The organism is Paratractidigestivibacter faecalis (assembly GCF_003416765.1).
Classification (GTDB): Bacteria; Actinomycetota; Coriobacteriia; order Coriobacteriales; family Atopobiaceae; genus Paratractidigestivibacter; species Paratractidigestivibacter faecalis.
Map to the genome: position 1 here is coordinate 1,319,495 of NZ_QSNG01000001.1, position 56,985 is coordinate 1,376,479.

General features: G+C 67.1%; 48 protein-coding genes, 2 pseudogenes and 1 riboswitch (2 of these 51 only partly in view). Of the genes and pseudogenes, 17 read left to right on the top strand and 33 right to left on the bottom strand.

Going from position 1 to position 56,985, the window contains the following annotated elements; all coding sequences use genetic code 11:
- A protein-coding gene (locus DXV50_RS05880) for a glutamine synthetase family protein (protein WP_117205331.1) crosses the window boundary here: on the bottom strand, positions 1-675 show its 5' portion. The gene continues 666 nt to the left of window position 1, outside the view; the window shows 675 of its 1,341 coding nt (coding positions 1-675); its start codon is at positions 673-675; the stop codon falls past the left edge of the window.
- A 167-nt stretch (positions 676-842) separates the two neighbouring features.
- Entirely contained in the window at positions 843-1,055 is a 213-nt protein-coding gene (locus DXV50_RS05885; RefSeq protein ID WP_117205332.1) for a FeoB-associated Cys-rich membrane protein, read from the bottom strand.
- 163 nt (positions 1,056-1,218) lie between these two features.
- Here DXV50_RS05885 and gpmA point away from each other — a divergent pair, with 163 nt between their 5' ends.
- The 4 genes from gpmA to DXV50_RS05905 all read left to right on the top strand — a co-directional run bounded on the left by gpmA (position 1,219) and on the right by DXV50_RS05905 (position 6,104).
- Positions 1,219-1,980, top strand: coding sequence for a 2,3-diphosphoglycerate-dependent phosphoglycerate mutase (gene gpmA / locus DXV50_RS05890; protein WP_117205333.1), 762 nt, complete (start codon positions 1,219-1,221; stop codon positions 1,978-1,980).
- A gap of 284 nt (positions 1,981-2,264) precedes the next feature.
- Positions 2,265-3,158, top strand: a complete 894-nt coding sequence (locus DXV50_RS05895; RefSeq protein WP_117205334.1) for an Mrp/NBP35 family ATP-binding protein — start codon at positions 2,265-2,267, stop codon at positions 3,156-3,158.
- A gap of 4 nt (positions 3,159-3,162) precedes the next feature.
- Positions 3,163-4,419, top strand: coding sequence for an aminoacetone oxidase family FAD-binding enzyme (locus DXV50_RS05900; RefSeq protein WP_117205335.1), 1,257 nt, complete (start codon positions 3,163-3,165; stop codon positions 4,417-4,419).
- A gap of 5 nt (positions 4,420-4,424) precedes the next feature.
- On the top strand, positions 4,425-6,104 hold the full coding sequence (locus DXV50_RS05905) for an NAD(P)/FAD-dependent oxidoreductase (RefSeq protein WP_117205336.1): 1,680 nt from the start codon (positions 4,425-4,427) through the stop codon (positions 6,102-6,104).
- A gap of 120 nt (positions 6,105-6,224) precedes the next feature.
- Here the strand turns inward: DXV50_RS05905 and DXV50_RS05910 are convergent, their stop codons facing one another.
- Positions 6,225-6,695, bottom strand: coding sequence for a hypothetical protein (locus tag DXV50_RS05910; RefSeq protein ID WP_198666418.1), 471 nt, complete (start codon positions 6,693-6,695; stop codon positions 6,225-6,227).
- A gap of 109 nt (positions 6,696-6,804) precedes the next feature.
- Here DXV50_RS05910 and trhA point away from each other — a divergent pair, with 109 nt between their 5' ends.
- The gene (gene trhA, locus DXV50_RS05915) at positions 6,805-7,461 is read left to right on the top strand and encodes a PAQR family membrane homeostasis protein TrhA (RefSeq protein WP_232817471.1); all 657 of its coding nucleotides are present in this window, start codon (positions 6,805-6,807) and stop codon (positions 7,459-7,461) included.
- A 197-nt stretch (positions 7,462-7,658) separates the two neighbouring features.
- Positions 7,659-8,158 (top strand): annotated as a pseudogene (locus tag DXV50_RS10070) (type III toxin-antitoxin system ToxN/AbiQ family toxin).
- A 95-nt stretch (positions 8,159-8,253) separates the two neighbouring features.
- Here DXV50_RS10070 and DXV50_RS05925 read toward each other — a convergent pair.
- Positions 8,254-10,965: a phosphoenolpyruvate carboxylase gene (locus tag DXV50_RS05925; protein WP_232817521.1), complete on the bottom strand. Its 2,712-nt coding sequence runs from the start codon at positions 10,963-10,965 to the stop codon at positions 8,254-8,256.
- Between the two features lie 293 nt (positions 10,966-11,258).
- Between DXV50_RS05925 and DXV50_RS05930 the strand changes: the two genes are divergently transcribed.
- Positions 11,259-12,767, top strand: coding sequence for a lipopolysaccharide biosynthesis protein (locus tag DXV50_RS05930; protein WP_232817472.1), 1,509 nt, complete (start codon positions 11,259-11,261; stop codon positions 12,765-12,767).
- A 153-nt stretch (positions 12,768-12,920) separates the two neighbouring features.
- Here DXV50_RS05930 and DXV50_RS05935 read toward each other — a convergent pair whose 3' ends face one another.
- The 7 genes from DXV50_RS05935 to metG (DXV50_RS05965) all read right to left on the bottom strand — a co-directional run bounded on the left by DXV50_RS05935 (position 12,921) and on the right by metG (DXV50_RS05965) (position 22,723).
- Complete coding sequence (locus DXV50_RS05935) at positions 12,921-13,901, bottom strand: L-lactate dehydrogenase (RefSeq protein ID WP_117205341.1); 981 nt, start codon at positions 13,899-13,901, stop codon at positions 12,921-12,923.
- A gap of 113 nt (positions 13,902-14,014) precedes the next feature.
- Positions 14,015-15,232 carry a chloride channel protein gene (locus tag DXV50_RS05940; RefSeq protein ID WP_198666419.1) on the bottom strand — a complete coding sequence of 406 codons (1,218 nt, stop codon included), beginning with the start codon at positions 15,230-15,232 and terminating at the stop codon, positions 14,015-14,017.
- 75 nt (positions 15,233-15,307) lie between these two features.
- Positions 15,308-15,395: riboswitch (Fluoride riboswitch) on the bottom strand.
- Positions 15,396-15,419: 24 nt separating this feature from the next.
- The gene (locus DXV50_RS05945; protein WP_117205342.1) at positions 15,420-17,252 is read right to left on the bottom strand and encodes an ABC transporter ATP-binding protein; all 1,833 of its coding nucleotides are present in this window, start codon (positions 17,250-17,252) and stop codon (positions 15,420-15,422) included.
- The gene (locus DXV50_RS05950; protein WP_269801610.1) at positions 17,242-19,050 is read right to left on the bottom strand and encodes an ABC transporter ATP-binding protein; all 1,809 of its coding nucleotides are present in this window, start codon (positions 19,048-19,050) and stop codon (positions 17,242-17,244) included. Before DXV50_RS05950 ends, DXV50_RS05945 begins: the two co-directional genes overlap by 11 nt.
- 64 nt (positions 19,051-19,114) lie before the next feature.
- A complete protein-coding gene (locus DXV50_RS05955) occupies positions 19,115-20,125 on the bottom strand; it encodes a TatD family hydrolase (RefSeq protein WP_232817473.1) in 1,011 nt (336 codons plus the stop codon).
- 72 nt (positions 20,126-20,197) lie between these two features.
- A complete protein-coding gene (gene rsmA / locus DXV50_RS05960; protein ID WP_117205344.1) occupies positions 20,198-21,103 on the bottom strand; it encodes a 16S rRNA (adenine(1518)-N(6)/adenine(1519)-N(6))-dimethyltransferase RsmA in 906 nt (301 codons plus the stop codon).
- Between the two features lie 6 nt (positions 21,104-21,109).
- Positions 21,110-22,723 (bottom strand): methionine--tRNA ligase, encoded by a 1,614-nt coding sequence (metG, locus tag DXV50_RS05965; RefSeq protein WP_117205345.1) that lies wholly within the window; start codon positions 22,721-22,723, stop codon positions 21,110-21,112.
- 181 nt (positions 22,724-22,904) lie between these two features.
- Between metG (DXV50_RS05965) and DXV50_RS05970 the strand changes: the two genes are divergently transcribed.
- The 6 genes from DXV50_RS05970 (at position 22,905) to DXV50_RS05995 (ending at position 30,278) form a co-directional block, all read left to right on the top strand.
- A complete protein-coding gene (locus DXV50_RS05970) occupies positions 22,905-24,728 on the top strand; it encodes an ATP-binding protein (RefSeq protein WP_117205346.1) in 1,824 nt (607 codons plus the stop codon).
- On the top strand, positions 24,718-25,434 hold the full coding sequence (locus DXV50_RS05975) for a response regulator (RefSeq protein ID WP_117205347.1): 717 nt from the start codon (positions 24,718-24,720) through the stop codon (positions 25,432-25,434). Before DXV50_RS05970 ends, DXV50_RS05975 begins: the two co-directional genes overlap by 11 nt.
- Before the next feature lie 309 nt (positions 25,435-25,743).
- Positions 25,744-28,602: a cation-translocating P-type ATPase gene (locus DXV50_RS05980; RefSeq protein WP_117206007.1), complete on the top strand. Its 2,859-nt coding sequence runs from the start codon at positions 25,744-25,746 to the stop codon at positions 28,600-28,602.
- A gap of 2 nt (positions 28,603-28,604) precedes the next feature.
- Positions 28,605-29,258 carry a potassium channel family protein gene (locus DXV50_RS05985; protein WP_117205348.1) on the top strand — a complete coding sequence of 218 codons (654 nt, stop codon included), beginning with the start codon at positions 28,605-28,607 and terminating at the stop codon, positions 29,256-29,258.
- 8 nt (positions 29,259-29,266) lie between these two features.
- On the top strand, positions 29,267-29,926 hold the full coding sequence (locus DXV50_RS05990) for an NAD-binding protein (RefSeq protein WP_117205349.1): 660 nt from the start codon (positions 29,267-29,269) through the stop codon (positions 29,924-29,926).
- A 184-nt stretch (positions 29,927-30,110) separates the two neighbouring features.
- Entirely contained in the window at positions 30,111-30,278 is a 168-nt protein-coding gene (locus DXV50_RS05995) for an integrase (RefSeq protein ID WP_117205350.1), read from the top strand.
- Between the two features lie 17 nt (positions 30,279-30,295).
- Here DXV50_RS05995 and DXV50_RS06000 read toward each other — a convergent pair.
- A pseudogene (locus DXV50_RS06000) lies at positions 30,296-30,475 on the bottom strand (rRNA adenine N-6-methyltransferase family protein); the annotation flags it as partial.
- 6 nt (positions 30,476-30,481) lie between these two features.
- Positions 30,482-32,095: a methionine--tRNA ligase gene (metG, locus tag DXV50_RS06005; RefSeq protein WP_117205345.1), complete on the bottom strand. Its 1,614-nt coding sequence runs from the start codon at positions 32,093-32,095 to the stop codon at positions 30,482-30,484.
- 108 nt (positions 32,096-32,203) lie between these two features.
- Between metG (DXV50_RS06005) and DXV50_RS06010 the strand changes: the two genes are divergently transcribed.
- Together DXV50_RS06010 and DXV50_RS06015 are read left to right on the top strand one after the other, a co-directional pair.
- Entirely contained in the window at positions 32,204-33,109 is a 906-nt protein-coding gene (locus DXV50_RS06010) for a LysR family transcriptional regulator (RefSeq protein ID WP_117205352.1), read from the top strand.
- 142 nt (positions 33,110-33,251) lie between these two features.
- Positions 33,252-34,385: a 5-methyltetrahydropteroyltriglutamate--homocysteine S-methyltransferase gene (locus DXV50_RS06015; protein WP_117205353.1), complete on the top strand. Its 1,134-nt coding sequence runs from the start codon at positions 33,252-33,254 to the stop codon at positions 34,383-34,385.
- Between the two features lie 492 nt (positions 34,386-34,877).
- On the opposite strand, the gene rsmI is transcribed toward DXV50_RS06015, so the two are convergent.
- From rsmI to DXV50_RS06085, 14 genes are all read right to left on the bottom strand, one after another.
- A complete protein-coding gene (rsmI, locus tag DXV50_RS06020; RefSeq protein ID WP_232817474.1) occupies positions 34,878-35,729 on the bottom strand; it encodes a 16S rRNA (cytidine(1402)-2'-O)-methyltransferase in 852 nt (283 codons plus the stop codon).
- Positions 35,729-36,751, bottom strand: coding sequence for a glycoside hydrolase family 5 protein (locus DXV50_RS09865; RefSeq protein ID WP_117205355.1), 1,023 nt, complete (start codon positions 36,749-36,751; stop codon positions 35,729-35,731). Before DXV50_RS09865 ends, rsmI begins: the two co-directional genes overlap by 1 nt.
- 99 nt (positions 36,752-36,850) lie before the next feature.
- Positions 36,851-37,279 (bottom strand): 6-pyruvoyl trahydropterin synthase family protein, encoded by a 429-nt coding sequence (locus DXV50_RS06030; protein ID WP_117205356.1) that lies wholly within the window; start codon positions 37,277-37,279, stop codon positions 36,851-36,853.
- 241 nt (positions 37,280-37,520) lie between these two features.
- Positions 37,521-39,044, bottom strand: a complete 1,524-nt coding sequence (locus tag DXV50_RS06035; RefSeq protein WP_117205357.1) for a PSP1 domain-containing protein — start codon at positions 39,042-39,044, stop codon at positions 37,521-37,523.
- Complete coding sequence (locus DXV50_RS06040; protein ID WP_117205358.1) at positions 39,023-40,171, bottom strand: DNA polymerase III subunit; 1,149 nt, start codon at positions 40,169-40,171, stop codon at positions 39,023-39,025. Before DXV50_RS06040 ends, DXV50_RS06035 begins: the two co-directional genes overlap by 22 nt.
- Positions 40,171-40,815, bottom strand: a complete 645-nt coding sequence (gene tmk / locus DXV50_RS06045; RefSeq protein ID WP_117205359.1) for a dTMP kinase — start codon at positions 40,813-40,815, stop codon at positions 40,171-40,173. Before tmk ends, DXV50_RS06040 begins: the two co-directional genes overlap by 1 nt.
- A gap of 45 nt (positions 40,816-40,860) precedes the next feature.
- Positions 40,861-41,538, bottom strand: a complete 678-nt coding sequence (locus tag DXV50_RS06050) for a helix-turn-helix domain-containing protein (RefSeq protein ID WP_117205360.1) — start codon at positions 41,536-41,538, stop codon at positions 40,861-40,863.
- A complete protein-coding gene (locus tag DXV50_RS06055; RefSeq protein WP_117205361.1) occupies positions 41,522-42,190 on the bottom strand; it encodes a DUF3990 domain-containing protein in 669 nt (222 codons plus the stop codon). The genes DXV50_RS06050 and DXV50_RS06055 overlap by 17 nt, the downstream gene beginning before the upstream one ends.
- A gap of 97 nt (positions 42,191-42,287) precedes the next feature.
- The gene (locus DXV50_RS06060; protein WP_117205362.1) at positions 42,288-44,855 is read right to left on the bottom strand and encodes a DNA topoisomerase I; all 2,568 of its coding nucleotides are present in this window, start codon (positions 44,853-44,855) and stop codon (positions 42,288-42,290) included.
- A gap of 20 nt (positions 44,856-44,875) precedes the next feature.
- A complete protein-coding gene (gene tatC / locus DXV50_RS06065) occupies positions 44,876-45,664 on the bottom strand; it encodes a twin-arginine translocase subunit TatC (protein ID WP_117205363.1) in 789 nt (262 codons plus the stop codon).
- Positions 45,665-45,669: 5 nt separating this feature from the next.
- Positions 45,670-46,236: a Sec-independent protein translocase subunit TatA/TatB gene (locus tag DXV50_RS09960; RefSeq protein WP_117205364.1), complete on the bottom strand. Its 567-nt coding sequence runs from the start codon at positions 46,234-46,236 to the stop codon at positions 45,670-45,672.
- A 76-nt stretch (positions 46,237-46,312) separates the two neighbouring features.
- Entirely contained in the window at positions 46,313-46,627 is a 315-nt protein-coding gene (locus tag DXV50_RS06075) for an STAS domain-containing protein (RefSeq protein WP_117205365.1), read from the bottom strand.
- A gap of 19 nt (positions 46,628-46,646) precedes the next feature.
- Positions 46,647-47,561, bottom strand: a complete 915-nt coding sequence (locus DXV50_RS06080) for a tetratricopeptide repeat protein (RefSeq protein WP_117205366.1) — start codon at positions 47,559-47,561, stop codon at positions 46,647-46,649.
- A gap of 155 nt (positions 47,562-47,716) precedes the next feature.
- Complete coding sequence (locus DXV50_RS06085; RefSeq protein WP_117205367.1) at positions 47,717-49,000, bottom strand: aminotransferase class I/II-fold pyridoxal phosphate-dependent enzyme; 1,284 nt, start codon at positions 48,998-49,000, stop codon at positions 47,717-47,719.
- A 116-nt stretch (positions 49,001-49,116) separates the two neighbouring features.
- On the opposite strand from DXV50_RS06085, the gene DXV50_RS06090 reads away from it, so the two are divergent.
- Complete coding sequence (locus tag DXV50_RS06090) at positions 49,117-49,386, top strand: hypothetical protein (RefSeq protein WP_198666420.1); 270 nt, start codon at positions 49,117-49,119, stop codon at positions 49,384-49,386.
- 311 nt (positions 49,387-49,697) lie between these two features.
- Here DXV50_RS06090 and DXV50_RS06095 read toward each other — a convergent pair whose 3' ends face one another.
- Positions 49,698-50,498, bottom strand: a complete 801-nt coding sequence (locus DXV50_RS06095) for a YebC/PmpR family DNA-binding transcriptional regulator (RefSeq protein ID WP_117205368.1) — start codon at positions 50,496-50,498, stop codon at positions 49,698-49,700.
- Between the two features lie 251 nt (positions 50,499-50,749).
- Here DXV50_RS06095 and DXV50_RS06100 point away from each other — a divergent pair, with 251 nt between their 5' ends.
- Positions 50,750-52,150 carry a cation:proton antiporter gene (locus DXV50_RS06100; RefSeq protein ID WP_157966973.1) on the top strand — a complete coding sequence of 467 codons (1,401 nt, stop codon included), beginning with the start codon at positions 50,750-50,752 and terminating at the stop codon, positions 52,148-52,150.
- Positions 52,151-52,281: 131 nt separating this feature from the next.
- On the opposite strand, the gene DXV50_RS06105 is transcribed toward DXV50_RS06100, so the two are convergent.
- From DXV50_RS06105 to DXV50_RS06125, 5 genes are all read right to left on the bottom strand, one after another.
- The gene (locus tag DXV50_RS06105) at positions 52,282-52,971 is read right to left on the bottom strand and encodes an ECF transporter S component (protein WP_117205370.1); all 690 of its coding nucleotides are present in this window, start codon (positions 52,969-52,971) and stop codon (positions 52,282-52,284) included.
- A gap of 8 nt (positions 52,972-52,979) precedes the next feature.
- A complete protein-coding gene (locus tag DXV50_RS06110; protein ID WP_117205371.1) occupies positions 52,980-54,395 on the bottom strand; it encodes an ABC transporter ATP-binding protein in 1,416 nt (471 codons plus the stop codon).
- Positions 54,392-55,267, bottom strand: a complete 876-nt coding sequence (locus DXV50_RS06115) for an energy-coupling factor transporter transmembrane component T family protein (protein WP_117205372.1) — start codon at positions 55,265-55,267, stop codon at positions 54,392-54,394. The genes DXV50_RS06110 and DXV50_RS06115 overlap by 4 nt, the downstream gene beginning before the upstream one ends.
- A 100-nt stretch (positions 55,268-55,367) precedes the next feature.
- Positions 55,368-56,162: a DUF4430 domain-containing protein gene (locus DXV50_RS06120; RefSeq protein WP_117205373.1), complete on the bottom strand. Its 795-nt coding sequence runs from the start codon at positions 56,160-56,162 to the stop codon at positions 55,368-55,370.
- Positions 56,162-56,985, bottom strand: the final stretch of a protein-coding gene (locus tag DXV50_RS06125; protein ID WP_147556694.1) for a DUF4430 domain-containing protein. The gene runs 3,799 nt beyond the window's last position; only the last 824 of its 4,623 coding nucleotides appear in the window; its start codon lies beyond the right edge, outside the window; the stop codon is at positions 56,162-56,164. The genes DXV50_RS06120 and DXV50_RS06125 overlap by 1 nt, the downstream gene beginning before the upstream one ends.

Here is a 56,985-nt window from a genome sequence, read left to right on the forward strand (position 1 = left end):
GGCGTACATGCCCTGCTGGGCGGCCAGCTGCTTGATGACCAGGCGCGCGGTCACGATGTTGTCGGCGCAGCTCACGGCCTCGGTGAAGCGCAGCTCGACGCCGTTTTGGGACGGGCCCGCGGCGTGGTAGGAGTACTGCACCGGGATGGACATCTTCTCGAGCATCAGCGTGGTCTGGCGACGCAGGTCGTTTGCGTTGTCCATGGGCGTGAGGTCAAAGTAGCCCGCATCGTCCTTGGGTCTGAGCTCGTGCTGGCTGTCGGAGTAGAAGTACTCGATCTTGGGTCCCACGTTGGGGATGTAGCCCATCTTGTCTGCCTTGGTGAAGACCTTGAGCAGGCAGTTGCGCGGGTCTCCGTCAAACGGCTCGCGGGAGGGCGTGTAGACGTCGCAGAAGACGCGCGCCACACCGGACTCGGTCGGGCGCCACGGCAGAAGCGTAAAGGTGTCGGGGTCCGGGAAAGCCAGCATGTCGGACTCCTCCAGCGACACGAAGCCGTCGATGGAGGAGCCGTCAAAGCCGATGCCCTCCTCAAAGGCCTCTTCGAGCTCCTCCGGGGAGATGGCAAAGGACTTGAGGTTGCCCAGGACGTCGGTGAACCAAAGGCGGACAAAGCGGATGTCTCGCTCCTCGACGGTGCGAAGAACGAAGTCGATGTCCTTCTCGCTGCTCATGCAGACTCCTTCCAGGGGTCGGCGGGGAAATTCTTCAATCCGGGCTAGGTTCCCACAAACGTGTTACGCACGTGTTTCACCCCGCCGGACGCCCGCTCACCTCACAGAATCCGCCGCCTGTCGCCCGCCGTCGCCCAGCAGGCAAGAGACGCCTCCCGCCGCGGCCCCTACCGCTGGCAGTCGCAGGACTTGGCGCGCGCCAGGGCTCGGTCGGCATCGGCAAGCATGCGCTTTGCCGCCGAGCAGTCGCCCTTGCCGTGGGCCGAGCAGCCCCCGCCGCACTCGGAGCAGCCGCTCTTCTGGCTCTTGCCGAGGTAGCGGATGCATGCCACAAATGCCGCCACGACGGCGACCACGATGATGACGTCCACGGGGCTCATGGGACCCCCCTTTCCGGCCGCTTGGCGGCCATGCCGCCTGGAATCAATCCCAGGCGAGAAAAACGTTAGTTAGCCTAGGGCAACTATACCCAACTGCGGCATACTATATGGTTGGCGACCGAAGGTCGCATGCAATGTTCGCGTAAATCCTAGGAGGAAACGCATGGCAGAAGACACGATGAAGCTCGTCCTTATCCGTCACGGCGAGTCCGAGTGGAACAAGCTCAACCTGTTCACCGGCTGGACCGACGTCGAGCTGTCCGAGACTGGCGAGAAGGAGGCTGCCGCCGGCGGCCGTGCCCTCAAGGAGGCCGGCTTCGACTTCGACATCTGCTACACCTCCCGCCTGAAGCGCGCCATCCACACCCTGAACTTCGTGCTCAAGGAGATGGACCGCGAGTGGCTGCCCGTCGTCAAGAGCTGGAAGCTCAACGAGCGCCACTACGGCGCCCTGCAGGGCCTGAACAAGGCCGACGCCGCCGCCGAGCACGGCGACGAGCAGGTCAAGATCTGGCGCCGCTCCTTTGACATCTGCCCGCCCGAGCTGGAGCCCGGCGACGAGCGCGACCCGCACACCCAGGAGCAGTACCGTGACGTCGCTCCCGACCAGCTCCCCTACACCGAGTGCCTGAAGGACACCATCGCCCGCGCCTGGCCGTTCTTCGAGGATGAGATCCGCCCGCAGATGCTCGCCGGCAAGCGCGTCCTCATCGCCGCCCACGGCAACTCCCTGCGCTCCCTGGTCATGAAGTTCGAGAAGATGACCCCCGAGCAGATCCTCGAGGTCAACATCCCGACCGGCGTGCCCCTGGTCTACACCTTCGACCGCGACTTCAACGTCGTCGACAAGCAGTACATCGGTGACCCGGAGACCATCGCCGCCAAGATCAACGCTGTCGCCAACCAGGGCAAGGCCAAGAAGTAGCGTAGAGCCAACAGCAAGGTGAGGGCCCCCGCCCTTCTCGCAAAGCTACGCGCCTTTGGCGCAAAGAGCTTTGCTGAGAAGGGCGGGGGCCTTGCTGTAGGACGCCGACTTCCAACGACCAAAGAACAAAGCACAAAGAGCTTCGCCGGGAGGCCCAAGGGGCCTTTCTTGTGGAAAGGGGGCGCCCGATGGCCAACTCGGACGGGGACGTGGGCCTTGGGTAGAATGGATGGTTACGACTGACGTGCGCGGGCGAGAAGACCGTGCCAGAGATTGGAGCGTTGATGGACGAGCAGGAGAAGGATCGCATCCGCGAGGAGTTCGAGGCCTCGCGCAGCAAGGGGGCCGAGCAGCAGCAGGCACAGCAGGCGCAGGCTCCCCAGCAGGAGGGGCCGGCCGAGGGCTGCGTGATCAAGAACGTCATTGGCGTGGTCTCCGGCAAGGGTGGCGTCGGAAAGTCCCTGGTCACGGGCATCCTCGCGCGCGAGCTCTCCCGTCGCGGCGCCAAGGTGGGCATCCTGGACGCAGACGTCACCGGCCCGTCCATCCCCAAGATGTTCGGCATGTCCGGCTGTCACGCCTACGCGCAGGACAACCTGCTCGTGCCGCTTGAGACCAAGGGCGGCATCAAGGTCATGAGCGCCAACCTCGTGCTCGATAACGAGGACGACCCGGTGCTCTGGCGCGGCCCCGTGGTGGCCGGCGCCATCAAGCAGTTCTGGGGCCAGTGCGCCTGGGGCGAGCTTGACTACCTGCTGGTGGACATGCCTCCGGGAACCTCCGACGTGGCGCTCACCGTCTTCCAGAGCCTGCCCGTGGAGGGCGTCGTCATCGTGAGCTCGCCGCAGGACCTGGTCCAGATGGTGGTGGGCAAGGCCGTCAAGATGGCCAACATGATGGACGTCCCGGTGCTGGGCCTGGTGGAGAACATGGCCTACGTCACCTGCCCCCACTGCGAAGAGAAGATCTTCCCCTACGGCCCCAGCCGCCTTCAGGAGACGGCCGACCACTTTGACCTGGTTGCCCTGGGCCAGCTGCCCATTGACCCGGCCCTGGCCGCGGCCTGCGACGCCGGCAGCTTTGAGCAGAGCGTGCCCGACGGCCTGCTTCCCGAGGCCGTCCAGACCGTCATCCAGGTGGCCGAGCTCACCGCGGCGCTCGCCGGAAGGGACGCCTAGGCGCATGGCCGCCCGCACGCGCGCAAAGAAGCCGTCCCGCGCCGAGCTGCGCGAGCGCGCCCTCGCAGCCGCCTCGGCCGTCGGGGTGCCCGCCGCCTGCGACGTGGTGGTCGCGGGCGGCGGCGCCTCGGGCCTGGTGGCGGCCATCGCGGCCGCGGAGGCCGGCGCCCGCACGTGCGTGCTCGAGCAGGACCTGGAGTGCGGCCGGAAGATCCTGGCAACGGGAAACGGCCGCTGCAACTTTGCCAACGAGGACCTTGACCCCGCACGCTACAGAAACGGCGCGTTTGTCGCCAAGGTTGCGGGTGCCCGGTGGCTGGAGGAGGTCCTGGGGTTCTTTGCCGCGTCAGGCCTGGCCTGGGCCTCGGAGGAGGGCAGGCTCTACCCGCTCTCTCGCCAGGCGGCCTCCGTCAGGAACGTCCTTCTGGGCCGCGCCCGCCGTGCCGGCGTGACGCTCGCCCCCGCCCGCAAGGTCACGTCCGTGGCACCCGCGGCCGGCGGCTGGAAGGTCTCCTTCTCCCCCGCCGCACCAGGCGAGAAGGGCGCCCCGCAGGCAGGAGGCATCACCGCCAGGGCCGTCGTGATGGCCGCCGGCGGCGGCTCCGAGCTCGCCCGCGGGCTGGGCCTGCCGGCCGTGGCCGAGGGGCCCGTGCTCTGCGCCCTGGCGTGCGAGCCCGAGAACAACAGCCTTGAGCTGGCCCTCGTTGACGGCAGGCGCGCCCACGCGCACGTGCGGCTGCTCCGCGGCGGCCGCAAGCTCTGGGCGGAAGACGGCGAGGTGCTCTTTCGCCCGTGGGGACTCTCCGGCATCTGCGTCTTCGACCTCTCCCGCCGTGCGGAGGCGGGCGACGCCATCTCCCTCGACCTCACGTGCGGCATGGCGGACGCCCAGCTTGAGGCGGCAGCCGCCACGGGCACGGCGGACGGCGTGCTTGACCCGCAGGTGGCCGCGGCGCTGGGGGCCGCCGGCGGCAACCCCGCGTCCGCCTTTGCCGCGCTGCGTCAGGCCCGTAGCCTGCGCTTCCTCGTGACCGACCGCGCCGAGACGGAGCGCGCCCAGGTCACGCGGGGAGGTCTGGACGTGACGGGCTTCTTCCCAGAGACGCTTGAATGCGCCACGCTGCCCGGGCTCTTTGCCTGCGGCGAGGCGCTTGACGTGGACGCGGACTGCGGCGGCTTCAACCTCGCGTGGGCATGGAGGAGCGGCCAGGTGGCCGGCGCCTCCGCGGCCGCGCTCGCACTCTCACAGAACAGGAAGTGACCACGATGCTCGAGGTCTCAGGCATAAGGATCCACCTCACGCAGCTCGACGGAGGCGACGAGCGCGAGCTCGCCCTCTGCAAAAAGGCGCTCGCCAAGAAGCTGCGCATCAATGCGTCGCAGCTCAGAGGCATCGAGCGTCGCCGTCGCTCCATCGACGCGCGCAAGAAGGCCGACATCGTGCTCACCTTCACCCTGCGCGCGGAGCTCGCGGGCGGCCCCTCCCAGGAGGCGGCCGTCCTCTCCAAGCTGACCCGCGCCCACGCCGAGAAGGGCGTCCGCGTGGTGGGCGAGGAGCCCTTCGGCTGGCCTGACGCCGCCGTGGCGCCCGACGCGCGTCCCGTTGTGGTGGGAGCCGGCTGCGCGGGCCTCTCCTGCGCGCTCTCCCTTGCGAGAGCGGGCCTTTCTCCCCTGCTCGTGGAGCGCGGGGACGACGCCGCCCGCCGCAGCAGGGTGGTAGAGGCGCACAACGCCACCGGCGAGCTGGACGTGGAGAGCAACATCCAGTACGGCGTGGGCGGCGCGGGCACGTTCTCTGACGGCAAGCTGCAGACCGGCACCAAGAGCCCGGCCCACCGCCTCATCCTGGAGACCTTCGTGGAGGCCGGCGCCCAGCCGCAGATCCTGTGGGACGCAAAGCCCCACGTGGGAAGCGACGTGCTGCCGCGCGTGGTGACCAACATCGTGCGCATGATCGAGGAGGCCGGCGGTGAGGTGCGCTGCCGCTGCCGCATGAGCGACCTGGACGTCACCGGCGGCCGCGTGCGGTCCGTGACGCTGACCCAAACGGCCGCCGACGGCTCCCAGACCGAGGAGCGCGTGGCCGCGAGCTGCGTCGTCCTTGCCTGCGGCCACTCCGCGCGCGACGTCTTTGAGCTGCTGCGCGAGCACGACGTGCCCATGGAGCGCAAGACGTTTGCCATGGGCGTGCGCATCGAGCACCTGCAGGCGGACATCGACCGCGCCCTCTACGGTCCCGCCGCCGGCAGCCCAGCCCTGGGCGCGGCCCCGTACAAGCTCTCGTGCCACCTGCCGAGCGGCCGCTCCGCGTTCAGCTTCTGCATGTGTCCCGGCGGCTACGTGGTCTCCGCCGCCAGCGAGCGCGGCGGAGTTGTCACAAACGGCATGAGCCTCTCGGACCGCGCGGGCGCAAACGCCAACTCCGGCCTTCTGGCCAACGTCTTCCCGGACGACCTGCCGGGCGACGACGTCCTCGCCGGCGTCGAGCTGCAGCGCCGCTGCGAGAGGGCGGCCTTTGCGGCCGGCGGCGGCGCCTACGTCGCGCCCGCCCAGCTGGTGGGAGACTTCCTCGCGGGCACGCCCTCCTCGGCCGGCGGCCGCGTGGCGCCCACCTACCCCAGGGGCGTTGCCTGGGGCTCTGTTGAGAAGTGCCTGCCGGACTACATCGTGGGCACGCTGCGGGACGCCCTGCCCCGCATGGGCCGCCAGCTCCACGGCTTTGACGTGGCTGACGCCGTGCTCACGGGCGTGGAGACCCGCTCCAGCTCACCGGTGCGCGTCACGCGCGGCGCGGACGGCCAGAGCGTGGGCGTGGCCGGCCTCTGGCCCGTCGGCGAGGGCGCGGGCTACGCGGGCGGCATCATGAGCGCCGCCACCGACGGCATCATGGCCGCCAGGAAGGTGGTCGAGGCGTTGGGCGGCGGGGCGGCTGACCCGGCCGAATAGCGTACAAAATAACGACCGGAGGCCCTTCTCGCCTGGCGTTTTGCCTGTTGAGAAGGCCTCTCTTTGTGATTATGTACGCTATTGCCGGGCGGGACGAGGCACGCAAGCCCGACTGGCCCGCTACTCGTCGTCCGGGAGGTACTTGGCGAACGGGCCCTTCTTGGTGGGGTCGACCTCGGCCAGGCCCAGGGCGTACAGGAAGCCCAGGATCACGATGACCGCCGGCGCCGCCATACCCAGGTAGACCACGATGACCACCGGAGCGGTGAGCCCGACGCCAAAGAGTATGGGCACCGGGGAGAGCACCAGCACGGCCAGGAAGAGCACCGAGATCACGCGCAGCGCGTTGCGGGCACCGCGGCCGAGCTTGATCTTCTTGAGCCCGACAAAGAGCAGCCCCAGCAGGGCACCAACGGCAAAGAGGATGACGGGGCCAGACTCGATGGCCATCACCTGCAGGAAGGCGGACCCCATCACGGCGTAGTAGGTGTCGATGACCTCGCCGGAGCGGTACCAGACCTGGAAGGCAACGCAGCCCGCGAGCAGGATTGCCCAGACCACGGCGTTGGCGATAAGGACGTTCTTCTTCATTGGGTTTCTCCCCTGGTTTGGTGGGGTATGCTCGTATGAGCTCCTATATGTTCGTCGGTCTAGTATACCCGCAGGCGCCAGACGCCCGCAGAGTGGAGGGGAGGGCACCGTGGCAGCAAGTACAAGGCAGACGCAGCGCTCCTATAGCGTGGGAGAAGAGATTGCTAACTCCGTGAGCCACGGCGTGGGTGCGCTTCTCTCCATTGCGGCGCTGGTGCTGCTCATCGTGCGCGCCGTGAGCCACGGCGGCGGCGTGCGCCTTGCGGCGGCGCTGCTCATGGGCATCGGGCTCATCGTGGAGTACCTCTTCTCGACGCTCTACCACGCCATTGCGCCCGCAGGCGCCAAGCGCGTCTTCCGCGTGCTGGACCACTGCGGCATCTACCTGCTCATAGCCGGCAGCTACGCGCCGTTTGCGCTGGTCGCGCTGGCCGACTACGACGGCCTGCGGCTGGGCATCGTGGTCTGGGCCATCGCCCTGGTGGGCATCGTGGCCGAGTGCCTGATGCGCGAGCGCCAGCCCAAGTGGCTGAGCGCCCTCATCTACGTGCTGCTGGGCTGGGCGGTCATCTTCCGCGTGGGCACCCTCTGGCAGGTCCTGCCCTCCCCCGCCTTCTGGCTCCTTGTGGCAGGCGGCCTCTCCTACACCGTGGGAGCGCTCTTCTACCTGCCCAAGCACGTGCCCTACCTGCACTTTGTCTTCCACCTCTTCACCCTGACCGGCAGCGTCTGCATCACCCTCTCCGCCCTGCTCTTCGTGCTGTAGGAAGCCTTGAGAAACGCGCGGGTTCCGGCTACCATGTGTCTCAGAGGCATATCTCGGCCTTAAGCGAGAGAGTTATCAGCGGGCTTCTCTTGGCCCCAATCAAGAGAGTTACAAGCGAGTGTTTCGCCACTCTGAGCGCGAGCCTAACTGAGGGAGCGGTCCATTCCGCTCCCTCTCTTTTTACCTAGGGAGGATACATGGCCGGTCTGTCGTTCTACACCGTTGACGAGCGCTACATCGACTATTTGGCGCCATACGCGCCCCACCTGTTCCATAACGCCAAGAAGGGGCAGGGTCACTCCCGCAAGTACATCGGCATCGTATTCGAGGTCAACGGGTTTGAGTACTTTACTCCCCTGTCATCGTTCAAGGAGAAGCACCGCAGGATGAAGAACGGCTTGGACTTCATCAAGGTTGGTGACTATGCGGTCATTAACCTGAACTGCATGTTTCCCGTTGCGACGGACACCTACCAAAGAGTCGACTTCTCTGCGGTCCAGGACAAGCGCTACCGGGCTTGCTCCAAGCCGAGTACAGGATCATCAAGCAATTGGAGGGTCGCATCCGCAAGAACGCGTCGACCCTGTACAACCACAAGGCAAATAACGGAGACTCGACGCCGCTCTCTGCCCGATGCAACGATTTTCCCCTCTTGGAAAGAGCCTGCCAAGGCTTCCGCTATCCAACGCACGGCTGAGGCGACGCCTCGTCAGAAAAACCGACCTGGGTATCCGGCGAGGAATACCCAGGTCACTTTTTGGCAGCAGTCGAGAAGCGCGCTTCTCGCCTGGATCACCCGGTGTTCTGCAGGCCGGCGGCAACGCCGGAGACGGTGCAGAGGATGAGGTAGATGAAGCGCTCGCGCTCCTCGGGCGTGAGCTTGTCGCCCTTGGTGCGCAGGGTCTTCAGGGCTTGCGCCTGCGTCACGGACAGGACGTTAACAAACGGCAGGCGCATGCGGATGACCGGGCCCAGGACGCGGCGGTTCTGCAGCGGCCACTCGTCGCCCACGATGGCCAGGACCCACTTGCGGGTGAGCTCCATCTCGTCCAGGACCTTGCTCGAGAGGTCCTCGCAGCCGCCCAGCTGCAGGTAGAGCCTGCCGATGCGCTCGTCGGTCTTGGAGATGGACATCTCGATGTTGTCGATGAACGTGGTGAACAGCGGCCACTCCGCGTAGGCGCGGCGCAGCTTGTCCAGGTCGCCCAGGCGCTCGCAGGCGGTGCCCAGGCCGTACCAGGCGGCCAGGTTGATGCGCGCCTGGCTCCAGGAGAAAATCCACGGGATGGTGCGCAGGTCGTCGAGGGACTTGGCGCCCAGGCCGCGCTTGGCCGGGCGGCTGCCGATGGGCATGAGGCCGATCTCAGTCAGCGGCGTGACGGTGGAGAACCACTCGGCAAAGCCCTCGGTGTTGAGAAGGTCGAGGTAGCGCTCGCGGGAGTACTTGTCCAGGGCCGCGGCCATGTCGGCGTACTTGGCCGTGGACTCGGTGTTGACCCACTCGATGGACGGTGCCGACTGCAGCAGCGTGGCCCCGGCGACAGACTCCACGTGACGGCGGGCCAGCGTGGGGTCTCCGTAGCGGGCAAAGATGACCTCGCCCTGCTCGGTGAGCTTGAAGCGGCAGTTGACCGAGCCCTTGGGCTGCGAGAGAACGGCGCGGTTTGCCGGGCCGCCACCGCGGCCGACGGCACCGCCTCGGCCGTGCATGAGGATGAGGTCGACGTTGTTCTCCTCGGCCCACTGGGCAATGGCGGCCTGCGTGGCGTGCAGGACCAGCGTGGCGCTGGTGGGACCGGCGTCCTTGGAGGAGTCTGAGTAGCCGAGCATGACCTCCAGGCGGCGGCCCGTCTGGGCCATGCGGCGCTGGACCTCGGGGAGCTTGATCATCTCGTCAAGGGTCTTGACGGCGTTCTCCAGGTCCTCCACCTGCTCGAAGAGCGGGATGACGTCGAGCACGGGCACGTCAGCCTCGTGCGCGAAGGCAAGGTGGGCAAGCTCGTAGACGTCGGCGACGTTCCGGGCGCTCTTGGTGAAGGAGATGATGTAGCGGCGGGCCGCCGCAACGCCGTTCTTGCGCTGAATCTGGCCGATGGCGCGGAAGGTGTCCAGCACCTCGCGGGTCATGGGCGCAAGCTCGCCGCGCTCGCCCCAGCGGCCGTGCTCGCGGATGTCGGCGAGGGCGCGGGAGTGGACCAGGGAGTGCTGGCGGAACTCCATCTCCACCATGTGGAAGCCGAAGGTCTGGGCCTGCCAGATGAGCTTCTGGATGGGGCCGTAGGCCGTGCGGGCAGCGCCCGCCTTGGCAAGCGACAGCTGGACGCAGCGCAGGTCGGAGATGAAGTCCTCGGCGCTGGCGTACATGATGTCGGCGGTGCGCACGATGGTGGCACGCAGGCGCTCGGCAATGACCAGCATGCAGGCGCGGTGGAGCTCCGAGGCCGAGATGCCGATGGCACGGGCCGTGATGGCCTCGCTCATCTCGCGCTGGTGGTTCCAGAGGTTGACCAGCTGGTCGGAGGGGGGCGTGGAGGCCACGTCCAGCGTCAGGTTGCGGCCGATGAAGTGCGTGGCGTCGGCCAGCGTCTCCAGCATGTGGACGCGGAACTTCTCGGCCACCTGGCGGCTCACCTTTGCGGTTACGTTGGGGTTGCCGTCGCGGTCGGAGCCGATCCAGCTGCCCGGGTGGAAGAACGCGGGGCAGACGGGCGGCACGGTGCCGGCCTTCTCGCCGAGCTCCCAGTCGTCAAAGCGGCGGTAGACCTGGGGCACCATCTGGAAGAGGGTGCGGTCGAAGATGTCGATGACGGTGTCGGCCTCCTCGACGGGGGTCGGCTTCTTGTGGGCGATGGGAGAGGTGCGCACCAGGGCGTCAATCTCCTGCAGGAGCTGGCGCTCGTTCTCGGCCAGGGCGATGCCGCCCAGCTCGGAGCGCTGCTGCAGCAGGCCGGAGATGCGGCGGATCTTGCCCTCGACGGCCTTGCGGCGGGCCTCGGTGGGGTGGGCGGTGAAGACCGGGTGGAACTCGAGGCGGTTGAGAAGGGCCATGGCCTTACCGCGGCCACACTCGTCCACGAGCTGGCGGTAGGCCACCGTGATGTCGTTGATGGGGTCGGCCTCGGCCGTGGTGGGCACGGTGCGCTCGCGCAGGCGCAGGGACTCGTCGCGGTAGTTCTCCTCGCAGATGTTGGCGAGGTGGAAGTAGGCCACGAAGGCGCGCATCAGCATGGTGGCATGGGCCTCGTCCAGACCGTCGATGACGCGCTCCAGGTCGGCAAAGGCCTCGGTCGCCTCCTCGGTGGCGCCGTCCTCGTCGTAGCTCGCCTTGATGGCGTCGTCCAGAAGGACGTCAAAGGTGGCGCGCATCTCGGGATCGCTCTCCTCGAGGACCTTGCGCACCAGGCGCAGGAAGAGCGCCATGTTGTCGCGGATGGACTCCGGAACGTCCACGGCGGAGAGCGTGGCCTTGGCGGCCGTCTCCTCGACGAGGGCGCTCGCGGGCAGCGCGCTCTTCTCGACCTCGGGCGTCGAGGCGGGGGCGACTGCGGGGGCAGCCGCGAACGCTAGGCTCGGGTCCTTCTGTGCTTGCTTGTCAGCCAACGTGTCTCCTTGCGACAGGCCGCCTTGGGGCGGCGTCCGACCAACCTTACACTACGATACCCGCCCGCGGCCCCCAAGGCGCTGCTCGCCGTATGGCGAAACTGATTGTTCACGCGCAGAAGCTACCGTTTGCCGGCGCAAACCGACCTCTGGTCTACAATCAGGTGACCAAGTCGTTAAATCAGGAGGCTCCCTACATGGCGCAGATTCCCCAGCGGAGAAGCACGTCCGACACGCCCGTCGCCCCGGCAGGAGCCCCGGGCAAGGCCCCGCGCTACGGCGTGGAGACCAAGCGCGGCATGGCCGGGCGCCGGGGAGGGCTGGGGCGCCCTGGCAGGAGGGCCGCGGGCGCGCGGGCTTCTCGCCAGGCGGCGCCCAAGGAGAAGCAGCCCGGGTTTCTCTCCCGCGCGGTCAACAACTGGTGGAACCGCCTTCTGGGAGCCGTCTTTGGCGGTGGCCTGGAGGACCAGGGCGAGCAGTACCTGGCGCACCAGACCACTCGCGACTACGTGCTCAACACGGTGGGCCAGGCCGCCTGGGGAGGCCTCTTTCCGCTTCTGACGATGGTCTGCACCTGGTTTGTGGGCGCCGAGCAGGCGGGCCTGTTCTCCATGGCCTTCACGGTGGGAACGCTGCTGCTGTTCCTTGCCAACTTTGGCGTGCGCACCTACCAAGTCTCCGACCTCGACGAGCTGCAGTCGTTCAAGGACTACCAGGTCAACCGCCTCATCACCTGCGGCCTCATGCTGCTGGTGGGCTTTGGCTACTGCAAGGCGCGCGGCTACGCCGAGCCCATGATCTCCATCTGCATGGGCGCGCTAAGCTTTCGCGCCGTCGACGGCCTTGCCGATGTCTACGAGGGGCGCCTGCAGCAGAAGGACAAGCTTTACCTGGCCGGCCTCTCGCAGGGCCTGCGTTGCGCCGCGTCCTTCCTGGCCTTCTCCATCGTGCTCTTTGTGACCCGCAACCTGACGTTTGCCTCGTTTGCCATGGCCATCGCCGCCGTGGCGTCGCTTCTGCTGCTCACGCTGCCGCTGGCCTACCTTGAGACCGAGAAGAGCCTGCCCGCCACCTTCCGTGGCGTTCGCGAGCTCTTTGTGCAGTGCTGGCCGCTCTTCCTGGCACTCTTCCTCTACAACGTCATCGACTCGGTGCCCAAGTTTGCCATGGAGGGCAGCCTCTCCTACGACAACCAGCTCTACTACAACGCCATGTACTTCCCGGCCCACTCCATCCTCATGGCGGCCGGCTTCATCTACAAGCCGCAGCTCGTGCGCCTGGCGCGCATCTGGGAGGATCCCGAGAAGCACCGCAGGTTCGACCTCGTGGTCCTGGCCATGATCGGCGTCATCGCGCTCATCACCGGCGCCATGGCCCTCTTCATGGGCTGGGTGGGCATCCCCCTCATGGGCCTTATGTACGGCCTGGACTTCGAGCAGTTCAGGAGCCTCGTCTTTGTCATGGTGGCGACGGGCGGCGTCTGCGCGTGCATCGACTTCCTATACCAGATCATCACCGTGCTGCGCGCCCAGGGCGAGGTCACGAGGCTCTACCTCATCGCCTTCGTCTTCGCCGTGCCCGTGGCCATGCTGCTGGTCAACTTCTCGGGCCTCTCCGGCGCCGTGGTGGGCAGCCTCGTGGTGATGTCCATCCTGCTTTTGCTGCTGGTGACCGAGTACCTGGCCATCCGCAAGCGCCTGGAGTAGCCCTCACAAATTGGGGACGCGTTCGTTTTTGCGCAAAGAGGGGACGGGTTAGACCGTCCCCTCTTTTGTTGCCTATCGGCGCTGGGCGGCGCCGGGCAACCTGTCCCAAGTTTGCGCAAATTTGAACACGTCCCCAATTTGAGGGGCGGCGGGCTACCTCAGGCTGGGGTGGCGCTCCTCGTCCCACCAAGTCAGACGGGCGATGTTGCCCTTGATGTGCTCGCAGGAGGCGTGAAGCTGGGCCTCCTCCGCCTCGGTGAGCGAGAGCGTGACGACCTCCTCGACGCCCGCGGCGCCCACCACGCACGGCAGGCTGGTGTAGTGGCCGGACTCGCCGTACTCGCCCGTAAGCAGCGTGGAGCAGGCCGTGACCAGATGCTCGTCGGAGACCACGGCGCGCACCAGGCGCACGGCGGCGTTGGCGATGGCGTACTCCGTGCATCCCTTGCCCGCGTAGGTCACGTAGCCGCCAAAGCGGGCGTCCTTCTCGACCTGCGCAAGGTTAAAGCCAAAGCGGTCGGGCTGCTCGGCGGCGAGCTCGGCCAGCGGCTTTCCGCCGAAGTTGACGGCAGACCACGCGGCAAACTGAGAGGTGCCGTGCTCGCCCAGCATGTAGGCGCAGATGGAGCGCTGGTCCAGGTTGACGCGGCGGGCAATGGCGTTCTTGAGGCGCGCGGAGTCCAGGGCCGTGCCGGAGCCGATGATGCGGCGCGGGTCGTAGCCGGTGAGGTGCCAGATCTCCGTGGCAACCACGTCGCAGGGGTTGGAGATGGTGACGATGACGCCCCCAAAGCCGGCGTCCACCAGGCGGCGCGGCCAGGTGCGGGTGATCTCGGCGGTCACAAAGAGCTCGCCGTCACGGTCGCCGGCGGCCTTGGCCACGTCACCGGCGGCGTTGACCACCACGTCGCAGCCGGCGAGAAGCTCGTACTTCTCGCCGCAGTTGACCACGCGGCAGTTGTGCGGGTAGAAGCTCATGGAGTCGGTGAGGTCCTGGCACTCGCTCTCCAGCTTCTGCGCGTTGATGTCGGCGAGGTAGAGCTCGTCTGCCACACCCTGCATGAGCAGGCTGTTTGCCACGTGCGCGCCCACATGGCCCTGTCCGATGACGCCGATCTTGCGAATGAGTGCCATGCTGGCTCCCGTCTCTTGTCCCCTAGGCGCGCCGGCGGTGCGCAAGCGGATTCTAGCGCGGCCACGTGACCAACGCGTGACAGGGAGCGTCCCCGGGCCCCGGCGAGGCCCACCTACCCGGGCAGCTGCCCCGCGTAGATGGTCTTTCCCATGTTGAAGAGGTAGGCGGCGGCGCAGACCACAAAGAACGCGGGCAGGTTGGCCCAGCCAAAGACCTCTCCCCCGATGAGCAGCGGCGCGAGGAAGGTGTTGGTGGCCGCGCCAAAGACCGCGGCGTAGCCGAGCGCGGCCGCAAGCGCCACGGGAAGCCCCAGCGGCCCGGCCAGCACCACGCCCAGACACGCGCCAATGGAGAAGAGCGGCGTGACCTCGCCGCCCTGATAGCCGGCCGAGAGCGTGAGCACGGTCAGCGCGAGCTTGAGGGCCCAGTCCCAGGGAAGGACGTCCTGGCCGGCGCCCGCGATGGCGGTCTCGATGAGGTTGGTGCCCAGGCCGCAGTAGCGGCCACCCCACAGGACCAGGAGCACCACGGAGAGGCCGGCGCCCATGGCCGCCGCGCGCACCACGGGGTTGGGAAGCAGTCGCGCCGCCACGGACTTGCCGCGGGACAGAAGCCACGCGAAGGCACCTCCCGCCACGCCGAAGGCAAGGCCCGCAAGTGCGAGCCGCAGCGTCGCGGGGGCGTCGAGGGCGGCAAGCGGAGCCACGGCCACCTCGAACTTTGCCAGGCCAAGCGCGCCGGAGGTGGCGCTTGCCACCAGGGACGCCGCGAGGGCCGGCGCCAGCGCCTCGTAGCGAAGGCGTCCCGCGGCCAGGACCTCGAGGGCAAAGACCGTGGCCGCAAGCGGCGTGCGGAAGAGGCCGGCAAAGCCGGCGGCCATGCCCACCACGGCAAACGTGGGCGCGGCGTTGCGCAGCGGCAGGCGGCGGCCCAGCCAGTGCGAGAGCGTGGCGCCAATCTGCACGGCCACGCCCTCCCTGCCGGCTGAGCCTCCCGTGAGGTGCGTGAGCCAGGTGCTGACCATGACGAGGGGCACCAGGCGCAGGGGAATCTGCTGGTCCTGGCCGTGGGCGGCGCCAAACACCAGGCCCATGCCCCTCTCGGCGCCCTTGCCAAAGTGACGGTACGCCCACGCCGTGAGGGCTCCCGCCACGGCCAGGAAGGGCACCGTCAGGAGCGGCCAGCCGGCCCGCACGCCAGAGACGGCCAGCAGCACGCGGCCAAAGAGCGCGTCGGCGGCACCGGCGGCAACGCCCGCCGGCAGCGCGGCGGCCACCAGAACCAGGACCCTCCCATAGGCATCGGCAACTCGGCACAGGCGCTTCTCCACGCTTGACCTCCACTTCCGCCGGAAGACCCGGCCTCGGCACAAAAAAGACTTCTGCCCCTGGGCCGCCCGGAGGCGAGAGGGGCAGAAGTCATCAGCTCAAAGGCGGTTTAGGGCTCGCGGCGCGCGCCGCCACCCAACGGGGAACCTCATCCCGCGCAAGGAATCTTACGGCCGCGAAGCCGGGGCGTCAATCCAGCTCCTTGGCGCCGGTGTAGAGCTGCCAGTACTCGCCGCGCTGGGCCAGGAGCTCCTCGTGGGTGCCGCGCTCCACGATGCGGCCGTGCTCCAGCACCATGATGGCATTGGCGTTGCGCACGGTGGAGAGGCGGTGCGCGATGACGAAGGTGGTCCTGCCGGCCATGAGCTGGTCCATGGCCCGGGCGATGATGGCCTCGGTGCGGGTGTCGATGGAGCTCGTGGCCTCGTCCAGGATGAGCACCGGAGGGTCGGCCACGGCCGCGCGGGCAATGGCCAGAAGCTGGCGCTGGCCCTGGCTGAGGTTGGCGCCGTCGGCCACCACCGGCGTGTCGTAGCCCTGCGGCAGGCGGCTGATGAAGCTGTCGGCGTTGGCCACGCGGGCGGCGGCGCGCACCTCCTCGTCGGTGGCGTCCAGCTTGCCGAAGCGGATGTTGTCGGCGATGGTGCCACGGAAGAGGTGCGTGTCCTGCAGCACGATGCCCAGGCTGCGGCGCAGGGACTCCTTGGAGATGTCCCTCACGTCGATGCCGTCGTAGGTGATGACGCCGCCGCGCACCTCGTAGAAGCGGTTGATCAGGTTGGTGATGGTGGTCTTTCCGGCTCCCGTGGACCCCACGAAGGCGATCTTCTGCCCCGGCTTGGCAAAGAGCGAGAGCCCCTCGAGGACGGTCTGCCCCTCCACGTAGCCAAAGTCCACGTCATAGAAGCGCACGTCGCCGGCAAGAGGCACGTCCTCGCCGTCGATGCGCCACGCCCAGCCTGAGGCGCCGCCCGCCGTGCGGGCCGCCTCCACGTCCGAGCGCACCAGGGTCACGCGGCCCTCGTCCACCTCGGGCTTCCTCTCCATGACGGCAAAGATGCGCTCGGCTCCGGCGAGGGCCGTCAACAGGAAGTTGCCCTGCTGCGTGAGCTGGTTGATGGGCATGCAGGCCTGGCGGACAAACACCAGGTAGCTGGCAAGGCTTCCCACGTCGGCACGACCGCCCAGGGCAAGCAGCGCCCCCACCACGCAGACCACGGCAAAGTTCATGTACGAGACGGCCACGGTCACCGGCACCATCGTCGAGGCGTAGGCCTGCGCGGTGGTGCCGCTCTGGCGCAGCGCCTCGTTGAGGCCGTCGAAGTCCGCCTGGGCGGCCTCCTCGTGGTTGAAGACCTTGACCACCTTCTGGCCGGCCATCATCTCCTCCACGTAGCCGTCGAGCTGGCCGAGCGTGGCCTGCTGCGCCCCAAAGAACCTGCGGCTCCGCCCTCCCGAGAAGCGCACGTAGCAGGCGATGAGCACGTCGCAGGCAAGCGTGATGAGCGTGAGGCGCCAGTCGAGCACCACCAGCAGCGTGAAGGTGCCCACCGTCTGGATGAGCGCCTGCACCGCGTTGGCAAAGCTGTTGTTGAGCGCCTCCGAGACCGTGTCCACGTCGTTGGTGAAGTAGCTCATGACGTCGCCGTGGCGCGTGGAGTCAAAGAACGAGAGCGGCAGCCCCTCTATGTGGGCGAGAAGGTCCCGCCTGATGTCGAAGACCACCTTCTGCGCGGCGCGCACCATGGTCTGTGTGTACCCCACGGCACTCGCCACGCCAACGGCGTAGATGCACGCCGTCAGCGCCACCAGCCGAGAAAAGCGCGCGAAGTCCCCGGCGCCAACGGCGTTGACCACGGGCTTGATCATGTACGTGCCCAGTAGGTTCGCCAGGCCGCTCACCGTGACCAGGACGGCCACCACGGCAAGCCGCGTCCGTGCGTGGCCCATGTAGTCCAGAAGGACCTGCAGCGTGTGACGCATGTTCCTCGGACGCGAGGGCGCCTGTCCCCTACCTGCCATCTGTGGCCTCCCCAGCGTCGTCGGTCTTCTCGCCGTGAATGCCGCTGCCTATCTGGGACTCGTAGAGTTCCTGGTAGATGGGGTCGGCGGCGAGAAGCTCCTCGTGGGTCCCCACGGCGTGGACGCGCCCGTCGTCCAGGATGACGATCTTGTCGGCGTCGCGGACGGAGGCCACGCGCTGGGCGATGACGATCTTGGTGACGTCCGCGAGGGCCGCCAGGTGCGCGCGTATCCTGGCGTCGGTGGCCATGTCCACGGCGCTGGTGGAGTCGTCGAAGACCAGCACGCGAGGGCGCTTGAGGAGCGCGCGGGCGATGCAGAGGCGCTGCTTCTGGCCACCGGAGACGTTGACGCCGCCCTGGCCCAGGTCCCCGTCGAGCCCGCCGATGCGGTCCAGGAACTCGTCCACGCAGGCCACGCGGCAGGCCTCGAGGAGCTCGTCGTCGGAGGCGTCGGGCGCGCCCCACTGCAGGTTCTGGCGCACGGTGCCGCTGAACAGCACGTTCTTCTGGAGCACGATGCCAACGGCGTCCCTCAGCGCGGCGAGGTCGTACTCGCGCACGTCGTGACCGCCAACGGCCACCCCGCCCGAGGTGACGTCGTAGAGCCGCGCTATGAGCTGCACGAGCGTGGTCTTGCCCGAGCCCGTGGCACCCAGAACGCCCACGGTGGAGCCTGCAGGCAGGTGGAGGGTGACGCCTGAGAGCACGTCCTTCTGGGCAGAGGCGCTATACCTGAAGCCGACGTGGTCGAAGTCCACCGAGCCGTCCGGGACCTCCGTCAGGGCGTGCTCCGGCGAGGAGATGGCGGGCTTCTCGTCAAGCACCTCGCGGACGCGCCGTATGGACGTCAGGGCGCGCGCCATGAGGAGGAACACGTTGGAGATCATCATCAGGGAGTTCATGATCTGCAGGACGTAGCTCATGAAGCCGGTGAGGGTGCCCACCGTGAGCTGGCCCGCCATGATCATGTTCCCGCCCGTCCAGAGGATGCCCACGCAGGCCGTGTACATGGCCAGCTGGAAGACGGGCGTATTGAGGACGGCGCCCGAGAAGGTCCTGGTGGCGGTGGCGGCAAGGTCGGAGTTGACCTCGGAGAAGCGCCGAGCCACATGGTCCTCGCGCACGTAGGCCTTGATGACGCGGATGGCGGTGAGGTCCTCCTGGAGGGCGTCGTTCAGACGGTCCATCACGCCCTGCAGGACGCGGTAGAGCGGACCCACGCGGCGCACGATGAAGAGCAGCACCACGGCAAGCACCGGCACTATGGCCAGGAACACCGCCGCCAGCCGCACGCTCATCAGGCAGGAGAGCAGAAGCCCCATGACCAGCATGACTGGGCCACGCAGGAGCGGCCTGAAGCCGGTGACCATGGCGTTCTGGATGACCGTCACATCGGTGGTCATGCGGGTGACCAGCGAGCTCGACTCAAAGTCGTCCAGGTTGGAGAAGGCAAAGCGCTGGACCTGGGCAAACTCCGCGCGGCGCAGGTTTGCGCCCAGGCCCATGGCCGCACGCGCCGAGAAGCGCGCGTAGCCCGTGCCCAGGAGCAGCGCCGCCGCGGCGCAGGCCAGCATGGCGGCGCCGCGCGTCCAGACCACGTAGGGGCTGGCACCGGAGATTCCCTCGTCGATGACGGAGGACATCAGGAACGGGATCAGGAGCTCGAGGGACGTCTCCACGAAGACGCAGAGGCCGGCCAGCACCGCGTCCCTGCGGTACGTCCCAAACCCCCGCGCAATGAAGCGCAGGTCACTCCCCCTGGCCGCAGCCTTGCCGTCTTGTCGCGAACCGTCCACCGGGCACCTCCGAGCTCCTCGACACCAAACGCGCTTGAGGATACCGCGGTCGAGCCGACCGGCTCTAGAGGCCAAAGAGCTTGCAGGCGTTTCTCCACAGGGCGGCATAGGTCTGGGCCGCCGGGGCGACGCCGGCCGCCTCGCGCTCGCAGGCCAGTATGTCGGCCACGAAGACGACCATCGCAGGCTCGCACTCCTCGCCGCGCAGGGGCACCGGGGCCATGTAGGGGGAGTCGGTCTCCGTGAGCATGAGGCGCTCCGGGCAGACGCGGGCCGCGTCGCGGATGTCCTCGGAGCGCGAGAACGTGGACGCGCCGCCAAAGGCGATGCTGCAGCCCAGGCGGCAGAAGTCCTCCATGATGCGGGTGTCGGAGGTAAAGCAGTGCAGGTCGCAGCCGGCCTCGGGCACGCCCTCCTGGGCGAGGACGCGCGCGGCCAGGGCGTGGGCCTCCCCCACCATGTCGTCCACGCCGTCGCGGATGTGAAGCTCAACCGGAAGGCCCAGCTCGTGGGCCATGCGCAGCTGACGGCGGAAGCACTCCTCCTGCTCGCGCGGGCTCACCTCGTTGTAGGGGCCAAAGTCCAGGCCGATCTCGCCCACGCCCACGCAGCGTGGCGAGGCCAGAAGCTCGCGCATCAGGGCCTCGGCGGCGCCGTCGAAGCCCTCCGCGCCGTAGGGGTGAACACCCGCCACGATGCGCACGTTGCCCAGGAGGCCAGGCGCGTCCCAGCCGTCAAAGGCCGGCGGAACAAAGCCCAGCTCGGCGGCCTCCTCAAGGCAGTCGCGGGCGATGGCCAGATGCGTGTCCAGAAAGTCCCATAGCGCGGCGGCGTCCGTCCACTTGCGGGGGAACTCCGCCACCGGGTCGATGGGCACCACCATCATGCAGACGCCCGCCAGGGCCGCGCGGGCAAGAGCCAGCGCGGGGTCGTGGCCGTGAAGGCTTCCCAGGTGGGCGTGGGTGTCCGCCACGGGGGCCAGGGGCCGCGGCGCCGGGCACGCGCGACCCTTTGAGTTGTGGAAGAGCTCGCCGTCGGCAAGCATCAGGTGGTCGAGCACCTTGAGTTCGGACACGTCATGCCTCCAAATGCAAGAAAGGAGAGAAGCCCGCGGGCCGGGTGGGCGCGGGCTTCTCTGCTGGCAATGCTAGGAAAGGGCGCCCTCAAGGCGCACGAAGTCCTCGGGCGAGAGGGTCTCCGCGCGGGCCGTGGGGGCAATGTCGCAGGCCGCAAAGGCCGCGTCCAGTGCGTCCTTCTCAAAGCCGTTGGCGCCCATGGAGTTGCGGATGGTCTTCCTGCGCTGGGCAAATGCCGCGTCGATGACCTCGGCGACGCGGGCGGCGCGCTCGGCGGAGAGGGGCTCGCCAGACAGCGGGTCCGCCATGGGCGTGCGGTCGAGCCGTACCACCGCGGAGTCCACGTGCGGCGGCGGCATGAAGTTGCCGGGCCCCACCTCAAACCGTCCGGTCGGCCTGGCGAGAAGCGCGAGCTTTGCCGTGTAGGCGCCGTAAGTCTTGTTGCCGGGCCTGGCGCAGATGCGGTCGGCCACCTCTGCCTGGACCATGACGCAGGCGCGCTCCAGGCTGCCGAAGTCCTGGAAGAACTTGAGGATGAGCGTGGCCGCCACCTGGTAGGGCAGGTTGGCCACGAACTTGTTGGGTTGCCAGGGTTGACAAAGGGACTGTCCCTTTGTCAACCCTGCGAGGGCGTCGTCCACCTGGGCGGGGGTGACGCGCAGGGCGTCTCCCATGACCAGGGCGAACTTCTCGCCGTCCGTGGCGCAGGTCTGGGCGAGCACCTGCTCGAGCTCGCGGTCCGCCTCGATGGAGCAGACGGCCCGGCAGGCCGAGAGCATCGCCACCGTCAGGGTGCCGATGCCCGGGCCCACCTCGAGCACGACGTCGCTGCCGCCGAGCTCGGCAAGGTTGACGATTCTGCCGACGACCTCGTCGTTCACCAGGAAGTTCTGGCCCAGGCGGTGCTTGGTCGCCAGGCCGAAGTCCTCCAGGACCGCGCGGGTCTCGCGCGGGTTTGCCAGCCTCGAGTACGTCACGCGCGGCTACCTCTTCTCGGAGGCCAGGCGCGGGAAGAGGGCGTCGCCCTTGGTGACCTCGACGCCGCCGGCAAGGCCGCCCCACTCGCAGGCGCGGGCCAGGTCGCCGGCGCCGGCCTCGTCGGCCAGGGACATGCGGCGCAGGACCTCGGCGGAGGTCGCGGGCATGAAGGGGGCAAAGAGGTGGGCGCAGATGCGGATGGACTCCAGCAGGTTGACGATGATGCCCTTGAGCTCGCCGGCGCGCTCCGGGTCCTTGGCCACGGCCCAGGGGGCGGTGTCCTCGATGTAGTGGTTGGCGGCGTGGACGAGCTCCATCACCGCGTCCCTGGCGCCCGCGTAGTCCATGACGTCCATGCGCCCGGCGTAGCGGGCCTCGATGCCCTGGGCGATCGCTCGCAGCGGGTTGTCCCTCTCGGCCCAGCCCTCCTCCAGCTCGGGGGTCTTGCCGTCGAAGTACTTGGCGCTCATGTTGAGGGCGCGGGAGACCAGGTTGCCCCAGCTGTTGGCCAGGTCGGCGTTGTAGACCTGCTCCATGCGCTCGAAGGAGACGGCGGAGTCCTCGCCGTGGGCCACGTCGGTCATGAAGTAGTAGCGGTAGCCCTCGACGCCCAGCAGGTCCACCACGTCCTGCGGCGCGATGGCGTTGCCGCGGGACTTGGACATCTTCTCGGCCTTGCCCGTCTCGGCGTTGCGCACGGTGAGGAAGCCGTGGGCAAAGACGTGCTCGGGCAGGGCCTCGCCCAGGGCCATGAGCATGGCCGGCCAGATGACGCAGTGGAAGCGGATGATGTCCTTGCCCACCACGTGGTACTGCGCGGGCCAGCGGTAGGCCAGCTCGGCGCGCGCCTCGTCGGAGTCCGCGCCGTAGCCCACGGCGGTCATGTAGTTGAGAAGCGCGTCGAACCACACGTAGGTCACGTGCCTCTCGTCGAAGGGGACCTTGATGCCCCAGTCAAAGCTCGTGCGGCTGACGGAGAGGTCCGTGAGGCCGCCCTCCACGAAGGAGCGCACCTCGTTCATGCGGAAGGCCGGCTGGACGAAGTCGGGGCGCTCGTCGTAGAGCGCCAGGAGCTTGTCCTGGAAGGCGGAGAGCCTGAAGAAGTAGGACTCCTCCTGCACGCGCTCCAGCGGGCGGCCGCAGTCCGGGCAGAGGTGCTCGCCCTTGGTGCCCTTCTCCTCGTCGGACTTCTTGACCTGGTTCTCGGTGAAGTAGGTCTCCTCCGGCACGCAGTACCAGCCGTCGTAGCTGCCCTTGTAGAGGTAGCCGGACTCCCTCATGCGCTCCCAGAGGTGCTGGACCGCGTGGTTCTGGCGTGGCTCGGTGGTGCGGATGAAGTCGTCGTTGGAGATCTCGAGCCGCTTCCAGAGGTCCTTGAAGAGCGGCGCCTGGCTGTCGCACCACTCCTGCGGGGTGGCAAAGCCGTGCTGCCGGGCGGCCTCGGCGACCTTCTCGCCGTGCTCGTCCATGCCGGTCAGGAACTTGACGTCGTAGCCGGCCGCGCGGCGGTAGCGGGCCTGGACGTCGCAGAGCATGGTGCAGTACGCGGTGCCCAGGTGGGGCGCGGCGTTGACGTAGTAGATGGGGGTGGTGATGAAGAACGAGGGCTTGTCTGCCATATGTGGAACCTCTTCTCAGGACGTGCGACGGCAAATGGGCCGGCGCAGGCGAATGAGCCGCGTGACATTGTATCGCGGGAGCGCCGCCGCGCGGCCCGAGAGCGTAAGGGCTGTTCGCGGTCAATGGGGGGTATCTGAGCGTCCTCTCGTCTGAACGAGCAGCGACTGGGAGCCCTCCCCCATGCCATTAATCGCGCGATTTGGTCTACCATCAAGACAGGTCCGGTTCGAGGAGTTTGGGACGTCCGTCTCCAAACGTATTGAGGGAATACCGGATACATGGCTTGAGACGCTCGGAGCCAAGGACCTGATTGACGCCTGCCTATTCTATAAATTACGACTTATTTCAAAGGAAAGCAGAAAGGTCGAGCTCGTGTCAGGGCGAAATACGAATGGGGACGGCACGGTAAGCCCGTGCTCAAATTGGAGCATAGTCTCGTGGTTCGAGCAGAGGGTTTTCGCGTGGTCAGATAATCCCACGCCCAAGCGTTTCGCGACCGACACGCTTATCGTCTTCCTGACGATGCTGCTCGCCACGGTTCTTGGCGCCATCTTCTACGACCTCGACATGGAAGCATGCATAGTCATCACGTATGTCTTGGCCGTTCTCTGCGTCTCGCTCCTCACCGTGGGACGCCTCCACTGCCTCGTGGCCTCCGCCCTCGCGGTCCTGTTCTATAACTTCTTCTTCACCCACCCGCGCTTCTCGCTCACCGCCTGGGGCAGGACCTATCCCGTGACGTTCGTAGTCATGTTCGTGGTCGCTTTCATCGCCAGCGCCGTTGCCGTGACGCTCAGACGCGAAGTCCACGCCTCACAGCTCGCATATAGAAGGACGCAGATCATCCTCGAAGCGGACGAAGCGCTACGCAGGTGCTCTACGCGCGAGCAAATCATTGATGCGATTGGCGCCCAGCTGTCCAAGCTGCTCGAAGCCGAAGTCATCTGGTATGCCGAGGGCATCTCGGGCTTTGCTCCCCAAAGACACTTCTCAGCCGTCTCGGCAACGCAGACAGAGCCAATCGTCGAGACTCCCATGGCTCATAGGGCTATGGAGAACAGAGGCGCGGTCGGTGCCGGGACCGGCTGCTTCCCCTCCGCAAGCGGCTATTATCTGCCGGTCATCTCGGACGACAAGGTTATCGGCGTAATGGGTGCCTGCCTTGGCAATAAGACGCCACTCCCCGCCGAGCAAAACGAGGCGGAAGCAGTTGTGGGCGAGGCGTCTCTCGCGCTCAACCGCATCCAGGCGCTAGAACAGCGCGAGGAGGCCGCCGTGCTAGCCAAGAACGAGCAGCTTCGCGCCAACCTCCTCCGCTCGATCTCGCACGACCTGCGCACTCCACTCACGGCAATCTCGGGAAACGCCGACGTTCTGCTCTCGGACGGAGATGCGCTGAGCGCGGACAAGCGCGGAGAGCTGCTCCGAGACATTCAATCCGACGCGAACTGGCTGAACGCCACCGTTGAGAACCTTCTCGCCATCACTCGTCTCGAAAATGGGAACGTCCAGCTAAATACCACCGCAGAGCTCCTCGACGACATCATCGAGGAGGCGTTGCGCCACACCAATCCAGACATCTGCCAGCACTGTCTGGAAATCGAGCCGTGCGAGGACCTCCTCCTCGTCAAAGTGGATGCCAAGCTGATTGTCCAGGTCGTGGTCAATCTGGTGAACAACGCCGTAACCCACACGCAGGCGGGTTCGACCATCCGCGTCTCAACATGCTCGCGAGGTACCGAGGCCGTTGTCAGGGTCGAAGATGATGGCCCCGGCATCAAAGATAGCGATAAGGCGCATGTCTTCGAATCCTTCTATACGATCGGCCGGGCGCTCGCGGATTCCAAGCGAAGCGTCGGGCTTGGCCTCTCCCTTTGCAAGTCGATTGTGGAGGCGCATGGGGGTAGCATCGTCGTGAGGGACGCTGTTCCCCGCGGATGCGCGTTCGAGTTCGCGCTGCCACGCTATGAGCTCACGGAAGGAGCCCAGGAAGATGCCGACTGAATCGAGTCCCACGATTCTCGTGGTCGAGGATGACCCAACGATCAGAAACCTCATCCTGACGACTCTCGACACGCAGGGTTTTCGCCACCTCAGCGAGAGCACCGGGAGAGGCGCCATTGCGGCGTCCGCCTCGAGCGCGCCGGACGTGGTCCTCCTCGATCTCGGGCTTCCCGACATCGACGGCATCGAGGTGGTACGAGCCATACGCAGCTGGTCTCAGATGCCCATCATCGTCGTCTCTGCAAGGAGCGAAGATGCCGACAAGATCGGCGCGCTCGACGCCGGCGCGGACGACTACCTCACCAAGCCCTTCTCCGTGGGCGAGCTGCTGGCGCGAATCCGCACGACGCTGCGGCGCCTCAACTATCAATCGCCTGCGCAGGGGCAGGAGCCTTCGACATTCCAGAACGGCGACCTGCGAATCGACTACACGGCAGGCATCGCCTACCTCGGCGACGAGGAGCTGCACCTGACGCCCATCGAGTACAAGCTCCTTTGCCTTCTGTCGCACAATGTCGACAAGGTCCTCACGCACAGCTTCATCCTGCACGAGGTCTGGAGCAACAACCACCAGGCGGACCTCGCCTCGCTTCGCGTCTTCATGGGAACCCTCCGCAAGAAGATCGAGCCCGACCCGGTTCACCCGCGCTACATCCAGACGCACATTGGCGTGGGTTACCGCATGATGCGCGTCGCGGACGAATAGAGTTTTCAGCTAGTGGTTCGAGCCGAATCGCGAGTAGGCTCGAGCTCGACCTGCAATATTCGTGCCTACACATATGTGAACAAGGCATATAAGGACGTATTAAGTGATTTACCTCGGTCTTTAGCCTATCTTTAGGTCACCTTCACACGCACTTTATGCCTGCGAGGTGTGGAATTACCCATGACCAAAATAGACTGAAAAACATTGTCCTCACGAGGATATCCTCCCCCTTGCGACGGCGAAGCGGCCGTCGGTCGCACGCGCCACGAGACGCGTGCCCTAACAAGGAAAGGAGGGTCCTTGAACACCATGTCCGATTCGCATGAGGAGGAGATGCCGCAGATCGCGGCACTCACGAGCGACGCGGTATTCAAGTCGCTAGGCACGAGCGCAGCCGGCCTAGCGAGTGACCAAGTGAGCGAGCTGCAGGCCAGATACGGCAAGAACCTTATCCAGGCGGGTAAGAAGAAGTCGCCGGTCATTGCGTTCCTCTCCAACTTCACGCACCTCATGGCCATCCTCCTCTGGGTGGCCGGCATCATCGCCTTTGTGGCCGGCATGCCCGAGCTCGGCGTCGCCGTCTGGCTGGTCAACCTCATCAACGGTTGCTTCAGCTTCTGGCAGGAGCACCAGGCAGACAAGGCTACCGAGGCCCTGAAGAAGATGCTGCCGTCCTACGTCAACGTCATGCGCGACGGCCAGCAGGCCCAGGTCCTCGCGGAGGACCTCGTCCCCGGTGACGTCATGGTCCTTGCCGAGGGCGACAAGATCTCCGCGGACGGCCGCGTCGTCCGCTCGTCTGACCTCCAGGTCGATCAGTCGACGCTCACGGGCGAGTCGAACCCCGTGAGGAAAATCGCGGACGCCGTCCTCGAGGCCGACCTCACCGCCGCCGAGACCCCCAACCTCGTCTTCGCCGGCACCTCGGTCTCCGAGGGCAACGGACGCGTCGTCGTCACCAAGATTGGTATGGCGACCGAGTTTGGCAAGATCGCCAGCCTCACGCAGAACATGGAGGACTCCGAGAGCCCGCTCCAGCGTCAGCTCGACCGCCTGACCAAGCAGGTCACCCTGTTCGCGCTCTGCATGGGCATCGTCTTCTTCCTCCTCGACGTGCTGTTTGTTCGCAATGGCCTAGCCTCGTCGTTCATCTTCGCCCTTGGCATGGTCGTGGCGTTCATCCCTGAGGGACTGCTCCCCACGGTCACGCTGTCCCTCGCCATGGCCGTCCAGCGCATGAGCAAGCGCAACGCCCTCGTGAAGAAGCTGAGCTCCGTCGAGGCCCTTGGCTCCACGAGCGTCATCTGCACCGATAAGACCGGCACCCTCACCCAGAACGAGATGACCGTCAACCACCTGTGGACCTGCGACCGCGAGTACGAGGTCACCGGTGTCGGTTACGGCCCCAAGGGCGAGATTCTCTGCGACAAGGACAAGTGGGAGGCCGCCGATAACGAGGAGCTTCGCCTGCTCGTCTCCGGTGGTGCCCTTTGCTCCAACGCCCGTCTCGTCGAGCCGGACGAGGAGGGTGGTCGCTACACCGTCCTCGGCGATCCGACCGAGGCCTGCCTGCTCGTCAGCGCGCAGAAGGCTGGCCTTTCCCTCGAGAACCTCGAGCGCGAGATGCCCCGCGTGAGAGAGCTCCCCTTCGAGAGTCGCCGCAAGCGCATGACCACCATCCACCAGCTCAAGCGTCCGCTCGATGGCGCCAGCCGCGTCGCGTTCGTCAAGGGCGCCCCCAACGAGGTCGTCCGCCTCTCCGACAACTACCGCACCGACGGCAAGGTCATGCCGATGAGCGACGAGATGCGCAAGAGCATCATGGACGCAAACGACGGCTATGCCGCCAACGGCCTGCGCGTGCTTGCCCTCGCCTACCGTCCCCTGAGCCCGGACGACGCCTCCATTCCCCGCTCGATGAGCGACTACACGCCCGAGAACATCGAGTGTGGCCTCACCTTCGTCGGCCTCCTCGTCATGCAGGATCCGCCCAGACCCGAGGTCGCCGACGCCGTGGCCGAGTGCCGTCGTGCTGGCATCCGCGTCGTCATGATCACGGGCGACTATGGCCTGACCGCCCTCTCGATCGCCCGCAAGATCGGCATCGTCCAGGGCCCGAACCCTCGCGTTTTCTCTGGTGTCGAGCTCGAGAAGACCTCTGACGACGAGCTCAAGGAGGCCCTGAAGGGCGAGGTCGTCTTTGCCCGCATGGCGCCTGAGCAGAAGCTGCGCGTCGTCGAGAACCTGCAGCAGATGGGCGAGATCGTCGCCGTCACCGGAGATGGCGTGAACGACTCCCCCGCCCTCAAGAGGGCTGACATCGGCGTCGCCATGGGCATCACCGGCACGGACGTGGCCAAGGAGGCCGCGGACATGATCCTGACCGATGACAACTTCGCCTCGATCGTCCACGCCATCGAAGAGGGCCGCGCGGTCTACGCTAACATCAAGAAGTTCATGCTTTACATCCTGAACTCCAACGTGCCCGAGGCTGTCCCCTCTGCGATCTACCTGCTCTCCGGTGGCGCCGTGCCGCTGCCGCTCACGACGATGCAGATCCTCACCATCGACCTTGGCACCGACATGCTGCCCGCCCTTGGTCTTGGCACCGAGCCTCCCGAGGCTGACGTCATGGCCAACCCGCCTCGCAACCCCAACGAGCCGCTGCTCTCCGGCAAGGTCATGCGTAAGGCCTTCCTGTGGTACGGAATGCTCGGCGCCCTGTTCTCCTTCGCTGCGTTCATGTTCTGCCAGGTCATGAACGGCTGGCACCCCGGCATCGAGATGTTTGGTGTAGGCAACGACTTTGATCCGATCTACGTCCGCGCGACGACCATGGCACTTGCGGCCATCGTCTTCACGCAGATCGGCGAGGTCTGGAACTGCCGCACGGAGACCGCATCCGTCTTCTCGGTGGGTCTGTTCTCCAACAAGCAGATCAACAAGGGTATTCTCTTCGAGATCGCACTCATCATCTTCATCACGCTGTTCCCGCCCTTCCAGAGCGTCTTCCACACCAGCCCGCTCGTCCTGAATGACTTCGTGTTCCTGGTGCTGCTGCCGCCCGTCATCCTCCTCCTCGAGGAGGCCCGAAAGGCCATCGTTCGCAAGAGGAACCACATCGATCGCAACGGCGTCGCCATCAAGCAGGCACCGGAAAAGAGGTAAAGATGAAAGTTATCGTCGTAGGAATGGGCCGCATGGGCACGAGCCTCGCTCGCAAGCTCGACAGGCAGGGCTACGAGGTCTGCGCCATCGACCAGGACCCCGAGCGCCTCAAGGCACTCGGCCCCACGTTCGGCGGCCAGACCGTCGCGGGCGTCGGATTCGACCGTGAGGTTCTTGCTGCCGCCGGCATCGATCGTGCGAGCGCCGTCATCGCCTGCACCGCTTCTGACGAGACGAACATCGTCGTCGCCCGCATCTCCCGACAGACCTATCGCGTCCCGCGCGTCATCGCGCGCCTGTACGAGATCGGCAATGCCGAGACGTATCGCAGGCTCGGCATCCAGAGCATCTCGACCACCGACTGGGGCGTGAGGCGCGTCTGCGAGCTCCTGACCTTCAACGAGCTCGATGACGTCACCGGCATCGGTTCCGGCGATGTGCGCCTCGTTCGTGCCGACGTGCCGCCGATGCTCGAGGGCAGTCCTATTCGCGAGCTCACCGCCATTGGCGAGATAAGTATCGTCGCCGTCTCTCACGACAACGAGACCTTCGTTCCCACCCAGGGCACGGTCCTCGACCACGGCGACATCATCTACGCCGCCGTCCAGGCGACCTCGGCAAGCAAGTTCCGCGCCATGCTCGGCATGACGGATTAGGAGGCTGTATGAACATCATCATTGTCGGCGGCGGCAAGGTTGGTTCCTACCTCGCCACTCTGTTGGGCAACCGCGGTTACAACGTTCACATCGTCGAGTCAAGGAAGGCCGTTGCGCAGCGCCTCGAGGAGAAGCTGCCCGAGGGTTCCGTTGTGAGGGGCATGGGTTCGAGCCCGGATGTCCTCGAAGAGGCCGGCGTGCTCCAGGCCGACGTCATTATTGCCGTAACGGGCGATGACGAGGTCAACCTCGTGGTCGCTATGCTCGCCAAGATGGAGTACGGCGTGAATCGCGTCGTCGCCCGTGTGAACAACCCGGCAAATGCCTGGATGTTCGACGAGTCTATGGGCGTCGACATCGCCGTTGACCAGGCGGACATCATCACGAAGTCCGTCGAAGAGGGTCTCGACATAGAGGACGTCTTCACTATCATACGCCTCGGAAAGGATGGTCACGAGATCGTCCAGGGCGAGGTTCGCCCGCGCTCCGCGATGGTGGGCAAGTCGATTGCCGAGCTCCAGATTCCCGACGGCCTGGTCTTTGTTGCCCTCGAGCATGAGGGCAACATCCTTATCCCCAACGGTGACACCGCGTTTAGCGCCGGTGACCGTGTGGTCGCCTTCGCGAGCGAGCAGGGCAGGGACTTCCTGAGTCACTCGCTGCAGTAGGGAAGATCTTCGATAGGCCTCGCACCATTGCGTGGTGCATGACCGCCGGGACCAGCCACAGGCTGGCCTCGGCGGTTTTTTAGAGAGGCGGATGCCGCTGGCCATGACATCGATGCCGGGTGCGCTTGGAATCACGATGGAAAGACGCTACCGTAAGCGGGCCGAAATGCGAAGGAGACCAGCGATGACGAAGCCCAGCGGCGCCAAGCGCCACTACGATATGCCCCTGCCGGCCAAGCAGCAGCGCGGACGGCAGACATTTGGCGGACCCGCGCGCGCAGCGGGCATCGGCCCCAACAAGGCATGCGGCCACAAGGGCGGCATCCGCCGTCAGGGCTCCAAGCGCGGGTAACCTAGACCAACATCAACGATGCCCGGGCCCACCTCGAGCACGACGTCGCTGCCGCCGAGCTCGGCAAGGTTGACGATTCTGCCGACGACCTCGTCGTTCACCAGGAAGTTCTGGCCCAGGCGGTGCTTGGTCGCCAGGCCGAAGTCCTCCAGGACCGCGCGGGTCTCGCGCGGGTTTGCCAGCCTCGAGTACGTCACGCGCGGCTACCTCTTCTCGGAGGCCAGGCGCGGGAAGAGGGCGTCGCCCTTGGTGACCTCGACGCCGCCGGCAAGGCCGCCCCACTCGCAGGCGCGGGCCAGGTCGCCGGCGCCGGCCTCGTCGGCCAGGGACATGCGGCGCAGGACCTCGGCGGAGGTCGCGGGCATGAAGGGGGCAAAGAGGTGGGCGCAGATGCGGATGGACTCCAGCAGGTTGACGATGATGCCCTTGAGCTCGCCGGCGCGCTCCGGGTCCTTGGCCACGGCCCAGGGGGCGGTGTCCTCGATGTAGTGGTTGGCGGCGTGGACGAGCTCCATCACCGCGTCCCTGGCGCCCGCGTAGTCCATGACGTCCATGCGCCCGGCGTAGCGGGCCTCGATGCCCTGGGCGATCGCTCGCAGCGGGTTGTCCCTCTCGGCCCAGCCCTCCTCCAGCTCGGGGGTCTTGCCGTCGAAGTACTTGGCGCTCATGTTGAGGGCGCGGGAGACCAGGTTGCCCCAGCTGTTGGCCAGGTCGGCGTTGTAGACCTGCTCCATGCGCTCGAAGGAGACGGCGGAGTCCTCGCCGTGGGCCACGTCGGTCATGAAGTAGTAGCGGTAGCCCTCGACGCCCAGCAGGTCCACCACGTCCTGCGGCGCGATGGCGTTGCCGCGGGACTTGGACATCTTCTCGGCCTTGCCCGTCTCGGCGTTGCGCACGGTGAGGAAGCCGTGGGCAAAGACGTGCTCGGGCAGGGCCTCGCCCAGGGCCATGAGCATGGCCGGCCAGATGACGCAGTGGAAGCGGATGATGTCCTTGCCCACCACGTGGTACTGCGCGGGCCAGCGGTAGGCCAGCTCGGCGCGCGCCTCGTCGGAGTCCGCGCCGTAGCCCACGGCGGTCATGTAGTTGAGAAGCGCGTCGAACCACACGTAGGTCACGTGCCTCTCGTCGAAGGGGACCTTGATGCCCCAGTCAAAGCTCGTGCGGCTGACGGAGAGGTCCGTGAGGCCGCCCTCCACGAAGGAGCGCACCTCGTTCATGCGGAAGGCCGGCTGGACGAAGTCGGGGCGCTCGTCGTAGAGCGCCAGGAGCTTGTCCTGGAAGGCGGAGAGCCTGAAGAAGTAGGACTCCTCCTGCACGCGCTCCAGCGGGCGGCCGCAGTCCGGGCAGAGGTGCTCGCCCTTGGTGCCCTTCTCCTCGTCGGACTTCTTGACCTGGTTCTCGGTGAAGTAGGTCTCCTCCGGCACGCAGTACCAGCCGTCGTAGCTGCCCTTGTAGAGGTAGCCGGACTCCCTCATGCGCTCCCAGAGGTGCTGGACCGCGTGGTTCTGGCGTGGCTCGGTGGTGCGGATGAAGTCGTCGTTGGAGATCTCGAGCCGCTTCCAGAGGTCCTTGAAGAGCGGCGCCTGGCTGTCGCACCACTCCTGCGGGGTGGCAAAGCCGTGCTGCCGGGCGGCCTCGGCGACCTTCTCGCCGTGCTCGTCCATGCCGGTCAGGAACTTGACGTCGTAGCCGGCCGCGCGGCGGTAGCGGGCCTGGACGTCGCAGAGCATGGTGCAGTACGCGGTGCCCAGGTGGGGCGCGGCGTTGACGTAGTAGATGGGGGTGGTGATGAAGAACGAGGGCTTGTCTGCCACGGCTATCTCCTCATGACAGAATGATGGCAATGATGCGCTAACCGTTTAATTGTACTCTGATGCATAGCCCTAGAAATGCGGCGAGAAGTGCGCGCGGAAAGGTGACCCATGACGCTCACGCAGCTCAGGTACGTAGTCGAGGTGGCGGACGCCGGCTCCATCACGGCCGCCGCCGCCCGGCTCTTCATAGCGCAGCCCAGCCTCTCCAAGGCCGTGGGCGAGCTCGAGGCCGAGATGGGCGTGCAGATCTTCGAGCGCTCCAGCCGCGGCGTGGCCCCCACCGAGGAGGGCACGCGGTTTCTCTCCTACGCCCGCCAGGTGGTGGAGCAGGCGGACCTGCTGGAGAGCCGCTATGCGCACGGGGCGCCCGTCCGGCGTGTCTTTGCCGTGAGCAGCCAGCACTACGCCTTCGTGGTCAATGCCTTCGTCGAGCTGGTGCGCGAGATTGGTGGCCAGAAGTACGAGTTCTCGCTGCGCGAGGGCACCACGGCCGGCATCATCGACGACGTGCGCACGCAGAGGAGCGAGGTGGGCGTCATCTACCTCAGCCACTACAACCGCGAGGTCATCATGGGCGCCGTGCGTCGGGCCGAGCTGCGCTTCGAGCCGCTCTTCCGCGCGCGGCCGCACGTCTTCGTGAGCCGGAAGAACCCGCTGGCGGAGCGCCCCAGCGTCACGCTGGAGGACCTCGCGCCGTACCCGCGCCTCACCTACGACCAGGGTGCGCAGAACTCGTTCTACTTCTCGGAGGAGCCGCACGCCGTGGAGCAGGTGGACCGCCAGATCGTGGTCACCGACCGCGCCACTCTCTTCAACCTGCTCATTGGCCTGGACGGCTACACCGTGAGCTCGGGCATCCTCTCTGAGGACCTCAACGGAACGGACATCGTGGCCGTCCCGCTCGAGAGCGACGAGGAGATGCAGGTGGGCCTCCTGCGGCTGGCGGGACGTCCCCTCTCGCCCGTCGCCGCCCGCTACGTTGAGCACCTCCGCGCCTATCTCGCCGCCGTATGAGAGTTGACAAAGGGGCAGCCCCTTTGTCAACTAACGTCATAGTTTTAGGCTATGGATGACGATAGCTGTTAGGTAGTTCACTATGGAGCGAGCCTCTGGCAGACTCTCTTCTCGTCAAGCAGACGCACGAGAGGAGCCAGACATGGCCTACAGCAAGAACGCACCCTTCCGCGCCGACGTGGTCGGCAGCTTCCTTCGCCCCGACGTGCTCAAGCAGGCGCGCGCCGACTTTGCCGCGGGCGTCATCGACGCAGGCGCCCTGCGCGCCGTCGAGGACGAGGCTATCCGCGACCTCGTGGCCAAGCAGAAGGCGGCGGAGCTGCACGTCATCACCGACGGCGAGTTCCGCCGCAGCTACTGGCACCTGGACTTCATGTGGGGGCTCCAGGGCATCGAGCGTCGCACCTCGCGCACGGGCTACCAGTTCCACGACGAGGAGACCACCGCCGACACGGCCGTGGTCACGGGCAAGATCTCTGGCGAGAACCACCCGTTCGTGGAGCACTTCAAGTTCGTGAAGGCGCTTGAGGAGGAGGGCCAGGTGGCCCGCCAGACCATCCCAGCGCCCGCCCAGACCTACTCCGAGGTCATCCTGGACCGCTGCGACGGCCAGCAGGAGAGCCTGCGCGCCGTCTACCCCACCGACGAGGAGCTCATCGCCGACATTGCCACCGCGTACCGCACGGTGCTGGCCGACCTCTACGCCGCCGGCTGCCGCAACGTGCAGTTTGACGACTGCACCTGGGGCATCTACTGCGACCGCGACTTCGTGGCAAAGACTGGCATGAGCCCCGTGGACATCAAGAAGGTCTCCGAGCTGGGCGTGGCCATCAACAACGCCGCGCTGGAGGGCAAGCCGGCAGACCTCGTGGTCAACACCCACGTCTGCCGCGGCAACTACCACTCCACCTACGCCTTCGAGGGCGGCTACGACCCGGTGGCGCCCTACCTGTTTGCGCACGAGGACGTCAGCGCCTTCTACCTTGAGTTTGACACGCCGCGCGCCGGCGGCTTCGAGCCGCTTGCCCACGTGGCGGCCGGCAAGAAGGTGGTGCTGGGCCTGGTCACGAGCAAGCAGCCCGGCCTCGAGGACGAGGAGCTGCTGGTGAGGCGCATCAACGAGGCCGCCCAGTACGTGCCGCTGGAGGACCTCTGCCTCTCCCCGCAGTGCGGCTTTGCCTCCTGCGAGTGCGGGAACAAGCTGACCGAGGAGGAGCAGTGGGCCAAGGTCGCCCTGGTCCAGCGCGTGGCAAAGCGCGTGTGGGGCGAGGATTAGCCGAGAAGGACCTGACCGCCCGGTTGGGCGCCGCTCAAAAACGCCTTCCACTGGAAGCCCCTTCTGCGCAGCGGGAGGGGCTTCTCGCCATTTGCGCAGAAGGGGCTTCCAGTGGAAGGCAAAAGTGAGCACACAAGGGCACTTTCAGTCCGCCGCGCAGAAATGCCCTCCAGTGGAAGGCAACCTTGAGCAGCTGGGAGTCCCCATGCGCACTGCGCAGAAATGCCTTCCAGTGGAGGCCAAAAGTGAGCGCAGAAGGCCTCCTTCAGCCCGCCGCGCAAAGGGCCCTTCCAGTGGAAGGCCAATTTGAGCGCCTGGAGGCAATTGCGACCCGTCGCGCACAGACGCCTTCCAGCGGAAGCAAAACGTGAGCGGGGCATTCTCCCCTCAGCTGCCATCAAACCCCGAGAAAAGACGCGACGCTCAAAGGCCACGCAAACGAAAGCCCCCAAGCACCAAAGAGGGTCGGGAACCTGAAGCGGGCTGCGTCCATTACCCCAGTTGAAGAATCTTGTCGTACACCTGGGCCTTGGGAAGCGAGAAGGACTTGGCAAGCCGCTTGGCCAGGGCGCTCTTGGGCTCGCCTGCGGCAAGTCCCTGGGCGATGGCCTCCTCAAGCGTGGCGGGGCCTCCCGAGGCGGCGCGGCGCCGGTCCTCCAGCTCCGCGGCGTCGGGCGCGGCGATGACCACCACGCACTCCCCGCGGACCTCCCCGCGGGCCGCCACCTCGGCGGCAAGCTCGCCCGCCACGCCGCGCACGCATTCCTCGTGGAGCTTGGTGAGCTCGCGCACGAGCGCCACGCGCCGCGCCGGAAAGACCTCGGCCACGTTGGCCAGGGTCTCCGCCACGCGCCGGGGGCTCTCGTAGCAGACGATGGTGCCCGGCACCAGGGCAAGCTCCCTAAGGCGCGTCACCTGCGCGGACTTGCGCCTGGGCAGGAAGCCCTCGAAGAAGAAGTGCTCGCTCGCCAGGCCGGAGGCAACGAGCGCGCAGGTCACGGCCGAGGGGCCAGGGATGACCTCGACGGAAAGGCCCTCGTCCAGGGCCGCGTCCACCAGGCGCTGGCCCGGGTCGGAGACGCCCGGCATGCCCGCGTCGGAGACAAACGCCACGCGCTCCCCCGCCCGCAGGCGGTCCAGCACGGCAGGGACGCGCTGCTCGATGACGTTCTCGTCGCAGCGCTCCAGGTGCGTGTGGAGGCCGAAGGCGGCCATGAGCTTGCCCGTGACGCGGGTGTCCTCGCACAGCACGACGTCGGCCGCGTCCAGCGTGGAGACCACGCGCGGCGAGGCGTCCTGCAGGTTTCCGATGGGCGTGCCCACCATGGAGAGCATGCCGGTCATCAGGCGATCATCCCCCGCTCGAAGGTTGCCATTGCCACGCGCGCGTCCCAGCCGGGCAGCAGGCCCGAGGTCTTCCAGGTGTTGAAGAACCAGGCGGGAGCCTTCTCGTAGGCGGCGATCTGCTCGGAGGTGAAGACGCGCTCCAGGGCAATGCGGCCCTCGGGCGTCATGGCGGAGTCCGCGATGGGCAGCGCCGCGGACCATTTGCCCACCATGACCGGCATGCCGGCGCGGGCGGCCTCGCGCAGCTGGCGAGAGTTGCGCTCCACCAGGCGGCGCACCCCCGAGGGGCCAGAGACGTCCACGCGCGTGGTCGGGCGTCGGTCGAGGTGGCAGTCGAGCCAAGCGTTGCGGTAGTGGCGCTGGGCCATGAAGCGGCCCCAGCCGCCAGGAATGCCGCCGTCGGGCATGATGACCACGGGCTCCTCGCCCGCGGCGTGGCGGACCAGCTCGTAGGCCTCGCGATAGTAGTTGCGCAGGAGGTGGACGGGCATGCCCTCGGTGAGGGTCAGCCCAAGCCGGCGCTGCGAGACCACGTCGTCGGCAAGCTCGATGCCAAAGAAGCCCATGCGGGAGGCGTAGCGCTTGGAGAGCCTGAAGACCACGTCAAGCGCCCTCTCGCGAGAAAGGCGCATGTCGGCAAGGTCATGGGTGGCCTCTCCGCCGCGCCCGGGGCCGCCAGGATTGATGGCCAGGGCAAAGACGACCTTGAGGCCAAGCTCCTCGGCCCAGTCCAGCGCATCGTCGACGTGCTCCATGCAGCCGACGAAGCCGATGGTCTGCGCCGCGCCGTCGCCAAAGGCGTACCAGGGGACGGGCAGCCTCACGGCGTTGAAGCCGCGCGAGGCTATTCTCACAAAGTCGTCCCTCGTGATGAAGGAGTTGCGGTGGCGACGGACGACCTCGGCGTAGTTGCGCGCGCCAAGCCCCTTGAGCAGGGCGTCCTCGTCAAGGGCCCCCGCCTCGGCAAACAGCTCGGGCGTCACCCACGGCTCAAGCGAGAGCCAACCCGTCAGGTTCACTCCGTGCAGCGTGCCGTCTGCCGTATGACCACCTCCGTCGTGCTTCTCGCCTCATGCGCGGCCGGGCGCTCCCCTGGGCCCGGCCCACTTACCTTGAGTCTACCCCCGGTCAGGCGAGAAGGACGCGCGGTTGTTGGGAGTCTCGTTGCAATCCACGCGGCTCACGGGAAGGCCACGCGCGACCAGGCGCTCGAAGAGGTAGCGGGCCAGGTTCTCGGACGTGGTGCGGAAGGGCAGGACGGTGAGGCTGAAGCCCTCGGCCGCCAGCGCGTCCATGGTCGCGGGGGCAAGCGAGCCCTCCTCCACCAGGAAGGTGTGGTCGAGCGCGTCGCACTCCTCGCGCACGATGCGCTTGAGGGTGGCAAAGTCAACGACCATGTCCTTCTCGGTGCCGAACGCGCCCAGCTCGGAGGCGCGCACGTAGGCCGTCACGCGCCACTGGTGGCCATGCAGGTTCTCGCACTTGCCGTTGTAGTCCGTCAGGAAGTGCGCCGAGTCAAACCAGTACTCGGTGGAAAGCTCGTACATCGTGTCTCCTCTCAGCTGCATGGCCATCTTACGGCACGCGCCGGACGCAATGGGGGCGCGCCAGCAAGTCCACGCGAGTCCGTGTCACAACTTTGGATGGAATTGAGCGGCAACTGGAAAAACGCGAATCTCATCAGAAGTTGTGACACAGAGCTGGCTCTAGGCCACAGGCTCGGCCGCCCAGACAAAAGCCGCCCGGCGAGAAGGTCCTCTCGTCGGGCGGCCTGCGCTTGATGTCTAGCTACTCGGCGTCGGAGCCGCCGTTGCCGCGGCCACGGCCGCCACGGTGGCGGCGACGAGGCTTGGGGGCGTCGCCGGCGCCCTCGCCGGAGGCGGGACGCTGTCCACTGGCGTTGCCCCGCGGGCTGCCGCTGCCGGCAGCGCCGCCCTTGTCGCCGGGCCTGCGGGTGCGCTTGGGGCGCATGCCGCCGCCACGCTTGGGCTGCTGCTCTCCCCCGCGCTCGGGCGTGGCCTCGCCGGCCTGGTGGTGACGGCGGCGGGCAGGCTTGCCGTCGCTGGCCGCAGGCTGCTGGCCGCGGCCGGGACGGGCCTGCTGGCCTACGGCCGGAGCGGAGCCGTTGGCGGCATCGGCGCCGCCACGGCGCTTACGGCGGCGACGTCCGTCCTCGCCGGCAGCCTCGCCGGCAGCCTGGCCCTGGGCGCCCCCGCGCATGTGCTGCGGGCGGTCGCCCTTCTCGCCAGGCTTGCCGCCGCGAGCACCGCTTGCACTGCCGGAGGCGTTGCCGCCGTCATCGGAGCGGCGGCGCTTGCGGCGGGTGCTCACGAAGATGTCCGCGGCGTCCACGGTCTGCTCGGGGGCCACGCCGTTCTTGCGGTCAAGCTCGGCGAGGGCCATCTGGACGTCCGGGGAGTCCAGGCGGTCGAGAACCTCGCGCGTCACGGTGTCGGGCCTGCAGGCGCAGCCCAGCTCCTTGGACTTCTTGCAGGCGGCCTCGGAGGCCGTCATGTCGGCCAGGGCCACGCGAATCTGCTTGCCACTCTCGAGGCGCAGGCAGATCTGCTCCTTGGGCGTGTCGTACTCGATGATCTTGCCCTTGCCCAGCGGCGTGTCGATGACGGCGTTGCGCTTGGGGGCACGGCCCTTGAAGTCGCGGTAGGCCTCGAACTCGTAGCGCAGGCAGCACATGAGGCGGCCGCACGCGCCGGAGATCTTGGTGGAGTTGAGCGGCAGGTCCTGCTCCTTGGCCATGCGGATGGAGACCGGGTCGAAGGACATGTTGAACCTGCGGCAGCAGAGCTCCTGGCCGCAGTGGCCATAGCCGCCCACAATGGCGGCCTCCTCGCGCACGCCGATCTGGCGCATGTCGATGCGGACGTGGAGCTCGCGGGAGAGGTCACGGACGAGCTGCCTGAAGTCCACGCGCTCCTCGGCGGCAAAGTAGCAGACGGCCTTCTCGCCGTCGAAGAGGTACTCCACGCCGACGGGCTTCATGTCCAGGCCGCTGGCGCCCACCAGGCGGCGGAACGTGGGCATGGCATCCTCGCCGCGGGAGGCGAGCTGCTCGGCGCGGTCGAGGTCGGAGTCCGTGGCTATGCGCACGACCGAGCGCAGCTGGGCATGGCCGATGACGTGCTCAAGCTCCTCCTCGGAGACCTCTCGGGCGTCTGCCGTGGCAAGGCCGATCTCTGTTCCGCGCTCGGTGGAGCAGATGACGTGGTCGGCTTCCTGGGCGCCGGTGCCGGCGGGGTCAAACCACAGGTCGCGCGCGGCGTAGGTGAACTTCACCGGAATGATGGTGGGCATGCGAGTGCCTCCTTTATGGAAAGCAGCATGGCCTCAAGGGCCAGCTGCGGCGATACGTTGTGGGCGAGGTCCTCCGCCGCCGCGGAGCACGCCGCCAGGGCGCGGGTGACGCCGCCCACGCCAGTTGCCGCGGCAATGCGCTCGATGGCGGCCGCGGCGTCCTCGTTCACGATCTTGCGGGAGACGTCCTCGCAGCGAACGAGCACGTCACGAAGGACGGACTCTGTAGCTGCAAGAACCTCCATCATACCCGAACGCTCTCGGGCGGAGAGCTCGCGCTTGTTTGCGTCCTCGAGCTGCTTGAGCGCCGCCGCGGTGAGGAAGTCCGAGGACTCGTCCAGCGCCTCCTTCTGGGCGGCGACCACGTCGGCCAGCGGGAGCTTTGCCTCCTCCACTATCTGGCGGGCCGCCTGGAGCACGTCCCAGGAGTCGTCCCTTGCCAGCTGGTCAAGCGTGCTCACCACCAGGCGGCGCACCTGCCTTCTGCCGGGCGAACTCAGGAACTCGACGGCGTGGGAGGCGGAGCCCGCCACGGAGAGGGCGATGGCAGCCTCCTGCGGGGTTGCCGCGGCCTCGCGCTGGACCCGGGCAAGGGCCACCTCCGGCGGCACCGACGAGAAGGGCACCACCTGGCAGCGAGAGACGATGGTGGGCAGAAGGCTTGCCACCGTGCGCCCACAAAGGATGAAGGTCACGCCGGCGGGCGGCTCCTCAAGGGTCTTGAGCAGCGCATTTGCCGCCGTTCCGCGCAGAAGCTCGGCCCGCTCCAGCACGTAGACCTTTGAGGGGGCGCGCATGGGGGCAAGCTGGGCGTCGGCGATGACCTCGCGCACCTGGTCGGCAAGGTAGCCCACGGCCGACGCCGGGGCGTACCAGTGGACGTCGGGGTGCGTCTTGTGCGCCACGCGGCGGCACTCGTCACACGAGCCGTCTCCCCCGTTGGGGCAGACGATGCACTTGGCCAAGGCCTCGGCAGCCTCGTGCTTGCCCGAGCCCGGGGCGCCCACAAAGAGATAGGCATGGCTGAGACGCCCCTCGACCACCGCACGGGCCAGGAAGTCGCGCACGCGCGGCTGGTCCGAGAGACCCGCCAGCGCGGCGGGGGCGTCCGTCGGCGCGTTGCCCATCACGCCTCACCCCTACCGTCGAGAAGTCCGTCCACCAGGGGCGCAGCCTCGTCCACAAGGCGCCCGAGGACCTCCTCGGTGCTGCCCGTGGCATCGACCACGTGTACGCGGCCCGGCTCGGCCGCCGCAAGATCGAGGTAGCCCTGGCGCACGCGCTCCTGGAAGGCCACGCCCTCGGCCTCGAGCCGGTCCGCTCCGCCCCTGGTGGCACGGGCAAGGGCGTCTTTGGTGTCCATGTCCAGCACCAGCGTGAGGTCGGGCGTGACGCCGCAGCTGCCCAGGGCGTTTGCCTGGCTGATGACCCGGGCGTCCAGGGCGCGACCAGCGGCCTGGTAGGCGTAGGTGGAGTCATAGAATCGGTCGCACAGCACCACGGCGCCGCGGGCGAGCGCGGGCTCGATGACCTGACGGACCAGCTGGGCGCGAGACGCCTCAAAGAGAAGGAGCTCACACTCGGGGGCCATCTCGGCGTTGTCCGGATCAAGCACGAGCGAGCGGATCTTCTCGCTTATGGACGTGCCGCCGGGCTCGCGCAGGCGCACGACCTCGCGGCCGGCCGCCTGGATGGCGTCGGCCAGCAGGGCGACCTGCGTGGACTTGCCACAGCCGTCCGCCCCCTCGAGCGTGATGAACGTGCCCCGCATAGCGCCTCCGCCTTCCGATTGCCTAACCCATATAGGATATACGCCTTACGCGATCTGCGCCAAAAGCGCAGGATCGATCCGCACCTCAAGCAGGTCCTCCATCCGGCAGCCCAGGACGGCGGCAAGGCTTGCGACCGTGGCGGCCTGGGCATGGTTGACGTCCTTCTTGCGCTGCTCGTACATCTGGATGGAGCGCAGGGAGACCTTGGCGCGAAAGGCCAGCTCCTGCTGGGAGAGGCCGGCCTCCCTGCGAAGCGCCGCCAGCCGCGTGGGGCCGGACAGCCGCTCTTTCTCCACGCGCCGCGCAGCCAGACGCACGAACCTTGACTCATCGGCCTCGTGGTAGGGGTGGTACATGCGCACCACTGTGTCATAGGGCGCCGCCGAGAAGAGCTCGCCAAACGTGACGCCGAGCTCCCACTGGGCGCGCGCGACGACCCAGCCCGCCCAGTAGTCGGGCGTCTTCTCAAAGCGGAAGCGCGGCTCCGTCCCCCTGGCGTCTCCGTAGCCGAGCTCGTGCGAGAGCTCCCAGAAGAGCTCCACGCCAGAGAGGCCTCCCAGGACGCGCGGGTTGCCGCGCCCGAACTCCCGCCCGACGGCGCTCACGGCAAAGAGCTCCGCAACCTCGCTGCCCTCGGCGCCGTAGTCGTTGACCGCAAAGTCGAAGAAACAGGCGAGCTCCGTCATGGCGTCCGCAAGGTAGAGCTCATCGTAGGCGCTCATCGTCTTTGCCCACCCTCCCCGAGATCAGATCCAGCACGTATATGCCCTCCGGGTCAAAGCCGGGGCCCTCCGAGAACGCCTTTCTGGCCTCAAGGTCCCTGCGTTTGCGCCGAGGGTAGAAGCAGCGCGCGGGTGCGGGCTCGAAGTCGATGTATTCCAAGCTCTCAAGCGCCCGCGGCGTCCGCAAGGCGACCTGGCGGCCCAGGCCTCCAAGCCTCATCGCCCAGCTCAGCTGCTCCACGCTCAGCGAGTTTGAGACGAACTGCCTCACAAACGAGAAGTACGAGTCATCAGCGCGATATCCGCAAATGACGTCATATCCGGACAGGTCAACCGGATAGTTCTCCCTGATCCACTCCGCCGCCTCGAGCGCCACGGGAGAGCCCAGGTTGACGACCCTGTGAGTCAGAAGGACGCTCAGCCACTCAAGAACCGACCGAGCGCCGGCGTCAAGGTCCAAGACCGCAAGGCCCTCCAGGTCAAGCTCGTACCGGTTGGCCACGCCGTCGATCTCCTCGCAGCGACACGCCCATTCCCTTGCGAGCTCAAGGTGCTCGGTCATGTAGAACGCACGGCCGTAGTCGTTGTTCTCGCGACAGAACGAGAGGTCGGGATGCCTGACGATCATCGTCGAGCCATGCCAGAGCTCCATGAGGTCCTCCCGTCACTATCACCGTGGTGATAGTCTAGCAGATTCCACAAAAAGGGCCGGCGCGTGGCCGGCCCCGAGGTGACGATCTTCTCGCTTGCTAGGCCTTCTTCTTGGCCGTGGTCTTCTTGGCGGCGCTCTTCTTGGCCGCAGTCTTCTTGGCAGCGGGCTTCTTGGCAGAGGCCGCCTTGGTGCCGGTCCCGCGACCGCGGCCGCGGCCGGCGGCGGCCTTCTTCTCCCTGCCCGGGCAGTCCATGTTGGGGCAGAGCTTCCACGGGCCGCGCGCCGTGGTCACGATGACCATGGGGGCGCCGCAGTCCGGGCACTCCTCGCCCGTGGCCTCGAGCTTGCCGCGCTGGGGCAGCGGGTAGCTGGTGCCGCAGTCGTCGTAGTTGGTGCAGCGGATGAAGCGCTTGCCCGTGCGCTCGGACTTGTGGGCGATGAGCTTGCCCGTGCGGCCGGCCTCGGCACAGGCGTGGCAGACGCCAACCTCCACGTCAGGCTCGCGGTTGGTGGGGCAGGCGGGGTTGATGCAGGTCTCGTACGCCTTCTGGCGGAAGGGCTGGACCTTGATGCGCGGGGCGCCGCAGTCCGGGCAGACGGCGGCCTCGCCCTCCAGGGCCTCGATGCGGCCCTGCGGCAGCGGGTAGGTGACGTCGCAGTCGGGCCAGCCCATGCAGCCGGCAAAGCTGCCACGGGTCTTTGCGCTGGTCTTGACCACGAGGTCGCGCCCGCACTTGGGGCACACGCCAATCTTGGCGTCAGCCGTGACGGCGTCCGCGATGGCCTCGGAGAGGTCCTCGGTGTGCTCGATCAGCCCATCCATCATGCCGGCGAGAAGCGCGCGCGAGTGGGTGACCACCTGGGTCTGGGTGTCGGTGCCCTCGGCGACCTTGGTCATGTCGTCCTCGAGCTCGCTGGTCATCTCGGGCGTGGTGATGCGCGGCGCGTAGGTGTTGAGCGCGTCGATGATGGCCATGCCCAGCTGGCTGGGCTCGCACGGGTCGTTCTTGAGGTACTTGCGCTGGTAGAGCGTGTCGATGATGCTCGCACGCGTGGACTTGGTGCCCAGGCCGCGCTTCTCCATCTCCTGGATGAGCTTGCCCTGGCTGTAGCGCGCGGGCGGCTCGGTCTGCTTGGCCAGGAGGTCCATCTTCTGCACGTCGCAGACGTCGCCCTCGTGGAGCTCGGGCAGCTGGTCGTCCTTCTTGAGGCCATAGGGGTAGATGGAGCGGAAGCCCGGGTTGGCAAGCACGTTGCCAGAGGCCTGGAAGGGCTCGCCGTTGACGTCGAAGGTCACCTTGGTGCCCTCGATGGTGGCAGGCCCCATGAGAGTGGCCAGGAAGCGCCGGGCGATGAGGTTGTAGAGCTTCCACGCCGCAGGCTGGAGCTTCTCGGGGTCGGCCGCGCCCGTGGGGTAGATGGGCGGGTGGTCGGTGGTCTCCTGCTTGCCGCGCGTTGCGGTGAGCTTGGGCTGGGAAAGAAGCGCCTTGCAGGTGGGCGCGTACTGCGGGACCTTGGAGATGGTGCGCACGCAGTCCTTGAGGTCCAGCGAGCTGGGGTAGACGGTGTTGTCCACGCGTGGGTAGGAGATGAGGCCGTCCATGTAGAGGCTCTCGGCCAGGCGCATGGTGCGGGCCGGCGAGATGCCCTCCGCGGCCGCGGCGGCCTGGAGGCTCGTGGTGTTGAAGGGCGCGGGCGGGCGCTGGGTGCGGCTCTTGCGCTCCACGGCGGTCACGCGCGCCTCCTTGGCGCCCGCCACGTTGGCGTACGCGGCGTCGGCGGCGTCCTTGTCCCAGAAGCGGGCCGTGGTGTGGCTGACCTTGAAGGGTTCCTCCTCGCCGTGGCTGGCCTCGCCGGAGATCACCCAGTAGTCCTCGGGCTTGAAGGCCATGCGCTCGCGCTCGCGCTCGACCACGAGGGCGAGCGTCGGCGTCTGCACGCGGCCGGCGGAGCGGGTGTTGCCAAAGCCCGAGAAGCGGGCCGTGGTGAGGTAGCGCGTGAGGACGGCGCCCCAGATGAGGTCGATGTACTGACGGCTCTCGCCGGCGTCGGCCAGGTCCTGGTCAAGCTCGACCAGGTTGTTGAAGGCGTGGTCGATCTCTGCCTTGGTGAAGGCGGAGTAGCGCGCGCGGGAGACGGGCACGTCGGGGGCCACCTCGCGGATCTGGCGCAGGGCGTCAGAGCCGATGAGCTCTCCCTCGCGGTCGAAGTCCGTGCCGATGACGACGGAGTCGGCCTTCTTGGCGAGGTTCTTGAGCGAGCGGATGATGCCCTTCTCGGCCGGGGTCTTCTCGATGGGGGCCCAGACCAGGTACGGAAGGCTGGCGATCTTCCAGCCCTTGATGTCGATGCCGTCCTTGAGGTAGGGCTTGCGCTTGGTGTCGTAGGGCGGGCGGGCAAGGCCGTCGGGGACGTCGGCAGGAAGGACCTCGCCCTCGGCCGTCACGCCAAACCAGCCCTCCTCGTCGTTGAACTTGAGCTCGGGCGGGAAGTCGGGCTGCAGGATGTGGCCACGCAGGCCGATGGTCACGCAGTCCTCCCCGCCCCTGCGGAAGCGGTAGACGGGGGTGTCGTAGACCTTGTCGGCCTTGGGCTTGCCGGAGTCGGAAAGCAGGCGTGCAATCTGGCCGGCAGCGTCGTTCTTCTCGGTGACGATGAGCTTCAAGGGTGGTCCTTACGTGGGTCTTAGTCGTTGTCCAGGGCGTGCTGCTCGTAGTCCTCGCGGGACCACTTGAGGGCGGCCTTGCCGTCGCGGGCCACGATGATGTAGCGGGCCACGGCCAGGGCGACCTCGTAGAGGGCGATGAGCGCGGCAAACATCAGCAGCATGGTGATCGGGGAGGCGTCCGGGGTGACGACGGCGGAGAGGATCATGAGGGCAACGTAGACGTAGCGCCACTGGGAACGGAAGGTCTTGTACGGCACGACGTGCAGGATGGAGAGGTAGAAGATGACCAGCGGCAGCTGGAAGGCAATGCCAAAGCCAATCTCCAGCATCATGTAGATGTTCAGGTAGTCCTCGGCGTTGGCCAGGTTCTGGGCAAACTCGAAGCTCTGGTCGAGCAGCCAGCCGAAGGCGGCGGACTGGATGACAAAGTAGCAGAAGATCATGCCCAGGAAGAACAGGACGACCATGGCCGCCACGGTAGGCACGACCCACTTGCGCTCGTTGGGCTTGAGCGCCGGCAGGAAGAAGCCCATGACCTCCCAGATGATGATGGGGGCGCAGATGATGACCGAGAAGAACAGAGCCACCTGAAAGCGGATGGTGAAGCCGCCCAGCGCGGTGAAGACGTAGAGGTCGCCTCCGCGCATGGCCTCGCGGATCTGGTCCATCATGAGCTCGATGAGGGCCGGGGTGGCAAAGTACACCACGATGGCGCAGACAAGAAGCGACACCACGATGATGGTGAGGCGGCGGCGGAGCTCTCCGATGTGGTCGAAGAGCGGCATGCGTGCGGGTCCGATCGGCATGGCTTCTAGGCCTCCTTCTGGTTCTGGTCGTCAGCGGGGGCCTCGGTCTTGGCGGGGCGCTTCACGGCGTACAGGTCTGCGGCGGTGAGGGGCTTGCTCTCCTCGGGTTCCGCAGCGGACTCGGCGGGGGCAGGGGCAACGGGCGCCTCGGCGGCGGGGGCGTCGGCATCGGCGCTGGCGTCATCGGCCGCGGCATCGGTCTCGCTGGCGGCCGTGGCGGCCTCGGCGGCCTTGGCCTCCTCGGCGGCGCGGCGCTCGGCCTCGAGGCGGGCCTTGCGCTCGGCAAAGGTCTCGGAGCGCTTGGCGGCGGGCTTGCCCTCGCCGCCCTCGATGTCGGCGTCCTCCTCGAACTCCTCAGAGCGCTTGCGGTTGGGCTTCTTGTCGCCCATGGCCTCTGCGGCCGGGTCGACGATCTCGGTCTGGACGACCTGGGTGAAGCCCTCCTGGGCGTTCCTGAACTGGCGCAAGGCGCGGCCGAGGGTCTTGCCCATTCCCGGAAGCTTGTCGGGCCCGAAGATCATGAACGCGAAAATCAGGATGAGCGCAAGCTCTGTCTCTCCGATTCCAAACACTGGTGAATCCTCCGTCTAACGTACGGCTTTGGCCCCGAGGGACCCTTGCTTTGGGCCGGTGCGCCCAGACGAGGCCTTACGCCTCGCGGATGTTGAGGTCCTTCTCCACGCCGAGCATGCCGAGGACGCGGGCAACGTTTCTCTGCGGACGGGCCACCACCAGCGTGGCGCCCTGCTCCTGCGCGCGGTGGGCGGCGCCCACCAGGACGCCGATGCCCGTGGAGTCAATGTAGGGGACGTCCGCCAGGTCAACGACGAGCTCGCCGGTAGTCTCGGGCAGCTTGGCGTCGATGGCGTCCCTCAGCTCGGAGGCGTTGGAAACGTCCACCTCCCCCGCCACCTTGACGAGAACGGCATCTGCTTCCTGGGAAATCGCGATGTTGAGTGCCATGGTGTTCCTCCTTGTGACGCTAGAGGCTGGTGCCGGAAAGGTTGGCCAGGGTGTCCGAGAGGCCCTTCACGCCGGTGGAGCCGGTGGTGGAGCTGCCGGACGTGGTGGCGCTGGTGGAGTCGGTGGTGCCGGCACTGCTCGACGCGGCCGAGTCCATCGCGGAGATGCGCTGGGTGGCGTAGGTCTTGGCGCCGTACTCGTCGTCGGCGTCTGCCTCCTGCGCCTTCTGGTAAGCCTCGCGCGCTTGGTCGGAGTTGCCCGCGGACTCGTAGAGCATGCCGAGGTTTGCCCAAGCGGGACCGTAGTCGGGCATGTCCTGGGTGAGCTGCTCCAGGGCCGCCGTGGCCTCGGAGGTCTCCTCCTCGTAGTACTGGCAGAGGGCGCGGTCCACGCGGACGGCGCCGGAGTCCTTGAGGGCCAGGTACTGGTCGTAGTACGAGATGGCCTTCTCCAGAAGCTCGTTGGCATGGGAGGTGGAGGCGTCGGTGGAGCCGGAGTAGCGCACGGTCACGCCCCAGGCCATGTAGTCCTTGCCCAGGTTGAGCAGGGTGGCGAGGTTCTGGGAGTCCGAGGAGAGCTTGGTCTCCAGCGCGTCCACCAGGGGCTGGTACTTCTCGTCTGCCTGAGCGACGGCGTCGGTGGTGCCGTCGGAGGAGTCAGAGGAGCTGCCGGAGTCGGAGGAGTCCGCGCTTGAGCTGGAGTCTGCCGACTGGCTCTGCGAGGAGGAGTCCTGCGAGCTCGACGTGCCGACGATGGCGGCGATGGAGGGCAGCATCATGGAGAGGGCCATGAGAACGGCGAAGACCGTGAGCGCGACCTTGGCACCAAGGGGCATGCCGTCCTTGGGCTTGGCCGACTTGGCCTGCGCCTCAGCGGTGCCCTTGGCCCGCTTTGCCTTGGCGCTGACCTGCTTCTTGTTGGTCTTCTTGGACATGTAAGACGTGCCTTTCGTTGCTTTTGCCGCCTTATGGCGGCACCCGTAACTATCTAGAGTACGTCACTTTGCCCCGAGCGTGCCAGTCTTGCCCGGTCGGCGGCAACAAACACAGAAAAGGGGCCTTCGGGCGAAAAACCCGAAGGCCCCGGAGGCTACCTGGCCTCGGCAGCCAGGCGTGCGGAGACGAGCTTGACCGCCACGACGAAGACGTCGAGCGCCTGGCCCAGCTCCTCGAGGGTGGGGAAGGTCGGCGCGATGCGGATGTTGGTGTCCTTGGGGTCCTTGCCGTAGGGCCAGGTGGCGCCGGCCGGGGTGAGCTTGACGCCCAGCTCTGCGGCGAGGCTCACGATGGCCTTGGCAGAGCCCTCGGGACCGTCGAAGGAGACGAAGTAGCCGCCGCAGGGGTGCGTCCAGGTTGCCACGCCCAGGTCGGCCAGGCCCGCAGTGAGCTTCTCCTCCACAAGGGCAAAGCGCGGGGCGACGATGGCCGCGTGCTTCTCCATGTGGGTGCGCACGCCGGCGGCGTCCTTGAGGAAGCGCACGTGGGCAAGCTGCGAGATCTTCTCGGGAGAGACGCGCATGCTCGCGAAGGCGGCGCGGACCTCGGCCATGTCGGCGGGGCTGGCCGTCATGTAGGCCATGCCGGAGCTGGGGAAGGTCACCTTGGCGGTGGAGCCGAACTCGTAGACGAGGTCAGCGGCGCCGGCCTCCTCCAGGGCATCGAAGATGTTGAGCAGGTGGTCGCCCTCGCCCTTGAAGGTGTGGACGCAGTAGGCGTTGTCCCAGAAGATGCGGAAGTCGGGGGCGGCGGGCTTCAGGTGGGCGAAGGCGCGCACGACCTCGTCGGAGTAGGTGATGCCGGTGGGGTTGGCGTACATGGGGACGCACCAGATGCCCTTGACGGAGGGATCCTCCTCCACGTAGCGGCGGACGACGTCCATGTCGGGACCCTCGGCCGTCATGGGAACGGGGACGTTCTCGATGCCGTAGCGGGCGGTCACGGTGAAGTGGCGGTCATAGCCCGGAGCGGGGCACAGGAACTTGACCTTGCCCTGCTGGCTCCAGGGCTTGTTGCCGCCGATACCGTGCGTGTAGGCGTTGCAGACCACGTCATGCATGAGGTTCAGGCTGGAGGAGCCGTTGACGATGACGTTCTTCTCGTCGACGCCAAGCAGCTCTGCCGCGAGGCGGCGTGCGGAGGGAAGGCCCTCGGGGCAGCCGTAGTTGTCGGCGGCCACGCCCTCGTCGGAGAGGTCGGACTCGGACGTCAGCAGGTCCAGCATGGGACGCGAGAGGGCCGTCTGCTGGGGGCTGGGCTTGCCTCGGGCCATGTCGAGCTTGAGGTCGAGGGCCCTAAGGTCGTCCGCCTGCTTCTCGAGGTCCGCAATGGCGGCCTTGAGCTCTGCGTCGTTCATTGCCTCGTATGCGTTGGGCATGGTTCCTCCTAGGTCGGTGGCTGAGTGCGAGTATAAGGCCGGAGCCGCGTGGGAGCTGCTACCATGAGACGTCCCGACAACAATTGCTAACAGGCAGATTACAGGCAGGAGAGACCGTGGGCATCTCGTTTGACTTTCGCTCTGAGGACTATGGCGAGCTCCAGCACCTGGTTGACGCCCTGTTTGCTCCCGGCGTCTCGCGCTACGCCACTGTCACCAAGCTGGACGTCCTCATGCGCGCCGAGGCCTTCGACCTCTGCGCGGACCTCGCAGAGGTGATAGACCTGCTGCCCTCCTCCACCTTCACGCGCACGCAGCTGTGCGACCAGATGAACTCCATCCTCTCCGGCCACGGCTGGGGCGGCGTCTACGGCACGGTGGAGTAGGCCCAGGGAGGCATTCATCCGGCGACGGAGAGCCATTTTTCTACAAACCTCGCGAAAATGGGTGACTTAATTTGACTTCTGCGAGTAGCCACCCCCCACTCGCCCGGCAAACGACCAGTTGAGTCTTCGCCAAAATGGCGTGCTACTGCACAGTTTGAGTTAAGTCACCCATTTTCATGCATTTGCGGTACAACAGCCCCAAGTGCCGGCCTCGCACCCTCACGCCAACGCGCCCGCAGACAGAAAAGGGGCCGCCATCGCATGGATGGCGGCCCCTCCTTGCAGGCAATCTGCGCAAAGCTCGGCGAGAACTACTCGTCCTCCTCCAGGGCGGCGGCAATCTCGTCGGTGACGTTCATGGTGTGGTAGACGTTCTGGACGTCCTCAAGCTCGTCGAGACGGTCGACAAGGCGCTGGACCTTCTTGGCGTCCACGACGGAGACGTCGGTCGGGGTGGTGGGGACCATGGTGAGCTCGGAGCCCTTGACCTCGATGCCCTGGGCCTCAAGGCCCTTCTGGACGTCCTGCATCTTGTCGTAGGCGGTCCAGACGATCCACTGCTCGCCGGCGTCCTCGTAGTCCTCGCCGCCAGCCTCGGCCACGGCCATCATGAACTCGTCCTCGTCCACGGCGTTCTCGCGGTCGGCGACCTTCTTCTCGTCAGACTTGATGATCTTGTCGACGGCGATGGAGCCCTTGCGCTCGAACTGGAAGGCAACGGAGCCGGCGGTGCCCAGCGAGCCGCCCGCGTGGGTGAAGGCAGAGCGCACGTCAGCGGCGGTGCGGTTCTTGTTGTCGGTCAGGCAGTCGACGTAGACCGCGATGCCCGCGGGGCCGTAGCCCTCGTAGGTGATCTCGGTGTAGACGGCGGCGTCGGCACCGGCGCCAAAGGCCTTGTCGATGGCGGCCTTGATCTTGGCGTTGGGCATGGAGACCATACGGGCACGGGCCACGGCGGCAGCCAGGGAGGCGTTGTTGTCGGGGTTGGGGTCGCCGCCGAGCTTGGCCGCAACGGTGATGTTGCGGGAGAGCTTGGAGAACAGCGCGGAGCGCTTGGCGTCGATAGCGGCCTTCTTGTGCTTGGTGGTTGCCCACTTAGAGTGTCCGGACATGCACATCTCCTTCTCGCTGCCTCTTGGCGGGCGCCCTTACGCCCATGCCGACGGGGCACTGAACTAACTCAGAAAACAAACTCATTCATGCTAATCAAAAGCCCCCTACCCTGTAAAGACCCCGGATGCAAGCCCCTCACATTAGCAACAAATCAAGCCACGGCGAGAAGGGCTTCTCGCCGCACGCGCTAGAGTTGACAAAGGGCCTGTCCCTTTGTCAACCCGCTCGTCCCGTCAGGCTTGGAGATACCTTGGTTGAGAACCTCTGCATGCTCGCGGTCATCATGGCCCTCGTCCTTGGATGCTCGTTTCTGGCGAGCCTCATTCCCGGGCGGCCCGTGCCCGAGGTGGTGTTCTTCGTCTTTGCGGGCGCCATCGTGGGGCCCAACTGCCTGGGGCTGGTCCAGCCACTGGACGGCCTTGCGCTCATAAGCCGCCTGGGCATGGGGCTTCTCTTCCTCATGGCGGGCTACGAGCTCGACCCTCGCGAGCTTGCCGGAAGGATGGGCAGGCACGCAGCCGTGTGCTGGGCCGTCTCAGCCGCGCTGGCCTTCCTGGTCACGCCGCGGCTGGGGCTGGGCCTCTCCCCCACCGGCACGGCCGCCTTCGCCATCGCGCTCACCACCACGGCCTACGGAACCCTCGTGCCCATCATGCGCGACCGCGGGCTAGGCGGCACGCGGGTGGGCCGGGTCGTTGTGGCCTACGGCGCCATGGGAGAGATCCTGCCCGTGCTGGCGATGTCGCTTTTGCTCTCTCCCCACCGCTCGACGTCCATGAACCTGGCCGTGCTGGCAGGCTTCTTCGTGCTATGCCTGGTGGTGGCCGTCCGCGCCGAGCGCGCCCGGGACGTGGGCACCAAGCTCTCCGACTTCCTGCACCAGAACGCCGAGAACGCGGGCTCCCAGCCGACGCTGCGCGCGGCGGTCCTCTTGCTGGTGGCGCTTCTGGCCCTGGCCGAGATGCTTGACCTGGACGCCGTGCTGGCGGCGTTTGCCGCCGGCTTCATCCTGCGCCACGTGGTGGGCAGGGACGGCGGCCACCGCGTCATGCAGAAGGTGGAGGTCGTGGGCAACGGCCTGTTTGTGCCGGCGTTCTTTGTGTACTCGGGACTGGGCATAGACTTTGCGGCCGTGGGCGCCGACCCCGGCCTGCTGTTGACGTTCATGGCGCTGCTGCTTGCGGTGCGCGCCATCCCGCTGGGCCTTTCTCTCTCCGCCTTCCCCGAGACCCGCGACATGCCGCTTGGCGAGAAGGTCTCGGCCTCGCTCTACTGCACCATGGCACTGCCCCTCATCGTGGCGCTCACCGAGGCGGCCACCCGCGCGGGCGCCATGGACGAGCAGATGGCGAGCGTCCTCGTGACCTCGGGCGCGCTCTCGGTGCTGGCCATCCCCGTCATCACGTCCTTCTTCCGCGTGGCCATTGCGGCTCACCCGGTGGAGGCCGCGCGCGAGGTGGCCGAGCATCCGAAGGAGCTGCGCCGCATCATCCACGAGCACCAGGAGCACGCCCACGAGGTGGCCGAGCGCTTCCACGAGGAGCGCCGCGAGCTGCGCCGTCGCGGCGTGAGGCTCTCCTCGGCAGACTTCCTGGCCCAGGAGCGCGAACCCAAAACGAGCGCCGACGGCGGCGAACAGACCCGCAGCTAGACGATTTAGGTTCGGGCTGCGGCCGCCCTCGCGGTCTCTGCGGCCATCGCCCTTTCACGAGCTGGGAATTTGTCGAGACACACCTCGCCGGCGGCTACCCCTCTGAACCCAAATCGGAATCCGATTTGGGTTCAGAGGTCGTACTTGCGGACCACGCGGCGGATGGAGCGGCCCCACGGCAGCCAGATGACGGCCAGGAACGCCGCCGTGGCCACGCCGTGGACGCAGTCCAGCGGGAAGCCCGCCGCGTAGGCGGCAAGCACGGACGGCCAGGTGAGTGGCCTCACAAACCCCAGGACGTAATAGCCGTTGAGGATGGCGCCGTACATGAGGGCCGAGAGAAAGCCCCACGCGTAGAGGACGCCTCCGCGCTCCAGCAGGCCGCGGTCCGCAATGACCCCGCCAAGGTAGCCCACCAGGCCCCATGCATACATCTGCCAGGGGGTCCACGAGCCTTGGCCGAAGAAGAAGTTGGACACCAGGGCGGCCACCGCCCCCACCATGAAGCCACTCCTGCGCCCCAGGGTGGCCCCGGCAATAACGGCAATAGCCGAGACCGGCTTCACGTCTGGAATGGGCGCGAAGAGGACGCGCCCGGCAGCGGCCGTCGCGGCAAGCACGGCCGTGGGCATGAGCTGGCGCAGCGGCGGTCGGGACGCCTCGAAACTCGCAAAGACCAACCCCACGGCAAGAAGCGACACGAGCAGCGTAAGTCCCGCCGTAGCGTCAACGCCGGACAGCGCCAACGTCACCATCAGGATGGGAACCGCCAGAAGTGCCGGCAACTCGAGGACGGATAGCGTGCGGGAGACCCTGCTCATGGCGCCCCCTAGCCCCGCCACACCCACGAGTCGGAGAAGAACTCCGCCGTGGGCTGCGTGCAGGTGATCTGGCCGTCAAAGAGCAAGGAGACGTCATCCGCCACGGCACGGGCAAAGCCCAGGTCGTGCGTGGCGAGAAGCACCGTCGCCCCAGCCTGCGCCGCCCGGGAGACCTCGGAGGCAACCCAGGCTCGGGCGTGGTCGTCCAGGCCTTTGGTGGGCTCGTCCAGCAGGAGGAGCAGCGGGTGAGTGAGCAGGAGCTTCTCCAGGGCAAGCATCTGCTGCTGACCCCCGGAGAGGTCATAGGGATGTCGGTCGGCTGCGTCGACCAGCCCCAGACGCTCCAGGGCGGAGGCGACCTCGGCCTCTCCGTACCCAGCGCCAGAGGACCACTCCGTCAGCTCCTCGTGCACCGTCTCGCACGCAAGGACCGCCTTGGGAGACTGCGGCAGGAGCGCCTGAGCATCGGCCAGGCGGTTTCTCACGCGGCCACGTTGCGGCCTGGCCACGCCAGCCGCAAGCGAGAGGAGCGTGGACTTGCCGCTTCCATTGCCGCCCACGAGGGCACGCACTTCTCCCCGGCAAAGCTCCAGGTCGAGCCCGCGCAGGACCCAGTCAGCGTCGCGCGAGTAGCGCAGCCAGGCGTCGCTGACGCCAAGCACGACCTCGCTTGAGCGCTCGCGCGGGGGCTTTGCAGGGAGCGGGCGCGGACCGGCGAGGCCCGCAAGGTCGCGTGGGCGCACCTCGCCCCCGGCCACCTCGAAGGCGCAGGTGGCGTACTCGACCATGGGCGCGGGCGCATGCGTGGCCACCACCACCGTCACGCCCAGCTCGCGGTTGGCACGAAAGAGCAGCGAGAGAAAGCTCTTCTCGGCAATGGGGTCGAGCATGCTGGTGGGCTCGTCAAGAAGCAGGAGTCGAGGACGCATGGCCAGCGTCGAGGCAAGGGCAAGAAGCTGACGCTGGCCACCCGAGAGCTCGGCCGTGTGGGCGCGAAACCACGGCTCCATGCCAAAGAAGTTGCAGGTCTCAGCCACGCGTCGGCGCATCTGGGGCTCAGGCACGCCGAGGTTTTCCATACCAAAGGCCATCTCGTGCCAGACGGTGTCGCAGACCACCTGAGCGTCCGGGCTCTGGAAGACGTAGCCCACCAGTCGAGCGGACTCCAGGGGCGAGAGCTCCCCCACCGCGCGACCAAAGATGCGAACCTGTCCCCTCAGGTCGCCAACGGGAGCAATCTCGGGCTTGGCCAGGCGCAGAAGCGTGGACTTGCCCGCGCCCGTTCCGCCAACGAGAAGGGCAAACGCGCCCTCGGGCACGTCCAGATCGGCTTGCTCAAGCACGGGCGCCGCGGCGCCGGGATAGGCAAAGCGAACGCCGCTCATCTGCAGGGCCGGGCACGTGGCCGACTCAGAAGCGCTCATTCAAAGGACCTCCAGCGAAGCCGTTCCGCAAGCGCCGCCGCGCTGGGCAGCAGCATGAGGACGGCATAGGGTACGTAGCCCCACCACGCACGCAGCATGGGCATAGCGGGATAGAAGCGCCACTGCCCGCAGGCAGCGGCGGCCAGCACGGCGCAGAGCGCAGAGAGCAGCACAATCCCGCAGACGGCGAGAATGTCCTCCCCACGCAGGCGCTCCGGACGATAGCAGGTGCGCGGAGAGCCGGACTCCCAACCGCGGGCCCTCATGGCGTCAGCTCGCTCGAGGGAGTCCTCAAGCGACCAGGCCATGAGCTGGGTAGTGACGCGCGTGAGACGAGCCGTCGGCGAGGGGGCCGCGCCCGCCGCCGTGCAGGCGTCAAGCGACGCCTGCACGCCGCGGCTGCGCCGTAGAAGCTGCGGCGCCAGCTGAGAGGCCATCGAGACCAGAAGGCTCACGGAGGCGGCGCGGCCGTGGCCCAGTGCCAGCAGGCGGTCCTGGGTGAGCACGCAAGCCGCGTCCTCCAGCCACACCACCGCAGAGACCATGAGGCCCCCCATGCAGGCGCCATAGGCCAGGCTCTCCAGATAGACCCGCACCGGGCCCACGGAGAGAAGCAGGGTGGAGCCCGAGGCCGAGAACAGCGGGTTGGCAAGGCACACCAGAGCCAACATGGGCAGCTGCCACCTCAGGCCAGAGGCCGTGGCACGCAGGCCACGGGCGAGCGCCGAGAAGAGCAAGGCCCCCGCAAGCGAGAGCGCCACCAGCACTGGCTGGACGCAGAACATGGTGAGGCAGGTCACGGCCAGAAAGCACGCCACCGGGACTGCCGCGTGGCAGGCGTCAAACGCCACGCGTCTCTCGACCGTCGTCATGAGTGACCCTCCTCTCCCCAATGCGTGGTGGCCATTATAGAAGGCGCGGGACGCCGCCCGGAAGGAAGGCGCCCCGCGCAGAAAACGGGCTCAACTCGTTCTAGTACTCGACGTTGTCATACCACCAGTAGACGGAGTCGCCATCGGAGAGCTCATAGCTCGAGCAGGCGTAGTTGGGCACCACGCCGTTGACGGAGTAGAGCCAGCCGCTCATCCCGCCGTGGTCCTTCTCGGCAAGGCCGGCGATGGAGCTCACGTACATGCCATAGCCGGTGCTCTTGGCGTTGTACGAGACCCCGCTGGCGGCCAGGGCGTCGTAGACGGTGGAGCCGGGCTCCAGCGAGAGCGTGGCCGAGGAGCTGCCGGCACCGGCCCTAGAGCCATCGACGGTGATGGTCACCGTGATGCGCGCCGGGCGAGAAGGGCTTGCGGCGGAGCCAGAGGAAGGGGCGCCTGGCGCGGGTGAGGACTGGCTGCCCGAGGAGGAGCCAGTGGCGCCACCGGAGGAAGCCGAGGCGCTCGGCGCAGAGCCGGAGGGCGCCGAGGCCGAGTCGGAAGAGGACGGAGCGGCGGCGCCCGCAGAGGCGGAACCGGCGTCCGCACCGGCATCGTCCGGCTGGGACTCCTCGGGGTTCCCGTCAGGCTCTTCCGAGGCCTGCGTCGCGCTCTGGTCCTGGGGATCAAGCTCGATGGATGCCGCAGGCGCGTCTTGCTCCACGGTTTGCAGCGCCCCTCCCGGGAAGGCGAGGGGGTCATTCCCCTGGGAATACTCCCAGGCGGACCAGCCGCAGAACACGATGGCCACGGTGGCCAGCACGGCCACCACCGGTCGCAGAACGCGCAGGGCGTCACTGCGACCGGAGGCATTCGGGCGCGTGCTTCCGGAGGGAGCCACTAGGCCTCCTCCCCCTTCCTCTTGCGGCCGGCGAGAAGCGCGGCAATGATCGCCACGAAGCCAAGGCCGATGCCCACGAAGGGCCAGACGGGCGTCTGGGACTGAGCCTCGCGTGCGGCCTCGGCGCCGGTGTCGGCGGAGGTGGTGGCGGCAGTGTCAGCGGGCTTGGCATCCCCGGAGGCGCTGACGCCATCCTTGGCCTGCCGCCCGTCGGCCTTCTCACCATCGGAGGCGCCGCCTGCAGCAGCGGCCCCATCGTTGGCGTTAGGGGCGAGGGCAATGCTGGGCTTGGGGGCACCAGGCTGGTTGGGAGCGTTGCCGTTGTTGTCGTCCGTGCCGCCGCCGAGGCCACCGTTGCCGCCAGGCTGCGTGCCCGGGTTGGTCGGCTGGGTCGGGGTGGACGGATCAATCACGGGCGCGGTGCTCTCCCACTTGGCGTAGAGCGTCATGTCGCCAGTGACGGGCGTGGAGAAGTCCCACTTGGAACCATCGGCCGTGTACCAGCCGAGGAAGCGGTAGCCGGCACGCACCGGATCGGCCACGGGGGCCATGGGCTTGTTCTGGACCGGCGTGGCGGAAGGCACGGTGCTGCCGCCATTGCTGTCAAAGCTCACGCGATAGCCGGCGGCCGCCTTGAGCGCAAAGAGGGTACCGGAGTCGTTGGTGTAGTAAAGGTTGCCGGCAGCGTCGGCAACGACGCTCGCGGTGCAGTAGTTGGCCTCGGAGCCGCTGGGGGTGTAGACCTCGGCAACCTCTCCCGTGGACTGGCTGTAGCGGTAGAGCGAACCCGGGTTCTTGTTGCAGGTGAAGTAGACGTAGGTGT

What these genes read in the sequence shown, in the direction of transcription:
- DXV50_RS05885 (WP_117205332.1), bottom strand. Translation starts at nt 1,055, where the DNA reads ATGAGCCCCGTGGACGTCATCATCGTGGTCGCCGTCGTGGCGGCATTT.
- gpmA (WP_117205333.1), top strand. Translation starts at nt 1,219, where the DNA reads ATGGCAGAAGACACGATGAAGCTCGTCCTTATCCGTCACGGCGAGTCC.
- DXV50_RS05895 (WP_117205334.1), top strand. Translation starts at nt 2,265, where the DNA reads ATGGACGAGCAGGAGAAGGATCGCATCCGCGAGGAGTTCGAGGCCTCG.
- DXV50_RS05900 (WP_117205335.1), top strand. Translation starts at nt 3,163, where the DNA reads ATGGCCGCCCGCACGCGCGCAAAGAAGCCGTCCCGCGCCGAGCTGCGC.
- DXV50_RS05905 (WP_117205336.1), top strand. Translation starts at nt 4,425, where the DNA reads ATGCTCGAGGTCTCAGGCATAAGGATCCACCTCACGCAGCTCGACGGA.
- DXV50_RS05910 (WP_198666418.1), bottom strand. Translation starts at nt 6,695, where the DNA reads ATGAAGAAGAACGTCCTTATCGCCAACGCCGTGGTCTGGGCAATCCTG.
- DXV50_RS05930 (WP_232817472.1), top strand. Translation starts at nt 11,259, where the DNA reads ATGGCGCAGATTCCCCAGCGGAGAAGCACGTCCGACACGCCCGTCGCC.
- DXV50_RS05935 (WP_117205341.1), bottom strand. Translation starts at nt 13,901, where the DNA reads ATGGCACTCATTCGCAAGATCGGCGTCATCGGACAGGGCCATGTGGGC.
- DXV50_RS05945 (WP_117205342.1), bottom strand. Translation starts at nt 17,252, where the DNA reads ATGGCAGGTAGGGGACAGGCGCCCTCGCGTCCGAGGAACATGCGTCAC.
- metG (WP_117205345.1), bottom strand. Translation starts at nt 22,723, where the DNA reads ATGGCAGACAAGCCCTCGTTCTTCATCACCACCCCCATCTACTACGTC.
- DXV50_RS05970 (WP_117205346.1), top strand. Translation starts at nt 22,905, where the DNA reads ATGCCATTAATCGCGCGATTTGGTCTACCATCAAGACAGGTCCGGTTC.
- DXV50_RS05975 (WP_117205347.1), top strand. Translation starts at nt 24,718, where the DNA reads ATGCCGACTGAATCGAGTCCCACGATTCTCGTGGTCGAGGATGACCCA.
- DXV50_RS05980 (WP_117206007.1), top strand. Translation starts at nt 25,744, where the DNA reads ATGTCCGATTCGCATGAGGAGGAGATGCCGCAGATCGCGGCACTCACG.
- DXV50_RS05985 (WP_117205348.1), top strand. Translation starts at nt 28,605, where the DNA reads ATGAAAGTTATCGTCGTAGGAATGGGCCGCATGGGCACGAGCCTCGCT.
- DXV50_RS05990 (WP_117205349.1), top strand. Translation starts at nt 29,267, where the DNA reads ATGAACATCATCATTGTCGGCGGCGGCAAGGTTGGTTCCTACCTCGCC.
- DXV50_RS05995 (WP_117205350.1), top strand. Translation starts at nt 30,111, where the DNA reads ATGACGAAGCCCAGCGGCGCCAAGCGCCACTACGATATGCCCCTGCCG.
- DXV50_RS06010 (WP_117205352.1), top strand. Translation starts at nt 32,204, where the DNA reads ATGACGCTCACGCAGCTCAGGTACGTAGTCGAGGTGGCGGACGCCGGC.
- DXV50_RS06015 (WP_117205353.1), top strand. Translation starts at nt 33,252, where the DNA reads ATGGCCTACAGCAAGAACGCACCCTTCCGCGCCGACGTGGTCGGCAGC.
- rsmI (WP_232817474.1), bottom strand. Translation starts at nt 35,729, where the DNA reads ATGACCGGCATGCTCTCCATGGTGGGCACGCCCATCGGAAACCTGCAG.
- DXV50_RS06030 (WP_117205356.1), bottom strand. Translation starts at nt 37,279, where the DNA reads ATGTACGAGCTTTCCACCGAGTACTGGTTTGACTCGGCGCACTTCCTG.
- DXV50_RS06035 (WP_117205357.1), bottom strand. Translation starts at nt 39,044, where the DNA reads ATGCCCACCATCATTCCGGTGAAGTTCACCTACGCCGCGCGCGACCTG.
- DXV50_RS06040 (WP_117205358.1), bottom strand. Translation starts at nt 40,171, where the DNA reads ATGGGCAACGCGCCGACGGACGCCCCCGCCGCGCTGGCGGGTCTCTCG.
- tmk (WP_117205359.1), bottom strand. Translation starts at nt 40,815, where the DNA reads ATGCGGGGCACGTTCATCACGCTCGAGGGGGCGGACGGCTGTGGCAAG.
- DXV50_RS06050 (WP_117205360.1), bottom strand. Translation starts at nt 41,538, where the DNA reads ATGAGCGCCTACGATGAGCTCTACCTTGCGGACGCCATGACGGAGCTC.
- DXV50_RS06055 (WP_117205361.1), bottom strand. Translation starts at nt 42,190, where the DNA reads ATGGAGCTCTGGCATGGCTCGACGATGATCGTCAGGCATCCCGACCTC.
- tatC (WP_117205363.1), bottom strand. Translation starts at nt 45,664, where the DNA reads ATGCCGATCGGACCCGCACGCATGCCGCTCTTCGACCACATCGGAGAG.
- DXV50_RS06075 (WP_117205365.1), bottom strand. Translation starts at nt 46,627, where the DNA reads ATGGCACTCAACATCGCGATTTCCCAGGAAGCAGATGCCGTTCTCGTC.
- DXV50_RS06080 (WP_117205366.1), bottom strand. Translation starts at nt 47,561, where the DNA reads ATGTCCAAGAAGACCAACAAGAAGCAGGTCAGCGCCAAGGCAAAGCGG.
- DXV50_RS06085 (WP_117205367.1), bottom strand. Translation starts at nt 49,000, where the DNA reads ATGCCCAACGCATACGAGGCAATGAACGACGCAGAGCTCAAGGCCGCC.
- DXV50_RS06095 (WP_117205368.1), bottom strand. Translation starts at nt 50,498, where the DNA reads ATGTCCGGACACTCTAAGTGGGCAACCACCAAGCACAAGAAGGCCGCT.
- DXV50_RS06105 (WP_117205370.1), bottom strand. Translation starts at nt 52,971, where the DNA reads ATGAGCAGGGTCTCCCGCACGCTATCCGTCCTCGAGTTGCCGGCACTT.
- DXV50_RS06110 (WP_117205371.1), bottom strand. Translation starts at nt 54,395, where the DNA reads ATGAGCGCTTCTGAGTCGGCCACGTGCCCGGCCCTGCAGATGAGCGGC.
- DXV50_RS06115 (WP_117205372.1), bottom strand. Translation starts at nt 55,267, where the DNA reads ATGACGACGGTCGAGAGACGCGTGGCGTTTGACGCCTGCCACGCGGCA.